This window comes from Pantoea sp. C8B4 (genome assembly GCF_051336905.1).
GTDB classification, from domain to species: domain Bacteria; phylum Pseudomonadota; class Gammaproteobacteria; order Enterobacterales; family Enterobacteriaceae; genus Pantoea; species Pantoea rwandensis_B.
In genome coordinates this window covers 115,343-173,013 of record NZ_JBGMNK010000006.1, presented here as the reverse complement: position 1 = coordinate 173,013, position 57,671 = coordinate 115,343, and the positions used below count along the sequence as shown (strand labels likewise).

At 56.1% G+C, this 57,671-nt stretch carries 51 protein-coding genes, 1 tRNA gene, 1 pseudogene and 1 riboswitch (2 of these 54 running past the window's edge); of the genes and pseudogenes, 20 read left to right on the top strand and 33 right to left on the bottom strand.

Translation table 11 applies throughout. The features are described 5' to 3' along the window. Window positions 1-272, top strand: the final stretch of a protein-coding gene (locus ACCW76_RS10080; protein WP_436338456.1) for a hypothetical protein. It extends 898 nt beyond the left edge of the window; 272 of the gene's 1,170 nt are visible here — the last part of the coding sequence; the start codon falls outside the window, past its left edge; its stop codon occupies window positions 270-272. A gap of 13 nt (window positions 273-285) precedes the next feature. Here ACCW76_RS10080 and ACCW76_RS10075 read toward each other — a convergent pair. Further along, window positions 286-1,461, bottom strand: a pseudogene (locus ACCW76_RS10075) (tyrosine-type recombinase/integrase). A gap of 160 nt (window positions 1,462-1,621) precedes the next feature. Beyond that, a tRNA-Sec gene (locus ACCW76_RS10070) sits at window positions 1,622-1,716 on the bottom strand. 167 nt (window positions 1,717-1,883) lie between these two features. On the opposite strand from ACCW76_RS10070, the gene xylB reads away from it, so the two are divergent. Then, a complete protein-coding gene (gene xylB / locus ACCW76_RS10065) occupies window positions 1,884-3,326 on the top strand; it encodes a xylulokinase (protein WP_436338455.1) in 1,443 nt (480 codons plus the stop codon). Between the two features lie 231 nt (window positions 3,327-3,557). Further along, on the top strand, window positions 3,558-4,490 hold the full coding sequence (locus ACCW76_RS10060; RefSeq protein ID WP_436338454.1) for a GlxA family transcriptional regulator: 933 nt from the start codon (window positions 3,558-3,560) through the stop codon (window positions 4,488-4,490). Here the strand turns inward: ACCW76_RS10060 and ACCW76_RS10055 are convergent. The 10 genes from ACCW76_RS10055 to ACCW76_RS10010 all read right to left on the bottom strand — a co-directional run bounded on the left by ACCW76_RS10055 (window position 4,475) and on the right by ACCW76_RS10010 (window position 14,949). Next, on the bottom strand, window positions 4,475-5,470 hold the full coding sequence (locus ACCW76_RS10055; RefSeq protein WP_436338453.1) for an acyltransferase: 996 nt from the start codon (window positions 5,468-5,470) through the stop codon (window positions 4,475-4,477). The genes ACCW76_RS10060 and ACCW76_RS10055 overlap by 16 nt on opposite strands. Before the next feature lie 275 nt (window positions 5,471-5,745). After that, window positions 5,746-6,861 carry a mandelate racemase/muconate lactonizing enzyme family protein gene (locus ACCW76_RS10050; RefSeq protein ID WP_436338452.1) on the bottom strand — a complete coding sequence of 372 codons (1,116 nt, stop codon included), beginning with the start codon at window positions 6,859-6,861 and terminating at the stop codon, window positions 5,746-5,748. 36 nt (window positions 6,862-6,897) lie between these two features. Further along, window positions 6,898-7,659, bottom strand: coding sequence for a GntR family transcriptional regulator (locus ACCW76_RS10045; RefSeq protein WP_045815052.1), 762 nt, complete (start codon window positions 7,657-7,659; stop codon window positions 6,898-6,900). A gap of 14 nt (window positions 7,660-7,673) precedes the next feature. Continuing rightward, on the bottom strand, window positions 7,674-9,050 hold the full coding sequence (locus ACCW76_RS10040; protein ID WP_436338451.1) for a dihydroorotase: 1,377 nt from the start codon (window positions 9,048-9,050) through the stop codon (window positions 7,674-7,676). After that, window positions 9,050-9,973, bottom strand: a complete 924-nt coding sequence (locus ACCW76_RS10035) for an ABC transporter substrate-binding protein (protein WP_436338450.1) — start codon at window positions 9,971-9,973, stop codon at window positions 9,050-9,052. Before ACCW76_RS10035 ends, ACCW76_RS10040 begins: the two co-directional genes overlap by 1 nt. Next, window positions 9,973-11,013 carry an alpha-hydroxy acid oxidase gene (locus tag ACCW76_RS10030; protein WP_436338449.1) on the bottom strand — a complete coding sequence of 347 codons (1,041 nt, stop codon included), beginning with the start codon at window positions 11,011-11,013 and terminating at the stop codon, window positions 9,973-9,975. The genes ACCW76_RS10035 and ACCW76_RS10030 overlap by 1 nt, the downstream gene beginning before the upstream one ends. After that, window positions 11,000-12,526 (bottom strand): amino acid ABC transporter permease/ATP-binding protein, encoded by a 1,527-nt coding sequence (locus ACCW76_RS10025; RefSeq protein ID WP_436338448.1) that lies wholly within the window; start codon window positions 12,524-12,526, stop codon window positions 11,000-11,002. The genes ACCW76_RS10030 and ACCW76_RS10025 overlap by 14 nt, the downstream gene beginning before the upstream one ends. 76 nt (window positions 12,527-12,602) lie before the next feature. After that, entirely contained in the window at window positions 12,603-13,499 is an 897-nt protein-coding gene (locus ACCW76_RS10020) for a transporter substrate-binding domain-containing protein (RefSeq protein WP_038643898.1), read from the bottom strand. Between the two features lie 86 nt (window positions 13,500-13,585). Next, the gene (locus ACCW76_RS10015) at window positions 13,586-14,557 is read right to left on the bottom strand and encodes a D-2-hydroxyacid dehydrogenase (RefSeq protein ID WP_436338447.1); all 972 of its coding nucleotides are present in this window, start codon (window positions 14,555-14,557) and stop codon (window positions 13,586-13,588) included. Then, window positions 14,557-14,949, bottom strand: coding sequence for a RidA family protein (locus ACCW76_RS10010; protein ID WP_038643895.1), 393 nt, complete (start codon window positions 14,947-14,949; stop codon window positions 14,557-14,559). The genes ACCW76_RS10015 and ACCW76_RS10010 overlap by 1 nt, the downstream gene beginning before the upstream one ends. A 342-nt stretch (window positions 14,950-15,291) precedes the next feature. Between ACCW76_RS10010 and glyQ the strand changes: the two genes are divergently transcribed. Together glyQ and glyS are read left to right on the top strand one after the other, a co-directional pair. Next, window positions 15,292-16,203: a glycine--tRNA ligase subunit alpha gene (gene glyQ / locus ACCW76_RS10005; protein ID WP_034827699.1), complete on the top strand. Its 912-nt coding sequence runs from the start codon at window positions 15,292-15,294 to the stop codon at window positions 16,201-16,203. Window positions 16,204-16,212: 9 nt separating this feature from the next. After that, window positions 16,213-18,282, top strand: a complete 2,070-nt coding sequence (gene glyS, locus ACCW76_RS10000; RefSeq protein WP_436338446.1) for a glycine--tRNA ligase subunit beta — start codon at window positions 16,213-16,215, stop codon at window positions 18,280-18,282. A 50-nt stretch (window positions 18,283-18,332) separates the two neighbouring features. Here glyS and ACCW76_RS09995 read toward each other — a convergent pair whose 3' ends face one another. From ACCW76_RS09995 to fdnG, 9 genes are all read right to left on the bottom strand, one after another. Beyond that, complete coding sequence (locus ACCW76_RS09995; protein WP_038643892.1) at window positions 18,333-18,623, bottom strand: type II toxin-antitoxin system RelE/ParE family toxin; 291 nt, start codon at window positions 18,621-18,623, stop codon at window positions 18,333-18,335. Further along, complete coding sequence (locus tag ACCW76_RS09990) at window positions 18,589-18,873, bottom strand: type II toxin-antitoxin system ParD family antitoxin (protein ID WP_436338497.1); 285 nt, start codon at window positions 18,871-18,873, stop codon at window positions 18,589-18,591. The genes ACCW76_RS09995 and ACCW76_RS09990 overlap by 35 nt, the downstream gene beginning before the upstream one ends. Before the next feature lie 109 nt (window positions 18,874-18,982). After that, entirely contained in the window at window positions 18,983-20,833 is a 1,851-nt protein-coding gene (gene selB, locus ACCW76_RS09985; RefSeq protein WP_436338445.1) for a selenocysteine-specific translation elongation factor, read from the bottom strand. Next, entirely contained in the window at window positions 20,830-22,209 is a 1,380-nt protein-coding gene (gene selA / locus ACCW76_RS09980; RefSeq protein ID WP_436338444.1) for an L-seryl-tRNA(Sec) selenium transferase, read from the bottom strand. The genes selB and selA overlap by 4 nt, the downstream gene beginning before the upstream one ends. Window positions 22,210-22,222: 13 nt before the next feature. Beyond that, window positions 22,223-22,834, bottom strand: a complete 612-nt coding sequence (locus ACCW76_RS09975; protein ID WP_034827706.1) for a glutathione S-transferase — start codon at window positions 22,832-22,834, stop codon at window positions 22,223-22,225. 129 nt (window positions 22,835-22,963) lie between these two features. Further along, a complete protein-coding gene (gene fdhE / locus ACCW76_RS09970; RefSeq protein WP_436338443.1) occupies window positions 22,964-23,890 on the bottom strand; it encodes a formate dehydrogenase accessory protein FdhE in 927 nt (308 codons plus the stop codon). Beyond that, on the bottom strand, window positions 23,890-24,531 hold the full coding sequence (gene fdoI, locus ACCW76_RS09965; RefSeq protein ID WP_045815103.1) for a formate dehydrogenase cytochrome b556 subunit: 642 nt from the start codon (window positions 24,529-24,531) through the stop codon (window positions 23,890-23,892). The genes fdhE and fdoI overlap by 1 nt, the downstream gene beginning before the upstream one ends. Beyond that, window positions 24,531-25,430 (bottom strand): formate dehydrogenase subunit beta, encoded by a 900-nt coding sequence (fdxH, locus tag ACCW76_RS09960; RefSeq protein WP_045815041.1) that lies wholly within the window; start codon window positions 25,428-25,430, stop codon window positions 24,531-24,533. The genes fdoI and fdxH overlap by 1 nt, the downstream gene beginning before the upstream one ends. A 10-nt stretch (window positions 25,431-25,440) precedes the next feature. Next, a complete protein-coding gene (gene fdnG, locus ACCW76_RS09955) occupies window positions 25,441-28,488 on the bottom strand; it encodes a formate dehydrogenase-N subunit alpha (RefSeq protein ID WP_436338442.1) in 3,048 nt (1,015 codons plus the stop codon). A gap of 296 nt (window positions 28,489-28,784) precedes the next feature. Here fdnG and fdhD point away from each other — a divergent pair, with 296 nt between their 5' ends. Beyond that, complete coding sequence (gene fdhD / locus ACCW76_RS09950) at window positions 28,785-29,576, top strand: formate dehydrogenase accessory sulfurtransferase FdhD (protein ID WP_038649754.1); 792 nt, start codon at window positions 28,785-28,787, stop codon at window positions 29,574-29,576. Here fdhD and ACCW76_RS09945 read toward each other — a convergent pair. Further along, on the bottom strand, window positions 29,573-30,349 hold the full coding sequence (locus ACCW76_RS09945; RefSeq protein WP_436338441.1) for a DeoR/GlpR family DNA-binding transcription regulator: 777 nt from the start codon (window positions 30,347-30,349) through the stop codon (window positions 29,573-29,575). The two genes, fdhD and ACCW76_RS09945, sit on opposite strands and share 4 nt — an antisense overlap. Window positions 30,350-30,521: 172 nt before the next feature. Between ACCW76_RS09945 and ACCW76_RS09940 the strand changes: the two genes are divergently transcribed. Beyond that, window positions 30,522-31,862, top strand: coding sequence for an aspartate aminotransferase family protein (locus ACCW76_RS09940; protein ID WP_045815038.1), 1,341 nt, complete (start codon window positions 30,522-30,524; stop codon window positions 31,860-31,862). 109 nt (window positions 31,863-31,971) lie between these two features. Here the strand turns inward: ACCW76_RS09940 and alsE are convergent, their stop codons facing one another. The 4 genes from alsE to ACCW76_RS09920 are packed head-to-tail and all read right to left on the bottom strand — an operon-like array spanning window position 31,972 to window position 34,721. Beyond that, window positions 31,972-32,652 (bottom strand): D-allulose 6-phosphate 3-epimerase, encoded by a 681-nt coding sequence (gene alsE, locus ACCW76_RS09935; protein ID WP_045815037.1) that lies wholly within the window; start codon window positions 32,650-32,652, stop codon window positions 31,972-31,974. A 51-nt stretch (window positions 32,653-32,703) separates the two neighbouring features. After that, entirely contained in the window at window positions 32,704-33,966 is a 1,263-nt protein-coding gene (locus ACCW76_RS09930) for a PTS ascorbate transporter subunit IIC (RefSeq protein ID WP_034827723.1), read from the bottom strand. Between the two features lie 29 nt (window positions 33,967-33,995). Then, window positions 33,996-34,262, bottom strand: a complete 267-nt coding sequence (locus ACCW76_RS09925) for a PTS sugar transporter subunit IIB (RefSeq protein ID WP_034827725.1) — start codon at window positions 34,260-34,262, stop codon at window positions 33,996-33,998. Between the two features lie 18 nt (window positions 34,263-34,280). Continuing rightward, window positions 34,281-34,721: a PTS sugar transporter subunit IIA gene (locus tag ACCW76_RS09920; protein WP_436338440.1), complete on the bottom strand. Its 441-nt coding sequence runs from the start codon at window positions 34,719-34,721 to the stop codon at window positions 34,281-34,283. A gap of 294 nt (window positions 34,722-35,015) precedes the next feature. Between ACCW76_RS09920 and ACCW76_RS09915 the strand changes: the two genes are divergently transcribed. From ACCW76_RS09915 to ACCW76_RS09905, 3 genes are all read left to right on the top strand, one after another. Beyond that, window positions 35,016-36,041 carry a LacI family DNA-binding transcriptional regulator gene (locus ACCW76_RS09915; protein WP_045833978.1) on the top strand — a complete coding sequence of 342 codons (1,026 nt, stop codon included), beginning with the start codon at window positions 35,016-35,018 and terminating at the stop codon, window positions 36,039-36,041. 187 nt (window positions 36,042-36,228) lie between these two features. Beyond that, window positions 36,229-36,846, top strand: coding sequence for a superoxide dismutase [Mn] (sodA, locus tag ACCW76_RS09910; RefSeq protein ID WP_034827730.1), 618 nt, complete (start codon window positions 36,229-36,231; stop codon window positions 36,844-36,846). Window positions 36,847-37,037: 191 nt separating this feature from the next. Then, window positions 37,038-38,042: a VirK/YbjX family protein gene (locus ACCW76_RS09905; RefSeq protein WP_045815035.1), complete on the top strand. Its 1,005-nt coding sequence runs from the start codon at window positions 37,038-37,040 to the stop codon at window positions 38,040-38,042. Between the two features lie 7 nt (window positions 38,043-38,049). Here the strand turns inward: ACCW76_RS09905 and ACCW76_RS09900 are convergent, their stop codons facing one another. The 6 genes from ACCW76_RS09900 to ACCW76_RS09875 form a co-directional block, all read right to left on the bottom strand. Further along, window positions 38,050-38,412, bottom strand: a complete 363-nt coding sequence (locus ACCW76_RS09900) for a YibL family ribosome-associated protein (protein ID WP_038643877.1) — start codon at window positions 38,410-38,412, stop codon at window positions 38,050-38,052. A gap of 88 nt (window positions 38,413-38,500) precedes the next feature. Further along, window positions 38,501-39,046 carry a mannitol operon repressor MtlR gene (gene mtlR, locus ACCW76_RS09895; RefSeq protein ID WP_197079585.1) on the bottom strand — a complete coding sequence of 182 codons (546 nt, stop codon included), beginning with the start codon at window positions 39,044-39,046 and terminating at the stop codon, window positions 38,501-38,503. 64 nt (window positions 39,047-39,110) lie between these two features. Beyond that, window positions 39,111-40,259: a mannitol-1-phosphate 5-dehydrogenase gene (mtlD, locus tag ACCW76_RS09890; RefSeq protein ID WP_034827736.1), complete on the bottom strand. Its 1,149-nt coding sequence runs from the start codon at window positions 40,257-40,259 to the stop codon at window positions 39,111-39,113. A 94-nt stretch (window positions 40,260-40,353) separates the two neighbouring features. Next, a complete protein-coding gene (locus ACCW76_RS09885; protein ID WP_034827738.1) occupies window positions 40,354-42,288 on the bottom strand; it encodes a PTS mannitol transporter subunit IICBA in 1,935 nt (644 codons plus the stop codon). A gap of 479 nt (window positions 42,289-42,767) precedes the next feature. Then, window positions 42,768-43,481: a DUF3053 domain-containing protein gene (locus ACCW76_RS09880; RefSeq protein WP_038643872.1), complete on the bottom strand. Its 714-nt coding sequence runs from the start codon at window positions 43,479-43,481 to the stop codon at window positions 42,768-42,770. Window positions 43,482-43,755: 274 nt separating this feature from the next. Then, window positions 43,756-45,354, bottom strand: coding sequence for a gamma-glutamyltransferase family protein (locus tag ACCW76_RS09875; protein ID WP_436338439.1), 1,599 nt, complete (start codon window positions 45,352-45,354; stop codon window positions 43,756-43,758). A 187-nt stretch (window positions 45,355-45,541) separates the two neighbouring features. Further along, a riboswitch (guanidine-I (ykkC/yxkD leader) is annotated at window positions 45,542-45,636 on the top strand. A 63-nt stretch (window positions 45,637-45,699) separates the two neighbouring features. Here ACCW76_RS09875 and ACCW76_RS09870 point away from each other — a divergent pair. From ACCW76_RS09870 to ACCW76_RS09840, 7 genes are all read left to right on the top strand, one after another. Then, entirely contained in the window at window positions 45,700-46,758 is a 1,059-nt protein-coding gene (locus tag ACCW76_RS09870) for a putative urea ABC transporter substrate-binding protein (RefSeq protein WP_436338438.1), read from the top strand. A 14-nt stretch (window positions 46,759-46,772) separates the two neighbouring features. After that, window positions 46,773-47,585 (top strand): ABC transporter permease, encoded by an 813-nt coding sequence (locus tag ACCW76_RS09865; RefSeq protein WP_034827756.1) that lies wholly within the window; start codon window positions 46,773-46,775, stop codon window positions 47,583-47,585. A 14-nt stretch (window positions 47,586-47,599) separates the two neighbouring features. Then, window positions 47,600-48,361 (top strand): ABC transporter ATP-binding protein, encoded by a 762-nt coding sequence (locus ACCW76_RS09860; protein WP_045815026.1) that lies wholly within the window; start codon window positions 47,600-47,602, stop codon window positions 48,359-48,361. Between the two features lie 11 nt (window positions 48,362-48,372). Further along, window positions 48,373-49,080: an urea amidolyase associated protein UAAP1 gene (locus ACCW76_RS09855; RefSeq protein ID WP_436338437.1), complete on the top strand. Its 708-nt coding sequence runs from the start codon at window positions 48,373-48,375 to the stop codon at window positions 49,078-49,080. After that, window positions 49,080-49,715 carry an urea amidolyase associated protein UAAP2 gene (locus tag ACCW76_RS09850; protein WP_038643857.1) on the top strand — a complete coding sequence of 212 codons (636 nt, stop codon included), beginning with the start codon at window positions 49,080-49,082 and terminating at the stop codon, window positions 49,713-49,715. The genes ACCW76_RS09855 and ACCW76_RS09850 overlap by 1 nt, the downstream gene beginning before the upstream one ends. An 81-nt stretch (window positions 49,716-49,796) precedes the next feature. Further along, window positions 49,797-53,396, top strand: coding sequence for an urea carboxylase (gene uca, locus ACCW76_RS09845; protein ID WP_436338436.1), 3,600 nt, complete (start codon window positions 49,797-49,799; stop codon window positions 53,394-53,396). A 370-nt stretch (window positions 53,397-53,766) separates the two neighbouring features. Then, a complete protein-coding gene (locus ACCW76_RS09840) occupies window positions 53,767-54,063 on the top strand; it encodes an HTH-type transcriptional regulator (RefSeq protein ID WP_034827767.1) in 297 nt (98 codons plus the stop codon). Window positions 54,064-54,106: 43 nt separating this feature from the next. Here ACCW76_RS09840 and ACCW76_RS09835 read toward each other — a convergent pair whose 3' ends face one another. After that, a complete protein-coding gene (locus ACCW76_RS09835) occupies window positions 54,107-54,700 on the bottom strand; it encodes an HD domain-containing protein (protein WP_436338435.1) in 594 nt (197 codons plus the stop codon). A 61-nt stretch (window positions 54,701-54,761) separates the two neighbouring features. Between ACCW76_RS09835 and ACCW76_RS09830 the strand changes: the two genes are divergently transcribed. The 3 genes from ACCW76_RS09830 to eptB all read left to right on the top strand — a co-directional run. Next, window positions 54,762-55,226 (top strand): MarR family winged helix-turn-helix transcriptional regulator, encoded by a 465-nt coding sequence (locus ACCW76_RS09830; protein ID WP_436338434.1) that lies wholly within the window; start codon window positions 54,762-54,764, stop codon window positions 55,224-55,226. Between the two features lie 99 nt (window positions 55,227-55,325). Beyond that, entirely contained in the window at window positions 55,326-55,754 is a 429-nt protein-coding gene (locus ACCW76_RS09825; RefSeq protein ID WP_038643852.1) for an organic hydroperoxide resistance protein, read from the top strand. A 259-nt stretch (window positions 55,755-56,013) separates the two neighbouring features. Continuing rightward, on the top strand, window positions 56,014-57,671 hold the 5' portion of the coding sequence (gene eptB, locus ACCW76_RS09820; RefSeq protein WP_436338433.1) for a kdo(2)-lipid A phosphoethanolamine 7''-transferase. It continues 34 nt past the right edge of the window; the window shows 1,658 of its 1,692 coding nt (coding positions 1-1,658); it begins with the start codon at window positions 56,014-56,016; the stop codon falls past the right edge of the window.

Below are 57,671 nucleotides of genomic sequence, written 5' to 3'. Positions count from 1 at the left end.
GAGAATTTTTGCTAAGTTGGCGAGCCTTGGAGATAAAGATTAAAGATCTTGCTATTAGAGCTGGAGTGCCAAAAGAAAGAAATTATTTGAGCATCATTTCACTTTCTCGAGATCTTAGAGAGCGTCAGCTTATTGGAGAAGCTATATATGAATCCATTGTTAATTTATCTAACGTTAAAAATGCAGTAGTACACTCTCAAGGGTTTGAATTGAATGAGTACGATTTGGAATATTACATTCAGAGCCTTAAGAGCGTAACAAATAATATATAGTCTTGAATGGTGGTCATTGACCACCATTCAAGAGAATGTCGCTATACCACTGCATCATTTTTTTTCGATCCTCGTAATAGTGAGCATGATTATATATTCCACGGATTTTATTTTTATCAACGTGAGCTAATTGCATTTCAATCCATACACTTTCGAATCCCTGCTCGTGCAGAATTTTTGACATTGTGTGTCTAAAACCGTGTCCGGTAGGTCGCCCTTTGTAACCAAGTAACTCAATAATTTGAGAGACACTTTCTTTGGATATCGGCTTGGTACGATTATTTCTACCAATAAAAATATAAGGATAATGGCCGGTAATAGGCTGAAGCTGTTTAAAAAGATCAATTACCTGGTTTGATAGAGGAACAATATGCGGCCTGAGCATTTTCATTCGTTCTGCTGGAATTTCTCATATACCTTTTTCAAGGTCAACTTCTTCCCAAGTCGCAAAGCGCATCTCCTGAGTTCTCACGCCCGTTAACATGACAATCTTTGTCGCATTCTTAGTAATGATGCTGCCGGTATACGCTTCAAGATTGCGGACAAAATGATGTAACTCTTCCGCTGATAAATACGGATGATTCTTTTGCTTAGGAACGGCCAGCGCAACAGCTAAATCAGGTGCAGGATTGTATTCAGCTTTACCCGTAATGATCGCATAACGAAACACTTCACCGCAGCGTTGACGCACTTTTCGCGTTTTTTCTAATGCCCCTCGCTTTTCTATACGGCGAAGTAATTCAAGCAGTTCAAGCGGCTTAATTTCCGAGATAGGGCGATTACCTATGAAGGGGAATACATCTTGCTTGAACGTCTTGATTATCTCCTCACGGTAAGCCACCGTCCAACGATCAGCTTTATTCGTATGCCATTCACGGCTTATGGCTTCGAACGAGTTCTCAGCGGAAATTTTAAGCGCCAACTTTTTAGCCTTGCGCTCCTCTACTGGCTCAATTCCATTAGCTACCTGCTTGCACGCAACATCGCGTTTCTCTCGCGCCTCAGCTAGTGAAAAGAGGTTGTATGAGCCAAACGACATCAGGTTAGCTTTGTTGTTGAAGCGATAACGAAAGCGCCAGCCTTTGCTGCCATCAGGATTGATAATTAAAGCCAGCCCGAGGCTGTCGCTAAGGGTGCTGGGCTTTTCTTGGGATTTTGCGCGTCGGATTTGTATGTCTGTGAGTGCCATGTATATAAGTCTAAGTATGTATAAAAACTCTATACGCATCACAATACGTATTTGCCGTGGATTCTGGCAGATGTGATAGGACTTATACGGATGGGTTTTAGTTGAATGCTTTGTTTTTAAAGCGAATTAAGACAAGCCTTGTAAGGCTACGAAAGTTTATTGGCGGAAGATCACAGGAGTCGAACCTGCCCGGGGCCGCTGGCGGCCCCAACCGGATTTGAAATCCGGCCGCCTCACCGGAGACGACGATCTTCCTTTGAAGATGCCGCGCAATTATAGCCACAACCCATCGCAAAATCTTGATCTTACTCGTGCGCTACAGCACGTTCTCACGCTCTGGTATGACGCGTCGCCGTGCGGAGGTGATGTAATCCTTCACCTCAGGCTACAGTTATGATTTCTCACTGCATCAGGAGATGAACATGGTTATCGGGATCGATTTAGGCACCTCTGGCGTCAAAGTAGTGTTGCTGGATGCGCAAGGTCAGGTCATCGCGGTGGAGACGTCGCCGTTGCAGGTGTCGCGCCCGCAGCCGTTGTGGAGTGAGCAGGATCCCGAGAGCTGGTGGAAGGCTACGGATAGGGCGATGCAGGCACTGGCACAGCAGCACGATCTCAGCCAGGTGAACGCGATTGGCCTGAGCGGCCAGATGCACGGCGCCACCTTGCTGGATGCCGAAAATCAGCTGTTGCGTCCCGCCATCTTGTGGAACGACGGGCGCAGCAGCGAGCAGTGTCATGAGCTGGAACGGCGCGTACCGGACTCACGTCAAATCACCGGCAACCTGATGATGCCGGGCTTTACCGCACCCAAGCTGCTATGGGTGCAGCAACACGAACCGGAGGTGTTTAGGAAGGTGGCGAAAGTCCTGCTGCCCAAGGATTACCTGCGCTGGTGTATGAGCGGCGACTTCGCCAGCGACATGTCCGATGCGGCGGGCACGATGTGGCTCGACGTGGCAAAGCGCGACTGGAGCGATGTCATGCTCAGCGCCTGCGATCTCAACCGCAGCCAGATGCCTGCGCTTTACGAAGGCAACCAGATCACCGGAACCTTATCGCCTGACGTTGCCGCACGCTGGAAGATGAACGCGGTGCCGATCGTGGCGGGCGGCGGGGATAACGCCGCGGGAGCAGTGGGTGTCGGTATGGTGGCGCCGGGCCAGGGCATGCTGTCGCTCGGTACTTCTGGCGTCTATTTCCTGGTCAGCGACGGTTACCTCAGCAACCCGCAGCGTGCGGTACACAGTTTTTGCCATGCGCTACCCAACCGCTGGCATTTGATGTCGGTGATGCTGAGTGCTGCATCCTGCCTTGACTGGGCAGCCGCGCTCACCGGCTGTAAAGACGTGCCTGAACTGCTGGCGGAAGCGGAAAAAGCCAGCCGCGAAGCCGCACCGATCTGGTTCCTGCCTTATCTCTCCGGTGAACGCACTCCGCATAACAATCCGCAGGCGCAGGGCGCCTTCTTTGGTTTAACTCATCAGCATGGACGTCCTGAGCTGGCACGCGCGGTGCTGGCCGGAGTAGGCTTTGCGCTGGCTGAAGGCATGGAAGCGGTGCACGAGTGCGGGGTGCAACCCCAAACGGTGATGCTGATTGGCGGCGGCGCGCGCAGTGCTTACTGGCGGCAAATGCTGGCGGATATCAGCGGATTAACCCTGGATTATTGCCACGGCGGCGAAGTGGGCCCGGCGCTGGGTGCGGCACGTTTGGCGCAGTTGGCCATCGATCCACAGAGCGAGTGGCCCGCGCCAGAGTTGGTGCAGCGGCATCAACCCGATGCGGCTCGTTATCAGGCTTATCAGCCGCAGCGCGAGATGTTTGCGCAGCTGTATCAGCAGCTCCAACCGCTGATGTCCTGATTCGGTTGGGTGATGGCCGGATTCGGTCGTGTATTTGAATTTTATTCGGCTATGATGAGCCATTCAGGCTATGTTGTATGGCCTGAATTGTCCCTGGCACTCGCCCGTGATCAGCAGGAGAGGATAGCCAAAAAGGCTGAGACAGCAGCAATGTGACCTCAGCCCGCGAACGGTTCTCCTCTGCCATGCCGAGGTGGAGAGCTAAACACATCACCAAACCTGGAGCCTTTGATGCCGCAGCCCGTCTATTTTCTGGTTCTTCCTGGCGTGATGGCGCTCGATCTCACTGGCCCGGCGGAAACCCTGCAACTGGCGGATGGCTTTTTTGCCTTGCACTACATCGGCCCGCAAGCCAGCGTGCGCTGCTCCACCGGCATGACGATCGCGGATATCGCGCCGTTGCCCGATAGCCTGCCCGATAACAGCCTGCTGGTGGTACCCGGCGTGAATGACTCCAAAGTCTGGTTCGATACGGCACCTGCTGCTGCCGCGCGCGACTGGCTACGCTCACAACAGTCCGCCATCCAGTCTAAACGCATCACATTAGTCTGCATCTGTTCCGGTGCACTGCTCTCGGCGCAGGCTGGATTGTTGAATGGGGTCCAGTGCACCACTCACCACGATGTGTTACCGCGCCTGAAAGCCGCCGCACCGGCTGCTTTAGTGAAAGATAACCGCGTGTTCGTGGAAGATCATGGCATCTGGACCAGCGCGGGCATCACGGCGGGCATCGATCTGGCATTGCATCTGATCAATCGACTGTGCGGTGCACCGCAGGCGCTGAAAGTGGCGCGGGAAATGGTGGTATGGTTCCGGCGTTCCGGTGACGATCCACAACTGTCGCCGTGGCTGCGCTATCGCAATCACCTGCATCCGGCGATTCACCGCGCGCAGGACGTGATGATCGCCCATCCCGAACACGACTGGTCGCTCACCATGCTGGCCGAGCGTGCACACGTCAGTGAACGTCACTTAACGCGCCTGTTCCGCCAGCATCTCGGCATCAGCGTGCGGGAATACCATGAGCAGCTGCGTTTGGTGATTGCGCGCCAGCGGCAGCAACAAGGCGAAGCGGCGGAGAAAGCTGCGCTGTCGGCCGGATTCTCCTCGGCACGTCAGCTGCGTCGCGCGCATCAGCGCTGGGACGATCAGCTCACCAGATGATATTTGTCCACGCGTTTTAGCAGCACGGCCAGCAGCAAGCTGCCGATCAGCGTGATGCCAAATACCCACGGCAGATCCAGCCACGGACGTGACATATCGTCGTAATGGTTGGTGCGCAAATAGTGGATAAACAGCGCGTGAAAACCGTAAATCGGCAGTGAGTAGCGCGAAATCGTTGCCAGCATCGGCAGCGTGCGGCTGTTCAGCACATTCTTGAACAGCACCAGCAAGCTGATGGCGGCGATAAACACCAGCGGACCGCAGTAGAGATACCAGGTGTCGTTGAACGCGCCGTTGATTTTCAGCATCTGCTTCGTGCCGAGCGTAATGCCAATCCAGCAGGCGATAAAGCCCAATCCCGCCAGCCAGCTGATGCCGCGCTTATCGGTTTCCATGCAGCCAATCGCCCGTCCCAGTAGCGCATACAGCAGGTAATAGATGCTGTCACCACTGACGTAGAGATTGACCGGCAGCCAGTGGAAAGGGCCCAGCGATTGACTCACGGTGTTGGGATTCGCCAGCACCGCCAACACGATCACCAAAAGCACCACGTAGCGCGGTTGCACGTTTTTCACCTGAATCAGCGGTGATAACAGATAGATGCCGATGATGGCGAAGAAAAACCACAGGTGATAGAACACCGGTTTTTGCAGCAGCTTCAGCAGCGAGCGGCCTTCGCTGATAGGCGTTAGCCAGGTGATATAGGCCAGTGCCACTGCGCTATAGAACAGCAAACACAGCACGATGCGCAGCAGATGTCGCCCTTGTGCGCTGCGTTCACCGAAGAACAGGTAGCCGGAAATCATAAAGAACAGCGGCACGCAGACGCGCGACGCGGAGTTGAGCAGGTTCGCCACATCCCAGCTGAACCCCGTGACGGCCACTGGCCCGGTGATGTACCAGGTGGTGGTGTGAATGACGATCACCATCAGGCAGGCAACCGCACGTAAATTGTCGATCCAGTGTATTTTTTGCGACATGGCTTCCTCGTCGGCAATACGTCCGTGCGAAGAAGGGTAGTCACAGCGCGGTGCGTCAACAACCTTTGGGACTGAAATTCGGATCACTCTGTTACGGGTGACGCTGTCTGGTCGCGGCGTGAAGACAGCCCGGCAATAGCCGCGGTGCTCAGGCCTGCACGCCGGCATGCTCACTCAAATGAAAAAAGCGGCCACGTTTAACGGTGGCCGCTTTTGCGAATAAAAACTGACGAGCGATAAATCGCGCCGCTACCCGGTGTGTGCCTTGCGGTGACTCAATCGCGTACCAAAAACTTCTCGATCACCGCTTCGTTCGGCTCAACACCTAAACCTGGCTCGCTCGGCAACCAGGCGTAACCATCGGCGATGCGCACTGGATTTTTCGCCAGCGAACGGCTGATTTCACCTGGTTCAACGCAATACTCCATCACCAGCGCATTCTTAATCGCGCACAGGAAATGCAGCGAGGCGGCGGTGTTGATGTCGGTGGTGAAGTTGTGGTTACACACTTTACGACCACGGCTGTGCGCGTAACTGGCGATCTCCATCGCCTGGGTAAAGCCGGTACGCGTCAGGTCGATCTGCACGATGTCGATGCCGCCTTCATCAATCAGGCGCTGGAACCCGACCACCGAACACTCTTGCTCACCGGCGGCGATGTGCTGCTGACAGGCAGCAGAGACCTGACCGTAACCGGCATAGTTATCCGGGTGCAGCGGCTCTTCTATCCAGAACAGATTGAGATGTTCATAACGCTGACTGCGGCGCACGGTGGTTTTCGCATCCCAGACGTGACCCACATCCAGCATCAGATCCACCTTGTCACCCATCGCGGTACGCAGCGCTTCCAGATAGCGCAGATCCAGCGCTTCATCGGTGCCAAACGGCTCCCAGCCAAACTTCACGCCAGTGTGGCCGGTATCGATGGCGTGCTGCGCGCGCGCCACCGTTTCTTCTACGCTGTACTGGAACATGTTGGAGGAGTAAACGCGCATCTTATCGCGCATCGCGCCGCCCAGCAGCTCAACAATCGGTTTGCCCAGTGCTTTGCCTTTGATGTCCCACAGGGCGATATCAATCCCTGCCATCGCCTGCAGCACTGCACCGCTGCGCCCGTAGTAAATGGTGGCTTTGTGCATCTTCTTCCACAGGCGGCCGGTCTCCAGCGGATTCTCGCCGATCAGCAGCGATTTCAGCCCGGTGACCATGGTGTGCGAATAGGGCGCTTCGATAATGGCTTTGGTGACATACGGGCTGCCATCCACTTCACCCCAACCGGTGATGCCCGCATCGGTGGTGATTTTGATAAGCAGTGCATCCTGCGAGCTATCGGTGCGCTGCTCAATAACCGGCAGACGCAGATAAAACGCTTCAACGTTGGTGATCTTCATCGTGGTTTTCCTGGTGTAAAGGCAATCAATAAAGCATCAGCCCACAGCGGAACGCTGCTGTCGGCGCTGCGTAATCAAGGTCTCGTAGTCCACATCCAGTGCCTGAATGCGGATGTGGTTTTCAATCTCATCGGTCATCTGCGCGATATCGCCCTCGGCGAACACGTTGATCAGCCGCTGGTGCTCTTCAATGATGTCGCTCATCGATTTACCCATGGTGGAGAGGCCGAAAATCACCGTCAGCTGGCGTGCGATCGACTCCCACAAATTGCTCAATACCGGGTTGTGGGCGAAGCTGCACAGCGTGCGGTGGAAATCGGTGTCCGCCGAGGCAAAGCCATACACATCGTCGTTTTGCATCATGGTTTGCATCTGTGCCACGCCCTGATACAGCAGAGTGAGTTGCTCAGCGCCGTTGCGTCCGGCTTCAATCGCACGGCGACAGGCCAGCGTCTCCAGCGGGATGCGCACATCAATAATTTGCTCCAGCCGCTGATGGGAGATCTCCATCAAACGGATGCCTTTATACGGTTCGCTGGTGACGATGCCCTGGCTTTCGAGGATGCGCAGCGCTTCACGAATCGGCACGCGACTCATGCCGAGTTTTGCGACCAGATCCGGTTCAGCGATGCGGTCACCGGGTAAAATCAGCCCGCGTGAGGCGGCGCTGAGAATGGCGTCTACCGCATGATCGACCAGCGTGCGCGGACGCGCGGCTTGCCAGTTGCCGTCTGTGGCGGCTTCCTGCGCCAGCGGTGCGCTGCTTTTACGGCTTGGGGTGGATGATTTTCCTGCCATGGTGATTGTCCTGTTTATACCTGCCGGGTCACGAACTGACCAAAGCCGGGTTCAACCTGCATCTGGTCATCCTGGAATACCGTGACACCACGAATAAGTGTGCGCACCACTTTACCCTGACAGCGCATGCCTTCAAATGCGCTCCACTTGCCGAGTCCCTGGAATTTTTCCCCCTCCACGGTCCAGCTTTGCTGCGCATCGATGAACACCAAATCGGCATCGAAGCCGGGTGTAATCGCGCCTTTTTTGCCCCACAGCTGGAAGGCTTTGGCGGGGCCGCTGGCGGTCATGCGGGCAAATTCCGTAAGGGCCAGGCCACGATCAATATGCGCTGCGCTGAAGAACATTGGACTTAATGTTTCCACACCGGTTAACCCCATTCCGGCCTCCCAGATACTGGTTTCACCGGCTTGCTTCTGTGCCGGGGTGTAGGGGCAGTGGTCAGAGGCGATCATGTCGACATCGCCACGCAGCAGCACCTGCCACAGCGCATCGACCACTGGACGCGGGCGAATCGGCGGACCGCAGCGCGCGTTAGGGCCAATGCGCACCAAATCATCTTCGTCCAGAATGAGATAGTGCGGACAGGTTTCGAAACTGGCGCGCACCTTGCCTTTAGCAGCAACGATGGTTTCGGCGGCGCGCGCAGAGCTGACATGAACAATGTGGCAGCGTGCGCCGGTCTCTTGCGCCACCGCCAAGACACGCCCCACGGCTTCGATTTCGGCGATTTCTGGCCCGGCCAGCGCATGCGCACGGGTATCTTTGCGTCCGGCGCGGCGCAGTTCGCTGCCGGCGCCGATCAGGATGTCGTGGTTCTCGGCGTGAACGCCAATCAAGCCATCAAAGGTGGCCAGCTCTCGCATTGCACGCAGCAGGCCATCGTCGTCGAGGCGCGGTAAGCCTTTCTCATCAGTGGCTTCGCCGTTGGGTGCACCGCTGCACAGGAACGCTTTGAACGCCAGGGCACCGGCCTGATCCAGCGCCGCCAGTTCGTGCACGTTGCGGCCATCCAGTCCGGCCCACATGGCGTAATCCACCGAGCAGTTGTCCGCCAGCCAGCGCTGCTTAGCGGTGAAGTTGGCGAGGCTGGTGGCAGGCGGCAGCGAGTGCGGCATTTCAACGATGGTAGTGACACCGTGTGCGGCCGCACCGCGCGTGCCTTCAAGTAATTCCTGCTCCGGAAAATCATGCGAACCGGTGAAATGGGTGTGCACATCAATCGCGCCAGGCACGATGATTAAACCTTGCGCATCAATGATTTCATCGACGCCGTCAGCGAGGGCACCCGGCATCAGCAGACCGCTGATTTTGCCATTTTCAATCAGCACATCGGCGGGTGCAGCGCGGGTTTCTGTCACCACCAGGCCGTTGATAATTAATTGTTTCATCACTCTGCTCCTGCTTGCGTCACCAGCTCGCGATAGGGAACGGGCTGAGAGGGATCCAGCCAGCCGATAGCGCTCAGCAACTGGCTGAAGTGGTCAAATTCATCTGCTGGAATCAGGCCGTTGGGCGCGAAAACGTGGGCTTGCTGATAAGCGGCTAAACCGGTGACCAGCGCATCAAGCGGATAATCGCGATAACAGTGCTGCACCTGCGCGGCCAGTGCTTCGGCATCATGCGTGGCGATCCACGCCAGTGCCTGTTCGATGGCGCGTGAGAAGGCAGCAAACGCAGCGGCTTTCTCAGTGAGGACATCGGCCCGCGCAATGTAGGCGCTCCACGGCACCTTGCCGCACAGTAAAGCGAGGCTACTGATGCTGCTCAGCTGTCCGGCGGCAATCGCCGGTGCCAGCATATGCATGGCGTGCAGCGCATAGTCCGCTTCACCCCTTGCGACGGCCGCGAAGTCCCGTGCCTGATCGCCACTACCGGCAATCAACTCCACCTGATCCAGCAAACCGTGCTTTGTCAGCAGCCAGCGGAAGGTCAGCGTGGCGGTGCCGACGTTACCGACATCCAGCACGCGTTTACCGCGCAAATCGCTCAGCTGAAAATCGGGTTGAGCCTGCGCTGCCGCCAGAAACCACGGGTTGGCGGCGACCGAGGCGCAAAAGCACTGCAACTCAGCGCCGTGCTGTTGGTAATGCTTCATCACGACCATTGGACCGCCCAGCGTAAGGTCCGCTTCGCGGCTCAACACCGCCGGCACTTGCCCGCCTTGCACGGTATGGCCGCCCGATGCGCTGGTGGTGAAGCTCACCTGCAACTGCTCAGCGGCAAACAAGCCGAGGCTGTCGGCCAGGTAGTGGGCGCAGTAATAGATGCGTGATTCGCTGGCATCGCCCTGATTGAAGATTAACGAGTGCATCAGCTGCGTACCTCCGTGACAAAACTGCCATTGAGCGCAGCCATGTCGCTGACACCGCACCAGTGGCTGATAGCCGTGATCTCATTGATCCAGCCGGAGAGCAGATCGAACACTGCGCTTTCGCCGCCGGCCACCAGGGCACTGATGATCGGGCGCACGCTGAGAGACAGTGAGGCCCCCAGGCAGCGCGCCACTACCGCATCGCTACCACAGCGCACGCCGCCATCCAGCAGCAGCGGCAGACGAGTGACCGCCTGTAAATCGGCGAGCTGATCGACCGGAGTGGCCCAGCGCGCGCTTTGGCGCAGGCCAATATTCGAGGCGATGATGCCGCTCACACCGTGCTGTGCCGCCGGTGCCGCATCGTCATGATGCAAAATGCCTTTTAGCCACAGCGGCAGTTGACGCGCAGCGCAGTGTGCGGCCACCTCGTCAATTTCCTGCCAGCGCCACACCGGAAAGGCCGGCAAGGGTTCAACGCCCGGTTGCGTGCCGCCGACGGTGTGCCAGCCGCGCTGTTTGAGCGCTTCACCAATTGAGAAGCCGCCTGGCTGTAATCCCGGCACCGGATGCACCGGTGCCAGCACGGTGAGAACGATATTTTTGAATCCGGCTTGTGCGGCCTGATCGATCAAATCTTTGATACGCCCAACATCACCCGCCGCACGTAGCTGAAGCCAGCAGCGGTCGTACTCCGCACCAATCTGCTCCAGCGGCGTGACCGTCTCTTCGGAGATCACCAGCGGCAGTTGCAGACGTTTGCAGGCGCGGGCAATCGGCAGCAATCCCTCTTCATGGAAGATGCGATCCCCCGCAAAGGCACCGACGCCGAGCGGAGCAAACCAGTTTTGGTTGAGGATGGTGGTCTGGGTGCTGATCGCCTCATTGCCCTGCAGTACACGCGGCAGCAAGCGAAAACGGCGCAGCGCTTGCTGGTTAGCATCCGGTTCGTCAGAGAGCGCGTCGGCTGGCTGCCCCTGCATATAGCGGAACAGCGCATCGCCCAGACGTTCTCGAGCGGCAAGATCATGCATTGGCATGCTGAGCCTCCGCGGCATTTTCATGTTCAAGGAAGGTGGCAAAAGCCGGCGTTTTTGGATTCTGCAAAATGGCCGGTGGCCCTTCTTCGATCAGCGCCCCGTTCTGCAGGAACACCACGCGATCGGCCACGCCCGCCGCGAAGGCAATGTCATGGGTGCTGATAATCATGGTGATGCCGGTTTGCGCCAGGCTGCGCATAGTCTGGTTCACTTCACGCACCAGCTCAGGATCGAGCGCCGAGGTCGGCTCATCGAACAGTAAAATTTGCGGTTCTGCCGCTAAGGCTCGTGCAATGCCGACACGCTGTTTCTGACCGCCGGACAACTCGTGCGGCAGCGAGGCGGCGAAATCCTGCAATCCGACCATCTTCAGGGCACGCATTGCTTTAGCGCGGGCGATTTCGGGTTGGGCACCCTGCACACGCAGCAGAATACTCATCACGTTTTCCAGCGCGGTGAGATGATCGAACAGCGCGAAGTGCTGGAACACGATACCGATGCCGGATTTGGCGCGGTTAGCGGGCAGATGACGGGCAGCCAGAGGGCGGCCGTTTTCATCGCTGCCCATAAAGTGGCCTTCGGTCTGGATGGTGCCGCTACTGCGTGGCGTCAGCGCCAGAATCGATTTCAGCAGGGTACTTTTACCGGAGCCGGAACGACCGAGCAGCACCACGACTTCGCCACGACGCACGGTCAGCGACAGGGATTTCAGCACCGCTTTACCGGCGTATTCGACGCACAGGTTGTCCACTTCCAGTACCGGCGCGGCGGTTTGCGTATCCCAGCGACGTTTCGGCAACTGCATCGACATCACGTCCGCTTCTGGCGGCAGTTTTGCCAGGCGCGCACGGGCACGGCGGGCACGTTCGTCGAGGTTATAAAACTTCTCCAGCCACCACTGACCGCCCGCCAGCAGCGTAGAGAGAATCAGGTAAATACCGCCCGAGGCCACCAGTACCGGAATGAACAGGAAGTTCTGCGACACGATGGCCTGGCCGCGCATCGTCAGCTCATTCACGCCCACTACCGATGCCAGCGAGGTCGATTTCAGCAGGCCGACGGTTTCATTGCCCATGGTCGGCAGGATGGCGCGCAGCGCTTGCGGAATCACCACATGGATCATCTCTTTGGTGCGCGAATAGCCAAAGGCCTGCGCTGCCATGCTCTGATCGCGATCGGTGGCCATAATGCCGCCGCGAATAATCTCGGCGCAGAAGGCAGTTTCATTAATCATCAACGCCAGCAGGGCACTGGTGAACGGGCTGAAACGCAGGCCGAACTCTGGCAGTACGTTGTAGAGCAGAATCAGTTGCAGCAGCACCGGCGTGCCGCGCAGCAGATAGATGTACGTTTTCACCGGCACGCGGATGAACCAGTGCTTTGAGGTGCTGGCCAACGCCAGGAAAAAGCCGATCAGGATACCGCCCGCTAATGCGCCAACCAGCAACTGAACAGCGATGACGGCCCCTTCCCACAGGTAAGGGAAGGTCAGGTACTTAAGAAAATCATCCAAGGCGTTATCTCCCTCAATGCGATCGCTTGGGTTGCCCGTGGTGCAGCAACCCAATTGATCCGACTGAGTTTATGCATTAACCACGTGCAACAACCGGGCGTTCAGCAGCGCTGCCCTGACCCCAGTAATCCAGCAATTTCTTCTGCGCACCGCTCTCCTGAATCACCTTCATCGCATCCATTACTGCACTGCGCAGCGTGGTGTTGTCTTTGGCGATAGGGAAGCCAACCATGATCGGCAGGTCAACGGTAAAGCCGCTTTCCAGCGTTTTGTCGGCTTTGGCGATGGCGATGGCGGAACCGGCTTCAGTCAGATAGATGTCGGCGCGACCGCTTTTCACCGCCTGAATGCTGTTGTCAGTGTTCTGCACCATCAGCATGCTGACTTCTGGCTTACCGGCGGCGGTGCATTTGGCGCTCTGCTCGGGCACCAGCTTGTTGGCTTCGTAAGAACCGGCAGCGGCGGCCACGGTTTTGCCGCATAGGTCATCCACAGTGATAATTTTTTTCGGGTTGCCCTTCGCCAGAATCGAACCATCCTGCACCTGCATGGAGGCGACGAAAGCGATCTGCTTCAGACGTTCATCGGTGACATACAGCATCGGACCGATATCGGCACGACCGCTGGAGATGGAGGTCAGCAGCACGTTGAACGAACCGGTCTGATAACTGTGTTTTGCCCCAAGGCAGCTGCTGATACGTTCGAACAGCGAAGGATCGAGACCTTCAATAATGCTTGGGTCTTTTTCGGAAGGGGCTTCGAAGCCTTTGGTGTAGCCACCCAGGCCTACCACCAGATCTTTGCCTTTGAGTGACGGGTATTTGGTCTGCAGCGCCTTGCACTGCGCCATCGCAGCGAAATCGCTGGCGGTTGGCGTAATCGGGTCGGTGCTGGCGGCATGGGCGCTGGAGAGGCCCGCTAACAGCGTGCCGGTGATGCCAGAGATCAGTAATGCGATGCGTGCAAATTTCATAATAAGGTTCCCCTGGTGCTGGTGAATGTGTAAGCGATGACCTTGTGTTTTATGAACGTCTTACGGCTTTTATAGGTACTGCGACTTCAATAACCTCTTGCAACATCAACCTGGTTGCGCAGCGGATGGCCACTGCGAAAACGCACCAGGTTATCGATAAACACCTCAAGGCAGCCCTCAAGGTAGGCACTGTGATCGTCCAGGCTGCAATGCGGTGTCATCACCACGCCGGGTGTGCTCCACAGCGCATCGTCCACTGGCAGCGGCTCTTGCGGATAAACATCCAGAACCGCACCGGCCAGTTCACCGGCGCACAGTTTTTCGCGCATCGCGGTGTAGTCGAACACGGCGGCACGACCGACAATCACGATGCCGGCGCGGGCAGGCAGCAGATCGAGACGGCGGCGGTCAAACAACCTGTCTGTCTGGGGCGTGAGCGGCAGCGTTGAGACCAGGACATCCACCTGCGGCAGGACATCGTCCATCGCATCAATGCGAATACAACGCGCTACGTCGGCATCGCACTGGCCGCTGCGCGTCACGCCAATCACGCGGTAGCCCTGCGCGGTCAGCAGTTTCGCTGCCGCTGTACCGATACCGCCGACGCCGAGCAGCAAGACCGTTTTGCCACGCGCGCAGCCACCGAAGGTGGGACGCCACAGGCGTTGGGCCTGATCCTGCAGAAAACCGGGAATGCCAAAGTTGAACATCAGCGCGGCCATCAGAATGAACTCGGCACCTTTATCGCCGTGCACGCCGGACGCATTGGTCAGCGTCACGCCCTGCGGCAGATGTGTCAGCCACTGCTCGACGCCGGCGGACATCACCTGCACCCAGCCGAGGCGCGGTGTGCTGAAGGTATCGAGCGCCAGCTTGCGTCCGCTCCACAGAATGTCGCTGGTGGCGAGGAAATCTGCGGTATGCGCCGCATGGCTGTTTTCGCTCAGGGTAAAGTGACCGCGCAGTTGCGGATGGGCATCCAATTGCTGTTGCAGATGTAGCATGCTCAGATGCAAGGCCTGCGGTGCGCTGGCGTCGTTTTCGATATGAATATGCATTAGCGCATCGCCGTGACTTCCATCTCGACCAGCAGGTCAGGATGGTTAAGTTGAATGCCGACGGTGGCGCGTGCCGGGAACGGGAACTGGAAGAACTCGCTGTAAGCCGCGTTCATCTCACTGAAGGTGCTGAGGTCGGTGAGATAAATTGTCACGCGCACCACGTTATCGAAGGTCATTTGTGCTTCGCTCAGCAGGTCGCCGACGTTTTTCAATACCTGACGCGTCTGGCTGGCGATGTCATTGCCCTTGATCTCACCGCTGTAAGGGTCAATCGCCACCTGGCCGGAGATAAACAGCATCGGTTCGTGCAGTACGGCGGCGGAAAGCGGAGCCGGGCCCATTGGGCGGTCACTGGCGTTCATTCCTGGATAAGCAATCGCGGTCTTCATGGTGAAATTCCAAGCAAAACTGTTTCACCGCAATTTCGTATACGATTATACAAGTGTCAATGTGCGATTTTTGACCATTGGGTCGAAAAGGTGATGCGTGTCACGTAATAGGATTTGATTATAGTGTGGTTATTTTTATGAAATTTAAGGATTAAATTAAGCGATGACGCGTTCGTGGAGGTGTTGGATTGAATCGTATACGATTTTCTTATCTCAAAGTTTTAGCCGGTTAAACCGTGGCAAAACCACTCCCCGGCACGCCAGGATTTCCGGCTGCACAATCCGCGGTCAAAGGGTATACTGTCGCACTCTTTTTTAATCGACCCTTATCGCGTACTCAACATGCAAAAGTTTGATACCAAGACCTTTCAGGGCCTGATCCTGACCTTGCAGGATTACTGGGCGCGTCAGGGCTGCACCATCGTCCAGCCGCTGGACATGGAAGTGGGCGCTGGCACTTCACACCCAATGACCTGCCTGCGTGCCATTGGCCCAGAGCCGATGGCTACCGCCTATGTGCAGCCTTCACGCCGTCCTACCGATGGTCGCTACGGTGAAAACCCGAACCGTTTACAGCACTACTATCAGTTCCAGGTGATGATCAAACCTAACCCGGACAATCTGCAGGAGCTGTATCTGGGTTCACTGCAAGAGCTGGGCCTGGATCCGACCGTGCACGATATTCGCTTCGTGGAAGATAACTGGGAAAACCCTACGCTGGGTGCCTGGGGACTGGGTTGGGAAGTGTGGCTCAACGGTATGGAAGTGACGCAGTTCACTTACTTCCAGCAGGTGGGCGGCATGGAGTGCAAGCCGGTTACCGGTGAGATCACTTACGGTCTGGAGCGTCTGGCGATGTACATCCAGGGCGTCGACAGCGTTTACGATCTGGTGTGGAGCGACGGTCCATTTGGCCAAACCACCTACGGTGAAGTGTTCCATCAGAACGAAGTGGAACAGTCGACCTACAACTTTGAATACGCGGATGTGGACTTCCTGTTCTCCTGCTTCGAGCAGTACGAGAAAGAAGCCCAGCAGCTGCTGGCGCTGGAAAAACCGCTGCCACTGCCGGCCTATGAGCGCATCCTGAAGGCGGCACACAGCTTTAACCTGCTGGATGCACGCAAGGCGATTTCTGTAACCGAGCGCCAGCGCTATATCCTGCGTATCCGCACCCTGACGAAAGCCGTGGCGGAAGCCTATTACGCGTCTCGTGAGGCGCTCGGTTTCCCAATGTGCAATAAAAACAAGTAAGAGGCAGCCATGACCGATAAAACTTTCCTGGTGGAAATTGGCACCGAAGAGTTGCCTCCGAAAGCCCTGCGTAGCCTGGCAGAAGCCTTTGCTGCGCACTTTACCGCAGAATTGGACAGCGCCGGTTTAGCACATGGCGAGGTGAGCTGGTTTGCCTCTCCACGCCGTCTGGCGCTGAAAGTGGCCCAATTGGCCACAGCGCAGGCCGATCGTGAAGTGGAAAAACGTGGCCCAGCGATTGCTGCCGCGTTTGATGCCGATGGCAATGCCACCAAAGCCGCCGAAGGTTGGGCGCGCGGTAACGGCATCACCGTGGATCAGGCTGAGCGTCTGAGCACCGATAAAGGCGAATGGCTGGTGCATCGTGCTTCGGTGAAAGGCGAAAGTGCTCAGGCACTGCTGCCCGCGATGGTGGCAACCGCGCTGAGCAAGCTGCCGATTCCAAAACTGATGCGTTGGGGCGCCAGTGACGTGCAGTTCGTGCGTCCGGTGCATACCGTAACGCTGCTGTTGGGCGATGAGCTGATCCCGGCGACGATTCTCGGTATTCAGTCCGATCGCGTGATTCGCGGCCACCGCTTTATGGGCGAGTCAGAGTTCACCCTCGACAACGCCGATCAGTATCCGCAATTGCTGCTGGAGCGCGGCAAAGTGGTGGCTGATTTTGCGACCCGTAAAGCCAAAATCAAAGCGGATGCGGAAGCGGCGGCGCAGCAGTTGGGCGGTATCGCCGATCTGAGCGACAGCCTGCTGGAAGAAGTGGCCTCGCTGGTGGAATGGCCAGTGGTGCTGACGGCTAAATTCGAAGAGAAGTTCCTCGCGGTGCCTTCTGAAGCGCTGGTTTACACCATGAAGGGCGACCAGAAGTACTTCCCGGTGTACTCCGCTGACGGCAAACTGCTGCCAAACTTTATCTTCGTCACCAACATCGAATCCAAAGATCCCCAGCAAATCATCTCCGGTAACGAGAAGGTGGTGCGCCCGCGTCTGGCCGATGCCGAGTTCTTCTTCAACACTGACCGTAAAAAGCGTCTTGAAGATAACCTGCCGCGTCTGGAGACCGTACTGTTCCAGAAAGAGCTGGGTACGCTGCGGGATAAAACGGACCGCATTCAGGCGCTGGCGGGCTGGATTGCCGCTCAGATTGGTGCCGATGTGAACCACGCCACCCGCGCGGGCCTGCTGTCGAAGTGTGATCTGATGACCAACATGGTATTCGAGTTCACCGATACGCAGGGCGTAATGGGCATGCACTATGCACGTCATGATGGCGAAGCCGAAGATGTGGCCGTGGCGCTGAACGAGCAGTATCAGCCGCGCTTTGCCGGTGATGCGCTGCCATCGAACCTCGTGGCTTGTGCTGTCGCGATTGCCGACAAGATGGATACCCTTGCGGGCATCTTCGGTATTGGTCAGCATCCGAAAGGCGATAAAGACCCGTTCGCACTGCGCCGTGCTGCGCTGGGCGTGCTGCGTATTATCGTTGAGAAGAACCTGCCCCTCGATCTGCAAACCCTGACCGAGGAAGCGGTGCGTCTCTACGGCAGCAAGCTGAGCAACGGCAAAGTGGTGGATGAAGTGATCGACTTCATGCTGGGTCGTTTCCGTACCTGGTATCAGGAAGAAGGCCACAGCGTTGACACCATCCAGGCCGTGTTGGCGCGTCGTCCAACGCGCCCGGCGGACTTCGATGCGCGCATGAAAGCGGTTTCCCACTTCCGTACTCTGGAAGCGGCATCGTCGCTGGCTGCGGCTAACAAGCGTGTATCTAACATCCTGGCAAAAGCGACCGAAACCCTGAACGACAGCGTGCAGGCATCGTTGCTGAAAGAGAACGCCGAGATCCAGCTGGCGACCTTCGTGACGGCGCTGGGTGACAAACTGCAGCCGTACTTCGCGGAAGGCCGTTATCAGGATGCGCTGGTGGAACTGGCGCAGCTGCGCGAAGCGGTCGATAACTTCTTCGACAACGTGATGGTAAACGCCGATGAAGCGGAAGTGCGTATTAACCGCCTGACGCTGCTGGCGCAACTGCGCGCACTGTTCCTGCAGGTAGCCGATATTTCACTGCTGCAGTAAGTGATGTACTGAAGTGAACCGAAGGGACGAGAAATCGTCCCTTTTTGTTTTTAAAATTCGGCACTGACTTCCTGGGAGTGGTGCAAGATTCGACCTATAAAGATCTCATCAATTTCAGCACGGTAAATCACGATATGCTGGCCAAAGGGAAGTGAGTAGATTTGATAGCCTAAATCCGGTCGTTTTCGCCCAAGGTCGAACAGGGCAATTTTATCGAAGAGCTGAGACAATTTAAGGTTATAATCGTCTGCGAGCTGTTCTCCAAAATTCCAATATCCGTATATCCAGATTTTCATCAAATCATCATCAGCTTCCGGTTTTATCGTGATCTTCCTTTTCATACATGCCCACCCTGGCTTTTGCTCGTCTCAGAAAATCTTCATGGTCCCACTCTTTACCAGGACCGCTCTCGAATCCTTGCCTTACCAATTCTTTCAGCGCCTCCAGCTTCGACGCCGCCTGCTTCTCCCGCAGTAAACGCAGCGAGTCGCGCACCACTTCGCTTTGGGTTCGGTAGTCACCGGACGCCACCAGAGATTCAACAAACTCGCGCAGTTCATCACCTAAATCGATTGTCATGGTACGTGCCATCATCGTGTCCCAATGTAAGAAATATTCTTACATCCTGGCACATTTTTGAGCAATGCGGAATCGGCGTTGCAGCGCAGTCACAGTGAGAACTGCGAAGCAACGCGAAGGATTAAGTGCGGGTGTCGAACAGGCGGGCGTCGCGCAACAGGTGATCGTTGCCCCGGCGGCGGGTGAAGCCGCTGCGGTCGAAGAATTCCAGAATCTGTACCGCGATTTTTCGTCCGGTGCCGAGTTGGTTGCGGAAATCGGCGGCGCTGGTGCTGCCACCGTTGGCGTCACGCTGGCGAATCAGATCGGCGAAGATCTGGATCTGGTCGCTGCGGTAGTAGCGATCGCGGACGATCGCCGTGATATGACCGAGGCGCGCGGCGGTGAGCAGCAGGCTGCGAATGGTTTCTTCATCTTGCTGGGTCGCCAGTGCAATGTCGCGTACCCATAGCGGCTGGTCGCTGAACAGTGGGCCGACCTGTTGCCACAGCGTTTCTTCCTGGGGATTGAAGCGCGGTTCGAAGTCAGGCAAATGCAGCCAGCCTTGCCGGTGCTGCAACTGGCCTTGTGAAAGCAGCCGATCGATCAGTGCGATAACCTGTTCCGGCGGCTGGTGGGGGAGAGCCACGCGACGCAAGCGATCGCGACCAATGCCCGGCACTTCAGGGTGCTGCTGATGAAACGCGGTGAGCGCTGCCAGCAGTCGCTGCTGCCAGTCATTGGCCTGTTCTGCGGCCATGATGGCGCTGCCGAGCCGGACGGGCGCCACCTTGTCCAGCAGATTGGTGAGTGCATCGTCACTCAGCTGGCGTGCCCAACTCAGCTCGGCCATGTCGACGGGTTGCTGTGCCAGGTGCGCCTGCAAACTCTCTTCATCGGCTTCCGCTGCCACCAGCTGTTGCAGCCAGCCAAGATAATCAGGATGGCGCTTGCCGCGTTTCTTGCTGTTCAGCAGCAGCACCCGTCCGCCACCGAGCGTGAGCTGTGCATTGCTGTCGCGGATAATCAGCCGATCGTTTTCCGCCACCCACAGCGGCTCGTTGAGTACCAGTTCCGCCAGTTCGCCTGCAATCAGGTTCAGTCGGCCAGTCACATGGCTGGCGGCATGGTGAATATGGACTGGCTGCGAGGGATTTCTTAACGGCTGTAGCAAACGCAGCGCCACGATCAGTCGCAGGGTGCCCGAGGGTTGTGGTTGTGCCAGCAGCCAGTCACCGCGCGCAATCTGATCTTTCTCCACATCGCCAACGATATTCAATGCGATGCGTTCTCCGGCCTGCGCACGTGTGACTGACTGATTCTGCGCATGCAGAGAACGCACGCGTACGGGTCGATTGAGGCTGCTGAGCCACAAGGTATCGCCCACGCTGACTTCACCCGAAAGGGCGGTGCCGGTGACCACTAATCCGCTGCCTTTGAGGGTAAATGCACGATCAATGGCGAGGCGAAAGCGGCGGTGTGTGTCGATAGCCGGTGCGCATAGTTGACCCAAATGCTGGCGCAGCGCGTCGATGCCTTGCTGGGTGGTGCTACTGGTGACAAACTGCGGTACCGCCAGCCAGCCCAGTTGCTGCGTTAACTCCGCCACCTGATGCTGCACTTCGGCGATGCGTACGGCGTCCACGCGATCTGCTTTGGTCAAGGCAACGCTGAGTGGAGGTTGCCCGGCCAGACTCAGTAGTTGCAAATGCTCACGTGTTTGCGGCATCACACCGTCATCGCACGCCACCACCAATAAGGCATGATGAATACCGCCGATGCCCGCCAGCATATTGGCGAGGAATTTCTCGTGTCCGGGCACATCGATAAAGCCCACAACGCGGCCATCCGGTTGCGGCCAGTAGGCGTAGCCGAGATCAATAGTCATGCCGCGCCGTTTCTCTTCAGGCAGGCGATCGGCATCGACACCGGTGAGCGCCTGTAGCAACGCAGTTTTACCGTGATCGACGTGTCCAGCGGTGGCGATAATCATGTGGTTAAGGTCCGTATCAGCGCCGCTTCATCTTCAAGGCAGCGCAAATCCAGCCACAGTTTTCCTTCCTGAATGCGGCCAATCACCGGTTGTGATAATGCACGCCAGCGTTGCGCCAGTGCATCCAGCGAGCTGCCGTGAGATTCACGTGGGCTAAACGTGATGGCAAAACTCGGTAAGCGCTCAACGGGTAATGAACCGCTGCCGATTTGCGACGAACAGGCGGCGATATTAAGGGAAAATTCAGCGCCATAGGCATGTTCCAGCGCAGGCATCAGTCGTTCGGCCTGCTGCAAAATCTCATGTGACGATCGCGTCAACAAACGCAGCGTGGGCAGCGCTTCGCGCAAAGTTTCCGGTTGGCGGTAAAGCTGCAAGGTGGCTTCCAGCGCGGCCAGCGTCATCTTATCTACGCGTAAAGCACGCTTAAGCGGATGCTGTTGCAGCCGATCGATAAGCGCCTGTTTGCCGACGATAATCCCTGCTTGCGGACCGCCCAGCAGTTTATCGCCGGAAAAACTCACCAGATCCACACCGGCGGCAATCAGCTGTTGCGGCATCGGCTCGGCGGGCAAATGAAAAGCGGTCATGTCGATGAGTGAACCGCTGCCTAAATCCGTGATCACCGGCAGCTGATGTTGCGCCGCCAACGCCACCAGCTCGGCTTCCGCAACCGCATGGGTGAAGCCCTGAATCTGGTAGTTGCTGGTATGCACCTTCATCAACAAACCGGTGTTGTCGCTGATGCCAGCACGATAATCTTTCAGATGGGTGCGATTAGTGGTGCCGACTTCAACCAGCTGGCAGCCCGCCTGGCGCATCACATCAGGGATGCGGAACGCACCGCCGATTTCGACCAGCTCACCGCGTGAGACAATCACTTCGCGACCTGGCGCCAGTGCTGCCAGCATCAGCAACACGGCGGCGGCATTGTTATTCACGATACAGGCCGCTTCAGCCCCCGTCAGTTCACTCAGCAGCGCACTCACCGCACGATCGCGATGGCCACGTGACGCATCATCCAGCGCATATTCCAGCGTGACCGGCTGGCGCAAGCAGGCAGTGACTGCCTCAATCGCGCGCGCGCTTAACTGCGCACGGCCCAGGTTGGTGTGCAGCACTGTGCCAGTGAGATTGAACACCGGACGCAGCGCGCTTTGTTGCTGCTGTTGCGCGCGGCGCTGCGCTTCCTCTGGCCAGTTAAGATGCCAGCCGGGTAAAGTTTGATGCTGTTGAATATGCGTGCGTGCTTCTTGCTGCATGGCGCGCAGCTGACGGGTGGTAAACGCGGTGCCCGATTGCAGCAGCAGCGGCTGCATCGCGGGATCGCGCAGCAGGCTGTCGATAGCAGGCAGTTGTGAATACAGTGTTTTCATCGGGTGGCTTAGCTTAGCTGGAAGGCGGAACGGTGCGGGCAAAACTCTCCCGCGCAAACAACGTATCGGCCAGCTTGATCAAGGCCGGGCGGTTCACGCACCAGTTAGGCAGCACCCGACGGAAGTTGAGATAACCAATCATGCAGCCAGTGGCGATGTCGGCCAGATTGAGCGTACCGCTGTTCAGCAGTTCACCCTGAGCCGCTGCCGTTTCCAGCGCGTCCAACCCACGCAAAATTTTCTCGCGATTACGCATTAGCACTTCTTCGGATTGCTGATCGCCGGGGCGCATTTGTTCGCGCACAATCATCACGGCGGCATCGTTGATGCCATCGGCGAGCTTTTCCAGCTGACGTACCTGCAGAGCGAGCAGGGCGTCATCCGGCAACAGAGCAGGGGCGTCACCGCGTAGCTCAATAACCTGGGCGATAATCGAAGAATCAAACCAGGTGAGATGGTTATCGTCGACCAGTGCAGGTACTTTGCCCAGCGGGTTGTAGTGCGGCACGTGGCTATCTTCCACCCAAGGCGACTGGTTAACAAATTCGAACACCAGGCCTTTTTCCAACAGGATCACCGAAATTTTGCGGACAAAAGGGCTGGTGTAGCTGCCAATCAGTTTCATCAGGCGTTTCCTTTGCGACAGTGATAGGTACACAAATTGTAGCGGCGCGATTTATCGCACGTTGTTGTATGGCGCAAAAACAGCGCGATAAATCGTGCCGCGACAGTTCGTAGGACAGCGGCAATTTGCTCAATCCCCAGGAAACATAAACGGATTCAGGCTGCTGCGCGCAAAGCCTTCCTGCTCCATACGCGCATCCAGCACCAGCGAGGCCAAATCATCGGCCACCGGTTCCACCGCCGGATCCTTCTCCTGATACAACATCTTCAGATAGGTGCCACAGTCACCACAGCTTTCGGCTTTCACCGCGGCTTTTTCGCTGTCGAGTGACCAGTAGTGCAGGTCGCGCGTTTGCTCGCAGTTGGAGCACTTGCTGCGCACCACATACCATTCACTTTCACACAGATTACAGTGTAGATAACGCAGCCCCTGCTGGCCCACATCCATATGCACCACGCTGGTCACCGGTACACTGGCGCACACCGGGCAGAATTGACGATGCTCGCCGTATTCTGCGCGGGCTTTGCCAGGGATCAGCGCTGCCATCTGCGCCCAATAGATCGAAAGCGCTGCCCAAATAAACGGGGCTTTATCGCTGCTGACCTGCGCAAAATCACCCTCCAGTAGCGCGCTGGCCAGGCCTTCCAGCTCGGAAGAGGAGGCTTTTTCCAGGTTCTCCAGCACCGCTAATGCCTGGCCGCTCATCTCGGGCTTCAGCTCGGCAATCAGCGAATGCAGCAGACGCTGCCAGTGGGCATCGCGGGGATAGGTGTGAATATCGAGCGGAGGTTTGCCCTGTTCGGCGCTTTCGGCCAAACGCTGGCGCAAATCGAGTTGCAGCGGATGATCGTACAGCACGATGTCTTGCGCCTGCGCGATCACTGCAGCAAAGCGCAGATAATCGCCCAGCGGATTCTTCGCTGCCAGCTCACGTAAACGCGCTGCACGGCGGCTGTACAGATTTTTCAGCCGAGGGAAAAGTAACGGCGGAACCTGTTCCGCCGTGTTTTTTTCGCCATTCTCCAGCTGGTCCTGCGGGATAATGCGAATACTCATCAGGGACGTTTTTCCTGTTGTGTTTGGCGTTGGCGCTGCTCACGATACCAGCGTGGATGATGTTTCTTTGCCCACGCGGCCGGCACCCAGCCCTCAACCATGGCAGTAATGGTGCCTTTGACCCACAGGGCCGCATAAATGTGCACCATAATCACCACGATCAATGCCACAGCTGAGACCGAATGCACCACCAAAGCGGCGCGAATCAGCGGAATCGCAAAGGCCCCGGCGAAGTAAGGGCGCCAGATAACAATTCCGCTCGCCAGCAGCAAGACTAAGCTGATGATAGCAGCCCAGAACACACACTTCTGCCCGAAGTTGTATTTGCCGGTATCACCCACCTCTTCATTGCGCACGATCTTATTGATGTTTTTCGCCCAGATCAGGTCTTCGCGATTGATCAGATTCTGTTTCCAGTAGCGCAAAAACATGATCAGAAAAGCGGCGAACATCACTACACCGACAAACGGATGCAGGATGCGCGCCAGTTGTGGCGTACCCAGCACGTGCATCAGCCAGTTAAAGGATGGGAAGAAGAAACCCAGCCCGCTCAGGGCTGCCAGAACAAAACAGAACGCCACAATCCAGTGATTGATGCGTTCCGGTGCGCTGTAGCGCACCAGACGATCGCGCTTTTTCATCATTCGCGCTCCTCTTTTTCGTGCAGGTTCTCGTCCTCATCCTCTTCCACCCGGTTCGGCCCGACGCCGACATAGTGGAATACCGAGGCAGCGAAGGTGGCGGCGAAACCGATCGCCGCCAGCGGTTTCCAGATGCCTTTCCAGAAAGTGACCGCCGGACTGATACTCGGGTTTTCCGGCAAACCGTGATACAGCTGCGGTTTATTGGCATGGTGCAGCACATACATGACATGCGTGCCGCCGACGCCTTCCGGATCATACAAGCCCGCATTGTCATAGCCGCGCGTATTAAGCTCCGCCACGCGTTCTGCCGCCAGCGCCTGCATATCGGTTTTGCTACCGAAATGGATGGCGCCGGTCGGGCAGGTTTTCACACACGCCGGTTCCTGACCCACATTGACACGATCGACGCACAGCGTGCATTTATACACGCGGTTGTCGTCTTTATTCAGGCGCGGCACGTCGAACGGACAGCCGGCAATGCAGTAGCCGCAGCCAATGCACTGCTCGGACTGAAAATCGACGATGCCGTTGGCGTACTGAATAATCGCGCCTTCGGACGGACAGGCTTTCAGGCAGCCGGGATCGGCGCAGTGCATGCAGCCATCCTTGCGGATAAGCCACTCTAACTTGCCGTTCTCCTCCACTTCTGAGAAGCGCATCACCGTCCAGGATTTGGCGGTCAGATCCGCTGGGTTGTCATACACCCCAACGTTATGCCCAACCTCATCGCGGATGTCGTTCCACTCTGAACACGCGACCTGGCAGGCTTTGCAACCGATGCAGGTGGTTACGTCGATCAGCTTCGCCACCTCCTGCTGATGATTACGCGCCTGCGGGGCAGGCGTGAAACCATTGGTGGCGGAGCGGCGGATAATGTCTTGTGATTGATAAGCCATCTACGTTCTCCTACACCTTCTCAACGTTAACCAGGAACGCCTTGAACTCTGGCGTTTGCGTGTTGGCATCACCGACAAACGGCGTCAGGGTATTGGCGATAAAGCCTTTCTTCGCAATGCCCTGATAGCCCCAGTGAATCGGAATGCCGACGGTATCGACGGTTTTGCCATCCACATCAAGTGGGCGCAGGCGTTTGGTGACCACCGCTTTGGCTTTGATATAACCGCGATTGGAGCTCACTTTCACCGTATCGCCCTGAACGATGCCCAGCTTGTTGGCCAGCTTCTCCCCAATCTCCACAAACTGCTCCGGCTGCGCGATGGCATTGAGCAACGCGTGTTTGGTCCAGTAGTGGAAATGCTCGGTGAGACGATACGTGGTGCCGACATACGGGAACTGCTCGGCTGTACCCATCGCCGCCAGATCGTCTTTGAACACGCGTGCTGCCGGGTTCGAAATGACGTTCGGATGCAGTGGATTCGTGCCGAGTGGCGTTTCAAACGGCTCGTAATGTTCCGGGAACGGACCTTCGGCCATTTTATCGAGTGCGAACAGGCGGCCCATGCCTTCTGGCTGCATGATAAACGGCCCGACGTTGCTGCCCGGTGCGGCGGTGCTGTAGTCCGGAATATCCATGCCGCCCCATTTGCTGCCATCCCATTTGAGGATTTGCCGTTTCGGATCCCACGGGTTGCCCTGTGGATCGGCCGATGCACGGTTGTAGAGGATGCGGCGATTGAGCGGCCATGCCCAACTCCAGTTCAGCGTATTGCCCAATCCACTCGGATCGGTGTTATCACGCCGCGCCATCTGGTTGCCATCTGGCGTCCAGCTGCCTGCAAATATCCAGCAGCCGCTGCTGGTGCTGCCGTCATCTTTCAACTGCGCAAAGCTGCTGAGCTGCTGGCCTTTTTTCACCAGCAACGTGCCTTTGTCATCGAATACATCCGCCAGCGCTTTGCCGTTGCTCTCCATCGCCACTTCTTCCGAAGCCGGGTTATCAGGCGTCTGGTAGTTCCATGTCATGTTCAGCACCTGCTCCGGCAAGGCACCGCCTTCGCTGGCGTACATTTTGCGCAGACGGCTGTAGATACCGGAGAGGATTTCACCGTCATTCAGCGCTTCGCCCGGCGCATCCTGACCTTTAAAGTGCCACTGCAGCCAGCGTCCGGAGTTGACGATGGAGCCATTCTCTTCGGCAAAGCAGGTGGAGGGCAGGCGGAACACTTCGGTCTGAATCTTCGCCGGATCAACATCGTTGAACTCGCCGTGGTTTTGCCAGAAGGTCGAGGTTTCGGTGTTGAGCGGGTCGATGGTCACCAGGAATTTCAGTTTCGACAGCGAATCGATCACTTTGCGTTTGTTCGGGAACGACGCGACCGGGTTAAAGCCCTGGCATAAATAGCCGTTCACTTTCCCCTGCGACATCATCTCGAAGTACTGCAAAACGTCGTAGCCCTTGTCCCACTTCGGCAGCCAGTCGAAGCCCCAGCTATTCTCGGCCTGCGCTTTGTCGCCATAGAAGGCTTTCATCATGCTGACAAAGAATTTCGGGTAGTTACCCCAGTAGTTCACCTGGCCGGGTAGCGTCGGTTTCGGCGTATTGGCGGTGAGATAGGTTTGCAGATCGGTCTGTTTCTCCGACGGCAACGTCATATAACCTGGCAAACTTTGCGACAGCAGGCCGAGATCGGTGAGCCCCTGAATATTGGAGTGTCCGCGCAGGGCGTTGACGCCGCCGCCCGCCATGCCCATGTTGCCGAGCAACAGCTGGATCATCGCCATGGTGCGGATGTTTTGCGCACCGACCGAGTGTTGCGTCCAGCCCAGTGCATACAGGAATGAGGTGGTGCGATCGCGCGCGCTGGTTTCACCGATCAGCTCGCAGACATGCAGGAAGTCGTCTTTTGGTGTGCCACAAATACGTGACACCATTTCTGGCGTGTAACGGCTAACGTGCTGTTTCAGCAGATTCCACACGCAGCGCGGGTGTTGCAGGCTGTCATCGCGTTTGGCAAAGCCGTCATCACCCAGCCCGTAGTTCCAGCTGGTTTTGTCATATTTGCGATTGGCTTCGTCGTAGCCGCTGAACAGGCCGTCATCAAAATGATAGTCCTCGCGCACAATCAGGCTGGCGTTGGTGTAAGCCTGCACATATTCTTGCTGGATTTTGTCATTTTGCATCAGCCACAGCAGCACGCCCGACAGGAAAGCAATGTCGGTGCCGGAACGAATCGGCGTGTAAAAGTCTGCCACCGATGCCGTACGCGTGAAGCGCGGATCGATAACAATCAATTTGGCTTTGTTGTGAATCTTGGCTTCCATCGCCCAGCGGAATCCCACAGGATGCGCTTCAGCGGCGTTACCGCCCATCACAACGATCAGATTGGCATTACGGATGTCGACCCAGTGGTTGGTCATCGCACCGCGACCAAATGTTGGAGCAAGACTTGCTACCGTTGGTCCGTGTCAAACGCGTGCCTGGTTGTCGACCGCTAACATGCCGAGCGATCGGGTAAATTTCTGGGTTAAATAGCCGGTTTCATTGCTGGACGCGGAGGCGCACAGCATGCCTGATGAGAGCCAGCGGTTCACGGTAACGCCTGCGGCGTTTTGCGCGATAAAGTTGGCGTCGCGATCCGCTTTCAGCAGTTTAGCGATACGATCAAAGGCGTCATCCCAACTGATACGCTGCCATTTATCCGAACCTGGCGCGCGGTATTCGGGGTAGTGCAGACGGCTTTCACTGTGGACAAAATCCAGCAGGCCAGCGCCTTTCGGGCACAATGCACCGCGGCTCACCGGATGGTCTGGATCGCCTTCAATGTGGAAAATGGTCTCTTTGGCGTTTTTCGCGCCGTCACCGAGGCTGTACATTAATAAGCCACAGCCCACTGAGCAGTAAGTGCAGGTGTTGCGGGTTTCGCGGGCACGCAGCAGCTTGTACTGTCGCGTTTCCGCCAGCGCCACCTCTGGCGTAAAGCCGAGGAGTGCTGCCGATGTCCCTGCCATACCGCCAGCACAGATTTTGAAGAATTTTCTTCGGCTGACGTTCATGAATAATCCTTGAGTCGACATTGCTACAATTTGCCTGCGTCATTCAAATGGTCGCTGCATGACCTTCACCCATTCGTTTCTGTCGCTTACGGGTGTAAGCTCCCGACTTGAAAGGGCTTGCTGCCTTGTCATCATCCGAATGACGGGCAAAAATTTTTTTGTGATGCGTTGGGCCGAGGTTCACAATGACCCAACTAACAGTGTGAGAATAGCAGCAGAATAATACCACTGCTTTAATATGGTTGTTGTCCGAGGCGAGCAAAGTGAAAGTCAGAGCACAGGAAAGTCATCAGAGTGTGATTGAGATCTCAGGCGCAGTGCAGGCGCAGGTGCGTCAGCGGCGTGATATCAGCACGTCTGAAACCGACTGGCTGGCACAAGAGGTGCCGATCGCGCTGGTGTATAACGGCATTTCCCATGTGGTGATGATGGCCACGCCCAACGATCTCGAGGCGTTTGCGCTCGGTTTCTCACTCTCAGAAGGCATTATTGAGAAGCCTGATGAGATCTTCGGCATGGATGTGGTGCCCGGCTGCAACGGTATCGAAGTGCAGATCGAACTCTCCAGCCGCCGTTTTATGGCACTGAAAGAGCAGCGTCGTGCCATGGCGGGGCGCACCGGCTGCGGCGTGTGCGGCGTGGAACAACTCGACCAGATTGGAAAACCGCTGCAACCGCTGCCGTTTACCCAAACCTTCGATCTGGCGAACCTCGATAGCGGGCTGGCGCAACTGCGCAATTACCAACCCATCGGTAATCTCACCGGATGCACGCACGCGGCGGCATGGATGTCGCCGCAGGGAGAATTGCTCGGTGGCTGCGAAGACGTGGGCCGCCATGTGGCGCTGGATAAACTGCTGGGGCATCGCAGTCAGCAGCCGTGGCAACAAGGTGCTGTGTTAGTCTCCAGCCGCGCCAGTTATGAGATGGTGCAGAAATCAGCGATGTGCGGCGTAGAGATATTATTTGCGGTATCTGCTGCGACCCAACTTGCCGTTGAGGTCGCCGAGCGTTGTCACTTAACGCTGATAGGGTTTAGTAAACCGGGACGCGCTACGGTGTATAGCCATCCACAGCGCCTGATTTAAACCACCTGTACCTGTGGCAGCGCCTGTTGGAGCGCAGCTAATGCGCCGGGTTTGGCGGGGCCGCTGTCGCAAATCAGCAAATCCACGTCTCCAATCGGCGCATATACCGTGCGACTGATCACCCCCAGCTTGCTGTGATCCGCCAGTAAAAAGGTGCGCGAAGCCTGCTGCACCATGGCGCGGGCGATCGCCGCTTCGTGTGGATGGAAACTGCTGGCACCATTTTTGGCATCAATGCCAACCGGTGACAGCAGGGCAACGTCGGCGCGATAGCGGTAAATCTCGCTGACCGTGATTTCACCGCGCGTCTGCTGTGCACCTGCCATCATCATTCCGCCCAGCAAAATCACCTGATTATTCAGCGTTTCATGTTCTTCGGCGGCGCTCAGCGCCAGCGCAGCCTGCAAACTGTTAGTGATAATGGTTAAGCCGGCCATGCTGCGCAGCTGCTCCGCCAGCATGGTGGTGGTGGTGCCGGCATCGAGAAACAGCGTTTGGCCCGGCTGCAAATGCTGCGCAGCCGCTATGGCAATCGAACGCTTCTCTTTTGCCTGAGCACTGCGGCGCACTTGCAGCGGTGCTTCCGGCTGGCTATCTACCGCCACTAAACCGCCATGCACCCGTCGGGCTAAACCCTGCGCTTCCAGCTCAATAATGTCTCGCCGTGCCGTTTCCCGCGAAATACCCAGCTCATTGATAATGCGCTCGGTGCTGACCTGATGCTGCGTGGTCAGCAGGGCTCGAATGCGGTGTAAGCGGGTTTCCTGCAGCATGACTTTTCCCTGTAGCGTAATAATCTGGGCCTAAGCTTACCTGAGTGTCATTACGGCGTCATGTGTATTTAGTTGTATTTGTGTATTTGGTTGCATTTCTCGTTAAAGCAGGCATGATGGTGACAACGGTCACACATCATGCACCCCTTTCACCTTCGCAACGGGAGTTACCATGGCTACACGTTCCACCATCATGGACACCAACAGTTTTCGTGCTGAGCACGCCGACGGTCTGGATGCAGCAACCCGCCAGCTGACGGACAAGCGCAGCAAAGTGTTGGGCGAGTCGTATCGCCTGTTTTATCGTAAGCCGGTGCATCTGGTGCGCGGTGAAGGGCAGTATCTGTGGGATGCCGCAGGTAATAAATATCTCGATGTGTACAACAACGTGGCCAGCATTGGCCACTGCCATCCGGCGGTGATCGAAGCGGTAAATCAGCAGATGAAGATGCTGAATACCCACACCCGCTATCTGCACGAGCGCATTCTCGATTACACCGAAGAGCTGCTGGCAACCACGCCAGACGCTATCGACCGTGCCATGTATATGTGCACCGGATCAGAAGCTAACGATTTGGCCATTCGCGTGGCGCGTGCTTTCAGCGGCGGTACGGGCATCATCGTGTCGCAGGAAGCCTATCACGGCACCAGCGATCTCACCTCTGGCGTCTCTCCGGCACTGGGCAGCGGGCAGCCACTGGCGGCCACGACACGCCTGGTTTCGCCGCCGGATGCTTATCGTGTCAACACACCGGATCTCGGTGAATGGTTTGCCAACGAAATCCAGAAACAGATTGATGACATGAAGGCGCACGGCATTAAGTTTGCTGGCTTCCTCGCCGATTCAATCTTCTCTTCCGATGGTGTTTTGCCGAACCCTCGCGGTTTCCTGCAGAAAGCGGTGGATGTGGTGCACGCTAACGGCGGTATTTTCATTGCCGATGAAGTGCAGCCAGGCTTTGGTCGTACCGGTGATGCATTCTGGGGCTTTGCCCGTCACGGCGTGGTGCCGGATGTGGTCACCACCGGTAAACCGATGGGTAACGGTATTCCGGTTTCCGGCCTGCTGGCGAAGAGTCATGTGCTGGCGGCGTTTAGTGACGATATCCCTTACTTCAATACCTTTGGCGGCAACCCGGTTGCCATGGCTGCGGCGCAGGCGGTCCTGACGGTGATTAAAGAAGAAGGCTTGCAAGAGCACAGCCGCGTGGTCGGAGCTAAACTGCTCGCCGAGTTGCAGAAGCTGATGGATCGCCATGAAAGCATTGGCGATGTGCGCGGAGCAGGGCTGTTTATCGGCTTTGAACTGGTGCAGGATCGGGAGAGCAAAACGCCGGATAAAGCGCTGGCGCTGGACCTTACCGAGAAGCTACGCGATCACCATGTGTTGACGTCGGTGGCCGGGCCGTACGGCAACGTACTGAAGCTGCGTCCACCATTGGCGTTCCAGGAATCGGATATTGATTGGCTGGTGGGTGCGCTGGATAAGTCACTGACTGAGCTGGGTCGGTAAACCAGGACGGTTGGCTTAACGCGGTTTCAGGATGATGAACCGGGTCGCCATTCATGGCGACCCGGCTGAGAATCAGCCCAATTTACTCCGGGTGCGGACCTGCAAAGAGTCAGGCGGCTGCAGTCTCGGTCGCAAAAATGCTTTCCATCTTCTGCCACGCCTGCGCGACATCGTCATCCAGATTGAACAAACCTGATGTGCCAACGATAAACACATCCACCCCTGACGCAGCAATCTGCTTAAAGGTGCGCGCATTGCAGGAGCCATCAATCTCGGTCAGATAGTGATAACCGTGCTCTTCGCGCAGGGCAATCAGCTGGCGAATCTTGTTCAGTGTTTCCGGGATAAATTTCTGTCCCGCAAAGCCGGGGTCCACCGACATCACCGTAACCTTATCCAGCAGATGTGCATACTCACGAATGCTCTCGGCAGGTGTCGCCGGATTTAATACCACGCCGCAGCGACGGCCCGCTTCTTTGATCTGATTCAGCAGACGGAATATTTTGTTATTCGCTGTTTCTGGATGGAAGCTAATAATATCCGCACCCGCTTCGATACACATCGGAATAATATCTTCCGGGTGGTTCACCATTAAATGCACATCAATCGGCACATCGGTGATCTTACGCAGATTCTCGATAAAGAACGGCGATAGCGTAATGTTTTTAACGTAGCTGCCATCCATAATATCGACATGATAAAAAGCCGCTGTGCTATTCATCGCTTCGATCTGTTCACGAAAGCGGGTGAGATCCATGCACATTAATGACGGTGAAAATTGAGCGTTCATTGTTTATTTCCTCATTACATAATCCAGCGCCCGCAGGCGCTGTTTATGACATCAATGGAAGAATGAAATAATGTGGCCGAGTACGATGCCGACAATACCGAAGTCCGCGTCGCCAAAGGTGGTGGAAGCAAAGCCCAGGTCGCCCATCAGCGGCAGCAGAATCGCAGGCAGGAAGGAGATCAGCAGCCCTTGTACAAAGGAGCCGACCACCGCGCCGCGACGTCCACCCGTAATGTTGCCGTAGACACCCGCGGTGGCACCGCAGAAGAAGTGGGGCACCAGACCAGGAACAATCACGCTCAGACCAAACAGTGGGCACAGGAACATGCTGATCAGACCGGCGGAGAAACTGCACAGGAAGCCGATGATCACTGCATTCGGCGCGAACGGGAACACCGTTGGGCAGTCCAGCGCCGGTTTGGCGTTAGGCACTAACTTATCCGCGATGCCTTTGAAGGCGGGCACGATCTCGGCAATCACCATACGCACACCGGCGAGAATGATATAAACGCCCGCTGCAAAGGTGATGGACTGAATAATCGCGAACACGATGAAGTTCTGACCGCCGCTCACCTGACTTTCGGTGAACTCTTTGCCCGCTACCAACACCAGCGCGATAAACAGAATCATCATGGTCAGCGAAATCGCGACCGAGGAATCACGCAGGAAGTTGAGGGTTTTCGGCACCTTCAACTCTTCGGTGGATGGACTGCCTTTGCCCACCGCTTTACCGACCAGCGCAGACAGCAGGTAACCGGTCGAGCCGAAGTGGCCGAGCGCCAGATCGTCCGAATTGGTGATTTTACGTGTGAACGGCTGCAGAATGGCCGGGCACACCACCATCATGGTGCCGAGAATCAGTGAACCGATGAGCACCAGCCAGAAGCCATGTACGCCGCCGACGGAAAGAATCACCGCCAGCATCGCCGACATATAGAGCGTGTGATGACCGGTCAGGAAGATGTACTTCAGCGGGGTGATACGCGCCAGCAGGATGTTCACCAGCATACCGAACACCATGATCATCGCGGTTTCAGTGCCGTAACTCTTCTGCGCCAGCGCGGCCATCGCATCAGTATTCGGCACGACACCCTGAATATTGAACGAGTGTTCAAACAGCTGACTGAAAATGGTCAGTGTTGCCGCAATCAGGTTGGCCCCGGCGATAAGAATCACAAAGCCCATGATGGTTTTCAGCGTGCCGGAAATCACATCCGACACCGGTTTCTTTTGCAGTAATAAACCAATCAGGGAAAAAAGGCCGACAAGTATTGCGGGTGTTCCGAGAACATCCTTGATGATAAATTGCAGCATAATTACTCCATGTGAGTAAAATCGGGCTATTACAGATTTTCCGCCAGAATTTCTTTAATTTTGGCGTTATCTAATAAATTCGTCAGACCAAATACCTGCGCGCTGTGCCCGGATAACTGATCGGCAATATCTTTGGCGCTGATGATTAAATCAGCCTGCTCAGATTTCGCCGTGGTTAAATCGGTATGGCCCACTTCAGCCTCTTTACCTAATTCCGCCACAATTTTCTTCACGTTCATTTCCACAATAAAGCTGCTGCCTAAACCATTACCGCACACAATCAGGACTTTTTTCATAATAGGATTCTCTGGTGGTTAATTTGTAATAACAGCTTCAATCGCTGGTAGGGTTGCCGCCGTCAGCAATTGCTGCAGGCGAGATTCGTCACTGAATACTTCGGCCAATGCTGTGATCATCTGGATATGATCGTCGCCGGAAACGGCGCACAGCATAATCACCACATACACCGGATCGTTTTCATCCGCTTCAAAACTCACACCGTTCTTCACATGCAGCAACGACAAGCCATTCTTACGCGCGCCCTGTTCTGGACGGGCATGCGGCATCGCCAGGCCGGGTGCCAGTACGTAGTAAGGCCCCAGTTCGGCATGCGAAGTGAAAATGGCATCGAGGTAAGCCGGGGTGATCGCCCCTTCGGCCAGCAGCGGCTCAGCGGATAAACGTACCGCGTCCTGCCAGTCGCTGACCTGTTCTACGATGCGAATATGTTGCGGTGTCAGCCATTGAGTGAGCATCAGTAATTCCTGGTTATTCGTCGATGGAGTGCACTTTAGGTGATTTTCTCACCGCTTTTCTGTGATGATTGTCGCAAAAGTTAGCGCTAACACCGGTGTTGTTAAAAAATGTGTTATCGCTAACATTTTTGTGCTGCCCATTTGTCATCGTTGCAAGCACCTGACATGCTCGGAGATTCTGAAAATACTCAGCAGGTGAGGCGTGCCCGAATCTGTGGTGATTAACGTGGCACGTTGGCGCATTTGGTTTTAAGCTGCGTGCGAGTAATGGTGGTAAGTCAGCTAGGAGAAGGCATGGCAGAGAAAAAACGGCGCGGTACCGGCAAAAGCACACTGGCCGATGTTGCCCGTTTGGTCGGCGTGAGCACCATGACGGCATCACGTGCGTTACGCATGCCGGAAAAAGTTTCGCCTGAAATCCGCGCCAAAATTGATGCGGCCGTTGCCGAACTGGCCTATGTGCCAAATATTCAGGCGCGTAATCTGGCGTCGGCATCGTCTAAGCTCATCACCATGGTGGTGCCTTCGTTCGCCACGCCGGGCAGTGCAATTGTGTCGGAAGCGCTGCAAGAGATTCTGCGTCCGCAGGGTTACAACATGATGCTGGCGGAAGCCAACCACTCGGCAGCGGAAGAGAGCGAGTTGATCGAGATGCTGCTCTCGTATAATCCGGCGGCGATGGTGCATTTCAACTTCGACAATGCCGCCGAAGCCCATCGTTTGTTGAGTAATTCCGGTCTGCCGGTGATGGATATCGGCGGTGTGCATCAGGAATCTGCGGGAATTAGTATCGGCGTGGATTTTGCCAAAGCGATTCGCCAGCTGGTGCAAAGTTTGGTCGAGCGCGGCTATCGTCATCTCGGCTTGTTGTGCACGCAAACCAATACCACGATTTTCCGCCAGCTGCTGAATGGCTGGCACAGTGGCATGCTGGCAGCGAATCAGGCGCCGCACCGCGTGGTGACCTCGCCGAAAATGCCTACCTTTGCCGCCGGGCATAGCCTGCTGGCTGAAATCCGGCTCACCTGGCCTGAGCTGGATGTGCTGATTTGCACCAGTGACGAAGTGGCGTGTGGCGCCATCATGGCTTGCCACGCCGCAGGCATCTCAATTCCTAGCCAGCTGGCGATCGCCAGCATCGGTGGCGGCCCACTGGCGGCGGTTTGCTCGCCGCCGCTGACCAGCGTTGTACTGCCCTATGAAGAGATGGGGCGCATGGCAGGCAAGCGCTTACTCGCCGCATTGAAGGGAGATGAGCCACCCGCCCTCAACGAACTGCCGGTGCAGCTGAAGTTGCGTGCCAGTACGCACAAGATTTAACCCTGCGGCCCAGCTAACAGACGATGTCACGCTATGTGCGGTGCTTTTCCCAGATTGATCAAATCCTTATCATTACTAAGGCATTGATAACCCTTTTACCGATCATGATTTTAACTATAATGATCCGACTGCTTACGCGGCACCCTGTTGAGGTGATGCTGCAAAACACTAAATGGAGAGGAAGAACATGAGTTATTCACTGCCATCCCTGCCTTACGCGTACGACGCACTGGAACCACACTTCGACAAGCAGACGATGGAAATCCATCACTCTAAACACCACCAGGCTTACGTCAACAACGCGAATGCAGCGCTGGAAGGTACCGAATTCGCTAACCTGCCGGTTGAAGAACTGATCGCTAAACTGGATCAACTGCCAGCAGACAAAAAAGGCCCACTGCGTAACAACGCAGGCGGTCACGCTAACCACAGCTTCTTCTGGAAAGGCCTGAAACTGGGCACCAGCCTGCAGGGCGAACTGAAAGCAGCTATCGAAAAAGATTTCGGCAGCGTTGAAGCTTTCCAGGCTGAGTTTGAGAAAGCCGCTACCACTCGTTTCGGCTCAGGCTGGGCGTGGCTGGTGAAAAAGGGCGACAAGCTGGCTGTGGTTTCAACCGCTAACCAGGATAGCCCGCTGATGGGTGAAGCTATTTCTGGCGCATCCGGTGAGCCAATCATCGGTCTGGATGTGTGGGAACACGCTTACTACCTGAAGTATCAGAACAAACGTCCTGATTACATCAAAGCATTCTGGAACGTGGTGAACTGGGACGAAGCGGCTGCGCGTTTCGCTGCTGCTAAGTAAGTTCAGGCGATAGCCAACGCACAAAACCGGTGAAGCTGCTTCACCGGTTTTTTTCTTTACGAAAACTAAACACTTCTTAAACCACTTCAAGATTATCTCTTCTGACAATACCGTTACGGTCGTTATTAACCTGCCGTTGATAATTTGGGGCATACAGTAGCCGCAGTTGATCACACGAAAGTAAAATAATTATGTCTACTATCACTACCCCTGTGGCGAATAAAGATTCGTCGGCATCTCTGTTTTTGCCGTTAATTAGCGGAAAAGTCAGACCTGATAAGTTATGGAATAGCAGTATGTTCCGCTTTAAATTTGCTTTAAGGTCTTTAATCTTTCCTGTTACAACATTTAATTACCTTAACGCATTAGCGAAACTGCCGTTTCTACCGCAACTGCTGAAAATGCAGGGTTTGCTGCCAGCTAAACCCCATCGCCCTTACCTGCGCGCAGGCTTTAGCGTGGCACAACGTGCGCAGGCACTGCTTGACCATTACACGCTGATGGATCAACTGGATAATGCCAAACTGCGCCAGTTACTGCTGAGTCCGGTGTTAAATGTGATTGCCACCTTTAACGGAAAAAATGATGAGGTGTTTGCTATTAATTGCTGCCCAGGACATTTTGACCGCGAAGGTGAAATAACCCTGACACTGCATTATCAAACTCTGAATATTGCCTCGCTCTCATTTTCCATTATTCAGGAAAAGGGCAAGCGCACATTATTGATTGGTGGATTGCAGGGGCCGCGCAAACACATCTCAAATGATGTGATCCGCGATGCAACTAAAGCCGCACATGGCGTATTCCCGAAACGTCTGTTAATGGAAGCGGTATTTATTCTGGCGCAACAATGTGGCGTGCAAGCGATTTGCGCGGTAGGAGATACCACCCATGTGTTCCGCAGCATGCGTTATCGCCACAGTAAAGGTGATAAGTTCTTTGCCAGCTACAGCGAGTTCTGGCTGTCACTGGGCGGTGAAGCCCGTGCCGACGACCTGTTTACGTTGCCGCTGCAGATGGAAAGGAAAGCTCTGGAAGAGATCGCCAGTAAGAAACGCGCGGAGTATCGCCGTCGCTATGCACTGTTGGATGCGTTGAACACTCAGGTATTGCTGGCAGCAGGGGTTGAACCCGTGGCAGGGGCTGAACCAGTGCAGGAAGAGAGCGTAGAACGCGACGTATCACACGCCGCGTAATCGGGTATCAGAACGGCTGCTTAGCGTAGCCGGTCATCACCTTCAGCCCCATCTCACGTCCCAGCGCGGTCATTGGATGCACCACCACCAGGCCGCGCACGCTCTTCTTAAATGCGCCCATGTTGGCTTGTTCTTTCTTGGTGATCTCACGGCTGAAACCCAGCTTCTGCAGCTGTTGCGCTTCTTTGCTCAGCTTCTCGTCGCGAACACTGCGCAGACGTTCAATTTCCTGCACCAGCTTCTCTTTTTCACGCAGCAACTCGCCGAGTTTTTCGGCATCGCCAGATTCCAGCAGCTGGGGTTCTTTGCGATTCAATGCATCCAGTTGATCACTGAGCAGTTTGATCTCGGCTTTTTCTTGTTCTTTCATCAGGGGAAACTCGTTAAGGAAAACAGGCAAAGGATACATCAAAACGGGGCGTTTTTGCAGCGGGGCGGATTCGACCGCGACTGGGCCCCTAAACGGCCGGCTTCTTGAAAGCTTGCTTGTGGGAGATGCGTGATATCAGCTCGGTGAGCGACAGCACCATGGTCGAGCGCACCATCTGCAGATAGCGCTGTTGCTGCATACTGCGTAATGCCTCGTCGTCTCGGGTGAAGTCAGGTTGTGGCGGCCATGCTACGACGCAGTGCAGTTCACCAAACGGCCCCAAAATCTCATCGTCAGTAAAGCGGTAGTCGCTGGTGTCGTGATCGAGTTCTTCACGCAGCGCCAGCAGCAGCTCACAATCTTCATATTCATGGCGATTAATCACGCCCAAGCCGTAAATCAGTTTCAAACGCACCGACAGCTCGCCCAGCGGACCGTCGCCGAGCAGCAGCGGTTCAACCGCGTATTTCACGGCATAATCGTCTTTGCGGAAAACCTGCAACACCAGCAGGTTGACCGCTTCAGCCAATAGCTCAACGGCGGCGATCAGGAAGCTTCTCACCGATCGACCGGCGTTCAGGCGCTCAAGCACCCGGTTTTCAAAAGCTTGCTTCTCTTCCATTATTGCCTGCATCGTTCCGCTACCGCCGACGGGCACGGTTGGCACCGCGCCCGAGTGAGCTATTAAAAGGCGCGCATTATGCCATAGCGTTGTAAGCACTCACCACTGAGGTGACCACTTCGCTATTGGCTTCCAGTCCAGAGATCTCGGCCAGTGTTGCCTGTGGGCCTTTCTCAGCCAACAGGGCAGCCAGTTCCTGTGCCTGTGGATCGGCTTCGCTGCGGTAGTGCATCGCGGCAGCGATACCCTGCACCAGGTTGGCGTGTGGCAGGTGGTATTCAAGGGTGCCGAGCGTGGGTTTGATCAGACGATCGCCCGCGCTGAGTTTACGCAGCGGCTGGCGGCCAACACGTTCAACATCATCTTTCAGGTATGGATTTTCAAAACGAGTGAGGATTTTCTGGATGTAAGCGGCGTGCTTGTCGGCATCAAAGCCATAGCGCTTGATCAGCACCTCGCCGCTCTCCTGCATCGCACCCTGCACCACGGCACGCACTTTCTCATCCAGAATCGCATCACGGATGGTGGCGTGGCCGGCTAACTGGCCAAGATACGCGGTGATGGCATGGCCGGTATTCAGCGTGAAGAGTTTGCGCTCGACAAATGCCATCAGATTGTCGGTCAGCTCCATGCCAGGAATGTTTGGCAATTCACCTTTGAACTGAGTTTTATCCACAATCCATTCGCTGAAGGTTTCGACTGTCACTTCCAGCGGATCGTTGCTGCCGGCCTCAGAAGGCGGCACGATGCGGTCAACGGCGGAGTCGACGAAGCCAACGTGCTCTTCAACCCACGCGTGATACTGCTCTGGCAGCGCTTTCAATACGTGCTGTTTCAACTGACTGGTGCCGCGCACCATGTTTTCACAGGCGATGATATTCAGCGGACGGACATTACCGTTGTCGCTGCGTTTGGCCAGACCTTTCGCCACACCGCCTGCGATGCGCTCCAGAATTTGCGGACCAACCGCCGTGGTAACGATATCAACCTCAGCAATCAGCGTGACGATGTCGTCGCTGGTGCTGTTCACTGCGCTAACGCCGGTAACGATTTCGACCTTTGCCTGCTCGCCAACTACATGAACCGGATACTCATGACGGGCGTTAAGGGCATCCAGAACCACCTGATTCACATCCGCGAAAACCAGTTCGATACCGGCATCAGCCAGCAACTTACCGATAAAACCGCGACCGATGTTACCTGCTCCAAAATGTAACGCTTTCATAAATTTGACCCATATCAAATGACGAAAGGGCGGGCAAATCCGCCCCGGAAATGTGGGACGGGCTTGCCCGCCCCAGGGAAGTTAAAACGTGGTATTACGCTTTCGCGGTGTTACCTGACAACAGATCCAGCACATCCTGAACGCTGGTGGTGTTCGCCAGCTTCTCAATCACACTGTCATCATCCAGCGCGTTGGTCAGGCTGGTAATCACCTGAATGTGTTCGTTATTGCGAGCGGCAATACCAATCACCAGGCGCGCTACGTCATCGGCTTCTTCACCAAACAGCACACCTGCTGGGTACTGGCAGAACACCACGCCAGTTTTCAGCACGCGATCTTTGGCTTCCACGGTGCCGTGCGGCACAGCGATAGACTCACCGAGATAGGTCGGGGTTAGCTTTTCACGTTCCAGCATTGCTTCAACGTACTCTGGCTGGACGTAACCGCCTTTCACCAGCTGCTCACCAGCAAAACGAATCGCCTGCTCTTTGTTGCTGGCGCTCAAGCCGAGGAACACGTTGTCCGCGCCCAGTTTGAACAAGTTAGCGCTGCCATCGTCATAGCTGTCTGCCAGCGTGGTCTGCACGGTTTCACGATGTGCTTCACTGCGGTTAGCGGCGATCAGACGTTCAGTCAGATTGCTGTACAGCGCGCTATCGAGGAAGTTATTCAGTGAAATATGCTGCGCCTGCGGTGCCTGACGCATCGCACGTTCTGTCAGATCGCGGTGGGTAATCACCAGATCCACATCGCCCGGCAGTGAGTTAATCGCACTGTTGGTTACCGAGATATTGCTCAGGCCGGCATCCTGCACTTTCTTACGCAGCACACCTGCACCCATGGCGCTGGAACCCATACCGGCATCACAGGCCACGATGATTTTACGCACGTGGCTCACATCAACACTGTTGGCATCGGCGATAACCGGAGAACCCGCAACGGCCTGACCTTTAGACTGCGCTTTCATATCACGCATACGCTGAGTCGCAGCTTCGATATCGTCATCTTCTTTCACTTTGCTGGTTTTCAGCAGGATAGAAGAGACCACGAAGGAGACCGCAAACGCCGCGATGATGGCCGCGATGTTAGCGAAGTATGCGCCTTTAGGCGTCATCGCCAGTACTGCGAGGATAGAACCCGGAGACGCTGGAGACACCAGACCACCGTTCAGTACGGTCAGGGTGAACACACCTGTCATACCACCGAGGATCACCGCCAGCAGCAGACGTGGCGCCATCAGCACGTACGGGAAGTAAATTTCGTGGATACCACCAAGGAAGTGGATGATGGCCGCACCGCCTGCAGACTGCTTGGCGCTACCGCGACCAAAAATCATGTAGGCAACCAGCACACCCATACCTGGGCCTGGGTTAGCTTCAATCAGGAAGAAGATAGATTTACCGGCTTCGCTGGCCTGCTGGATACCCAGTGGCGAGAAGATACCGTGGTTGATGGCGTTATTGAGGAACAGGATTTTCGCCGGTTCAACAAAGATAGAGGTCAGTGGCAGCAGGTTGTTCTGCACCATCAGATTTACGCCCGCCGCAAGGATGTGTGACAGACCTTCAACCAATGGACCGATGCCGATGAACGCCAGCAGCGCCAACAGCATACCGATGATACCGGCTGAGAAGTTGTTAACCAGCATCTCAAAGCCGCTTTTGATTTTACCATCAACCATACGGTCGAAGGTTTTGATCGCCCAGCCGCCCAGTGGACCGGCAATCATCGCGCCGAGGAACATCGGCATATCTGCACCGACAATCACACCCATGGTGGTAATGGCACCGACCACGCCGCCGCGATCGCCGCCCACCAGACGTCCACCGGTGAAACCGATCAACAATGGCAGCAGGTAAGTGATCATTGGGCCGACGAGTTTCGCCAGCGTTGCGTTTGGAATCCATCCGGTTGGGATGAACAGTGCTGTGATGATACCCCAGGCGATAAACGCACCGATGTTTGGCATCACCATGTTACTCAGAAAGCGACCAAAGCTCTGGACCTTGACCTTCGCTGATGAGGACATAAACCCACCCCTTATTGAGACGCGCTGCAATAAGAGCGCGGTTGTTTTTGTTAAGACTTTTATTGAGCCGTTCCGGCGCGGGCCGTGGCATCACTGTATGCACGCGGACTCTAGCACTAGTTTATTACGCTGCGTAGCATCCGGGATAAGTGTGATGCAGATCACGCAAAATTGGGGTGGTCAGGGTGCTATAAGGTGATGTAGATCACATAAATAGAGTGTAAGAAAAGTACGAAGGCGAAATTTTAAGCAAAACAACGGGATAAATGTGACTTAAGTCACCTTTGAAGCGCTGTGGTTTGTTTCATAAGTGTGATTAAGATCACAAACTATTTTTGGTCGAAAATGCGCCAGATCACACAATAGCGATGCAGATAAGAGAGGTGTAAGGAAGTGACGAAAAATCTGAAAGGTGCAATAAAGAGCATGTAAGGAAAAGGGCGGCCTGTTAGTCGCCCCTGAACGCATTAAAAACGAGGTTACAAACCACCCTGCACAGCATTCTGTGCCTGAGTCAGGGCTTGAGCATTGCTGGAAAGGTTGCTCATCAGGGTGTTGTACTGCGTGGCCTGATCCTGCGTTGGGAACTGAACGCCACCGTCATTGAAGGTCACACGTGTGCCCTGCGACTGCAGATAATCACCGGTTTGCACCGCCGCCTGGCTCAACGCCTGCAGCTGAGGCAGCAATGGAATCAGTGTACCTGCCGGCTGCGTGACCACTTTGGCGTAGACGCTGTCATACACTTTCTTCAGATCGTCTGGCTGCTTCAACGTGGCTTTGCTGCTGTCGGCCTGCATTTTGGCGCTCTGAATCTGCTGTGACAGCACACTGAGGTTGCCGCTCGCCTGACGCAGACTGTCGCGACGGGTCAGATAATCTTGTGGCACACGAATCGCGGCCAGTTCATCAACCACAGGGCGCATGCCTTGCTCAACCGCCTGATTGGCCTGCTGTGAGAAGCCATACAGAATGGCGTAGTCGCCCGCGTAGTTACCGAAGGTCTGCTTCTGGTTTTCGCTCAGGCTAGGCAGATGCTCGCCGCTACGCATCGCGGTATTCTGCAGGAAATCGGTGAAAGCTTTGCGCTGATCGCCTTCTTTATCGCCACAGGCGGTAAGTTGCAGCACAACCAGTGCGCTGACCATAAGCATGCCGGTACGCATCCAGATGCGGGATAATCCTGACGCCATGTTGAACTCCTGTTATGGCTAATTTCGATTCGGTGGGAATGGTCCTAAAGGATAGTGCAATGGCCTGGCGTGTACAACGGGTTGAGAGGCGGCAAACTGTGGCAAAGCGCGCACCCTGGTGCGCCGGATAAAGGTAATGAAAGAAATGTGGTGGTGGTCGACCCTGAAGGTTGTGCTCCACCGACACCAACGAACGCAGGCAACAAACTGAACCCAAAGGCCGAAATCACCTGGCGGCATCAGGCAGGCCGCACTGATGCCGCCAGGTTGTGATTTAAAACACCAGTGCCTGCCCATCCTTCCGGCTTTCAGTGGCGGCAATGTAGAAGCCTTGCGGGTCACGCACAATCGCCTGCGCACCGCCGAAATTGTAGCTCTGTAACGGATCTTCCACCGTAATCTGGTGACCCATTTCGCGCAATTTCGCCAGCACATTACGATCGATACCCGGTTCCACTACAACCGCGCGACCTTGCTCAACACGCCAGCGCGGTGCATCGATTGCCGCCTGCGGATTCTGCTTGTGCTGCATGATGCGGAGCGCCAGTTGCAGATGTCCCTGCGCCTGCATTGGGCCACCCATCACGCCAAACGACATCAATGGCTGTCCCGCCGCATCCAGCGCAAACGCCGGAATAATGGTGTGGAACGGGCGTTTGCTACCGGCCACCACATTCGGATGCTGCGGATCGAGTGAGAAGCCGCAGCCGCGGTTCTGCAAGCTGATGCCAGTGTCCGGCACCACCACGCCGGAACCGAAGCCCATATAGTTGGACTGAATAAAGGAGACCATCATGCCGCTGGCATCGGCGGTGGAGAGATACACGGTGCCGCTTTGCTGCGGGGAGCCGAAGGTAAAATCACCGGCCTGGTCAGGATTGATGAGTTGGGCGCGCTGTTTAAGATAGCTGTCGCTGAGCAGCAGCTCCGCCGGGAATTCCAGATGGTCGTAATCGGTGACGTAGCGATCCAGATCGACCAACGCCAGCTTCATCGCCTCGATGGATAGGTGCAGCCACGGCACGGAATCCGGTGAGTAGCTGCCGATGTCCCACTGCTCCAGAATACCGAGCGCAATTAAGGTGGCGATGCCCTGACCGTTGGGCGGTAGCTCCTGCACCGAACCGTTGGCAAACGGACGTGATAGCAGATCCACCCAATCGGCACGATGGTTGTTGAGATCGGCCATGCTGAGTGCTGCGCCGTGCTGCTCGGCAAATGCCACCATTTTCTCGGCCAGTTCGCCACGATAGAAGGCTGCACCTTTGGTTTCGGCGATTTTCTGCAGCGTCGCGGCCTGCGCCGGGTTACGGAACAGTTCACCGGCACGCGGCGGTCGGCCGTCTGGCGCAAAACACTCGATAAAGCCCGGCTGAGATTTCAGCTTGTTATAGCCGCGCTGCCACAGATGGGCGATCAGCGGCGAAACCGGGAAGCCGTCACGGGCGTATTCGATGGCCGGCTGTGCCAGCGTGGTCAGCGGCAGTGTGGCGAAGCGCTCGGCCAGCGTGACCCAGGCAGAAACGGCACCCGGCACGGTCACCGCTTCCCAACCGATTTCCGGCATGGTGCTCTGTCCGGCAAAGCGTTCTGCATTCCAGCTGGCGGGGGAACGGCCGGAGGCATTTAAGCCATGCAGCTCTTTCCCATCCCAGATAATGGCAAACGCATCGCTGCCAATGCCGTTGCCGGTGGGTTCCAGCACCGTCAGCGCCATCGCGCTGGCAATCGCTGCATCCACGGCATTGCCGCCCTGTTGCAACATGCGCATCCCCGCCTGTGCCGCCAGCGGCTGTGAGGTGGCGACCGCATTGCGGCCCATCATCGGGGCGCGGTGCGAGGCATAACTAACGTTGAAATCCAAATCGCTCATAATTTGACGTTCCTCTGCTTCATGCTGGTGCGCATCTGCCGCACTACTGTGCATCATCGGTAGGCAAAACATCGAGAATTTAATAATAAGTCAGATAATTCATGCTGATAGAAAATTGGCACTTTTTTTGAATGTGTAAAAGCAGATGCAGGAGCGATAGCGGGTAACCGACGTCGCCAGACAATTTGCAATGGGTCACTAGGGTTCCGGTCGAAAGATGCTGGTCCGAGAGTGACCGACCGTCCTCTGACGGTTACACGGCGGGACAAAAGCCCGGGAGGAAAGCGAGATCGTTGCTCGCCGCCTCCTGCTTTTTTTTCGCCCGTTAACGCCAGAGGAACCATCATGATCAAAGTCTGCCTTCGCTTGCTGTTGCTTTGCACCGTCGCACTGTTCAGCGTCAATACGCTGGCTGCCGACAAACCCTCCTTCAAGATCTGTTGGTCCATTTACGCGGGCTGGATGCCGTGGGATTACGCCCAGCAAAGCGGCATCGTGAAAAAATGGGCCGACAAATACGGCATCGACATTCAGTTGGTGCAGGTCAACGACTACATCGAATCGGTGAACCAATACACCGCCGGGGGGTTTGACGGCTGCACCATGACCAACATGGATGCCCTGACGATTCCTGCCACCGGCGGCGTGGACAGCACGGCGCTGATTGTTGGCGACTATTCCAACGGCAACGACGGTATTCTGCTGAAAGGTAAAGGCAATATTGCCTCGCTGAAAGGCAAACCGATCAATCTGGTCGAACTCTCTGTGTCTCACTATCTGCTGGCGCGTGCACTGGAGAAATCCGGCATGAGCGAGAAGGATGTCAAAGTGGTGAACACCGCGGATGCCGATCTGGTGGCGGCGTTTGGCACCTCGGACGTGCACTCCATCGTGACCTGGAACCCGCTGCTGGCCGAAGCTGAGAAGCAGCCGGATAGCCATTTAATTTTCTCTTCAGCACAAATCCCCGGTGAAATCCTCGATCTGCTGGTGGTGAATACCGCCACCTTGAAAAAGTATCCGCAGCTGGGCAAGGCGCTGACCGGTGCCTGGTATGAAACCCTGAAAACCATGTCCGGACCGAGTGACAGCGCCAAAGCTGCTCGCACGCAAATGGCTCAGGCTTCGGGCACCGATCTGGCAGGCTTCGATCAGCAGCTGGCCGCCACTCACTTGTTCAGCGATGCCAAAACCACCCTCGATTTTGTCGACAGCCCGCAGCTGAAAGCCACCATGCAGCTGGTCGCAGAGTTCTCCTTCAAGCACGGATTACTGGGAGAAGGCGCACCAAGTGCTGATGTGGTGGGCGTGGAAACGCCGGCAGGCAACTGGGGCGATACCAATAACCTGAAACTGCGCTTTACCGATGAGTTCACCAAACTGGCCGCTGCGGGTCAGCTATAAGCGAGACGATGCCGATGCGTAAATTGATCAACTACCAACCGCTGCCGCTTGGTCGCCTGCTGCTTGGCATCCTGCCGCTGCTGGCGCTGCTGCTGGTCTATCTGTTCGCGTCGGATGCGCGTCTCAGCCTGAACGCCGCAGACAAACTGTTGCCGGGTTTTAACGCGATGGGGGACGCCATCAGTCGCATGGCGTTTCAGCCCAGCCCGCGTACTGGGGAATACCTGCTGTGGACCGACACCGCCGCCAGCCTGATGCGTCTGCTGAGCGGCGTGGCGATCAGCGCACTGCTGGCGCTGGCGATTGGCCTGTTCACCGGCGCGCTGCCGGTGGTGCGGGCAGTGCTGGCGCCGCTGGTGACGGTCGTCGCGCTGGTGCCACCGCTGGCGATTCTGCCGATTCTGTTTATCTGCTTTGGCCTGGGAGAAGTGTCGAAAGTGGTGCTGATCGTGATCGGCATTACCCCGCTGATTGCACGCGATTTACAGCTGCAGGTGGAGAAAATCCCGCGCGAGCAGTTGGTGAAAGCGCAGACGCTCGGTGGGCACAGCGCGCAGATTTTGTGGCGCGTGATCCTGCCGCAGCTGATGCCGCGTCTGCTGGATGCGGTGCGTCTGTCGCTGGCGTCGGCGTGGCTGTTCCTGATTGCTGCCGAAGCGATTGCCGCCACTGAAGGGTTGGGTTACCGCATCTTCCTGATGCGCCGTTATCTGGCGATGGATGTGATTTTGCCGTACGTGGCGTGGATCGCGCTGCTGGCCTTTGTGCTCGACCTGCTGCTGCGGCTGATCAGCCGTCGCTGCTGGCCGTGGTATCACGCGAAATAACGGGAGATCGAGCGATGCCATTACTGCAACTGAAAAATCTGGAAAAACACTACGGCGAACAGGTGGTGCTGGAGCGCCTCAATATCGATGTGGAAGAGGGAGAATTTGTGGCGATTGTCGGGGCATCTGGCTGTGGCAAAACCACTTTTCTCAACATGCTGCTCGGCACCGAATCGCCCACCAAAGGGCAACTTCTGCTGGACGGCGAACCGATTCCCGACGAACCCGATGCCCATCGCGGCGTGGTGTTTCAGCGCTACTCGGTGTTTCCCCATCTGACGGTGCTCGGCAACGTGATGCTGGCGGAAGAGTTCAGCACCGCCCGTTGGCTGGGACGTGTGTGGGGTAAAAAGCGCCAGGTGATACGTCAGCGTGCGCAGGCAATGCTGGCGCAGGTTGGCCTGGAGCATGCGCAAAACAAATACCCGCACCAGCTCTCGGGCGGCATGCAGCAACGCCTGGCGCTGGCGCAGGCGCTGATGAAACAGCCGCGTATCCTGCTGCTCGACGAACCTTTTGGGGCGCTCGATCCCGGCATTCGCAGCGAGATGCACCAGTTGATTACCCGCCTGTGGCAGCAACATAACCTGACCATTTTTATGATCACGCATGATTTGAAAGAGGGCTTCAGCCTGGCTTCGCGCCTGCTGGTGTTCGACAAACTGCGTCATGACCCGCACGCGCCACAAGCCTGGGGCGCGACTATCACTTACGACCTGCCACTCGACCGCGACCAGCCCGCTGCTGGATTGCCGTCTGAGCCGCAGGTGGCTTAAAGGAGCACCACATGAATGCATATCAAACCCAGTTACCGGCGGGATCGCATTGGTCGCTGGTGATGCGCAGCGGCACCGCACTGACACTGACCGATATTGAAGGCGGCGCCAACGTCGGCATGCTGTTCTACAACCCGGAAAATCTGCTGGAGCGCTACAACGCGCCCGATACGTTGAAGTGCCAGCACACCTTCCGGCTGACAGCCGGGCACTGCCTTTATTCCGATATGGGGCGCATTTTCTGCGGCATCGAAGAAGACAGTTTCGGCTGGCATGAGAGCGTTTGCGGCACCTTAAATGCTGAGCAAACTGTCGCACGCTTCGGCGCCAGCGACTATCAGCAGGCGCGCAATCTGCGCCATCAAAACGGCTACGACAGTTTCCTCGTCGAGCTGGCGAAATACGGCCTCGGCCAGCGTGATATGGCCTCTTGCCTCAACCTGTTTGCCAGGGTGCGCGCCGATGACAACGGCACGCTGCAACTGGAGCAGCAGGGTGCACCTGGCGCACAGGTGCGGCTGCGCTTCACCATGGACACGTTAGTGATCCTGCACACCTGCCCGCATCCGCTGAATGCCAGCAGCGAATATCCGCGCCAGCCGGTGCAGATCGCACTGGGCGCCCAGCGCGCGCCGCTGCCGGAAATTTGCCTGGCGCGTGGTGAGAACCAGCGCGGTCTGCGCAACAACGCGCTCTATCAGCTGCAAGGAGAAATCTGATGATTACTGAAAGCTTACTCAATCCCGCCGAAGCGCCATTCCAGCAGCAGGTGAATGCCGGTGATTACTGGTTGCAGCGTATCGAAGCGGGCCAGACGTTGCGTATCACCGATCTGGAAGGTAATCAGGCTGCCGATACCCTGTTCTTCAATGCCGACGACACTGCCGAACGCTACAGCATGAGCGATACGCTGCGCGGGCAAAAAAATGTGTTTCTGAGTGCAGGCAGCGTGCTGCGTTCCAACTTAGATCGTCCGATGCTGACGATCACCGCCGATACCTGTGGCCGCCACGATACGCTGGGTGGCGCCTGTTCCTGTGAGAGCAACACCGTGCGCTACGACCTGGAGAAGCGTCATATGCACTCCTGCCGCGATAGCTGGATGCTGGCGGTGGCCGAAAAACCGGAATTCGGCCTGACGCGCCGTGATATCACCCACAACATTAACTTCTTTATGAACGTGCCGGTCACGCACGACGGCGGTTTGACCTTTGCCGATGGCATTTCTGCACCGGGCAAATACGTCGAGATGGTGGCGCAGATGAACATCCTGGTGCTGATCTCCAACTGCCCGCAGCTCAACAATCCCTGTAACGGTTACAACCCGACGCCGATCTTAGTCAGCGTGTGGTGAATCTTTGACGCAACGGGACGACCCGTTTTAAAGCCGTCATTGTCCCTGCAGGACGACCTGCCGTAATAAGAGATTTCACTCATGATTAATCGCGTATTGATTGCCAACCGTGGCGCGATTGCCGTGCGCATCATCCGTACCTTGCAAGCCATGAACATCCGCGCGATTGCGGTGTATGCCGAAGCCGATCGCCACGCGCGCCATGTGCGACTGGCCGATGAAGCCTGGTCGCTGGGCGAAGGGCAGGTGCGAGACACTTATCTCAATCAGCAAAAAATACTGGAAATTGCCGCACAAAGCGGGGCGCATGCGGTGCATCCCGGCTACGGTTTCCTCAGCGAAAATCCCGAGTTTGTGACGCGCTGTGAAGCGGCCGGCGTGCAGTTCCTCGGCCCAACGGCCGAGCAGATGGCGGCGTTCGGTTTGAAACATCGTGCGCGTGCGCTGGCACAGGAAAATCAGGTGCCGCTGTTGCCCGGCAGTGGTTTGCTGACTTCGCTGGACGAAGCACACATCATGGCGGAACAGATTGGCTATCCGGTGATGTTGAAAAGCACCGCCGGTGGCGGCGGAATTGGCATGCAGCGTTGTGATGATGCCGAACAGCTGAGTGCGGCATTTACGCGTGTTAAACGACTGGCGGGCAATAATTTCGCCGACGATGGCGTATTTTTAGAGAAGTTTATCGCTCGCGCGCGTCACATTGAGGTGCAGATTTTCGGTGATGGCACTGGCAACGTCATCGCCCTCGGCGAGCGTGATTGTTCCGCCCAGCGCCGCAACCAAAAAGTGCTGGAAGAAACACCCGCGCCGGGACTGAGTGCGGCCGTTCGCGCCGAACTGCAAGCCACGGCGGTGCGTCTGGCGTGCGCGGTCAATTACCGCAGCGCGGGTACCGTGGAGTATGTCTACGATGATGCCAGCCAGCAGTTCTGGTTCCTCGAAGTGAACACCCGTTTGCAGGTGGAGCACGGCGTCACTGAAATGGTGTATGGCGTGGATTTGGTACGCTGGATGGTGGAGCTGGCGCAACAAACGTTGCCGCCGCTGCACACCTTAACGACTGAGGCGCAGGGCCATGCGATTCAGGTGCGCCTGTATGCCGAAGATCCGGCCAAACAGTTCCAGCCCAGTGCCGGTTTGCTTAGCCACGTTAAGTTTCCGACGGAAAGTGAAGACGCCACGCTGCGCATCGACAGCAGCGTGGAAACCGGCATGGAGGTTTCGCCGTTCTACGATCCGATGCTGGCGAAAGTGATTGTGCATGCGGCCAACCGTGAAGTGGCATTGCGCAGCATGGCGCAGGCGCTGGACGCCACCGAGCTGTACGGCATCGAAACCAATCTGCTGTGGTTGCGCCATCTCTGTTCCCTGCCGGAAGTGCAGCAGGGCCGCATCATCACCGCCACGTTGGGCGGCGTGCAGTGGCAACCGCCTACGCTGGATATCCTCAGCGGCGGCACCTTAACGACGGTGCAGGATGCGCCTGGCCGCGTCGGCTATTGGCATGTCGGTGTGCCGCCGTCTGGCCCGTTTGACAGCCGCGCGTTCCAGTTAGGTAATCGCCTGCTGAATAACGACGCGCAGGCGGCGGGACTGGAGATCACCCTGCGTGGCCCTACGCTGCGTTTTAACCAGGCGTGCAGCTTTGTCATCACCGGGGCACCGATTGCCGCGCAGCTGGATCAGCAGACATTAACGATGCACCAGATTGTCACCGCACAGGCCGGGCAAACCCTGACGCTGGGCGATATCAGTGAGGGATGCCGCAGCTATCTGCTGCTGGCAGGCGGCTTGGATACCCCGCGCTATCTCGGTAGCCGCAGTACCTTTACGCTCGGCAAGTTTGGCGGTCACGCCGGGCGCGCTTTGCGTGCGGGCGATGTGTTGCATCTTGCCGATCCGCAGGTGCTGGCAACGGCAGACTTGCCTGGTGAGTTGGTGCCGGAACTCAACGGTGAATGGCAGCTGCGGGTGATTTACGGCCCGCACGGCGCACCGACCTTCTTTACCGATGATGACATCGCGGAGTTCTTTGCCGCCGAGTGGCAGGTGCACTACAACTCCAGCCGCACCGGCATCCGCCTGATCGGACCGAAACCGACCTGGGCACGCAGCGACGGCGGCGAAGCGGGTATGCATCCCTCCAATATCCATGACAACGCTTATGCCTTCGGCACGGTGGATTTTACCGGCGATATGCCGGTGATCCTCGGTCCGGATGGTCCCTCACTCGGTGGCTTTGTCTGTCCGGCCACGGTGATTGAAGCCGATCTGTGGAAGCTCGGACAGCTCAAAGCCGGGGATCGCGTGCGCTTCCTGCCGATCGATCTCAGCAGTGCGGATCAACTGGCGCAGGCAGAGCGTGAAGCGATCATCAAACTGCAATCCGTACCGCTTACAGTGAACGCTGCGCTGCCCCTTATTGATCCACTATTGCACCATCAGGCGGCAGAAAATGGCCGGCCATCGCTCAGTGTGCGTGCGGCAGGTGATCGTTTCCTGCTGGTAGAGTATGGCGATTTGATGCTGGATATCGCCCTGCGTTTCCGCGTGCACGCGCTGATGCAACAGCTGCAAGCCCATCCGCTGCCGGGTCAGCTGGAATTAACGCCGGGCATTCGTTCGCTGCAGGTGCACTACGATGCACAGCGCTGTGCAAGAAGTGAGCTGTTGGCGCAAATTTTGCACATTGATAGAGAGCTGGGCGATCTCAGCGAGGCCGCAGTGCCATCGCGTACCGTGTGGTTACCGCTCAGCTGGGATGATGCGGCATGCCGTGAGGCCATTACCCGCTACAGCCAGTCGGTGCGACCTGATGCACCCTGGTGCCCCAGCAATATTGAATTTATCCGCCGCATCAATGGCCTTACCAGCATTGATGAGGTGAAGGAGATCGTGTTCAGCGCCGCCTATCTGGTGATGGGGCTGGGCGATGTCTATCTCGGTGCACCCGTGGCGACGCCGCTCGATCCGCGTCATCGCCTGGTGACCACGAAGTACAATCCGGCACGCACCTGGACGGCGGAAAACTCGGTGGGGATTGGTGGCGCTTACATGTGCGTCTATGGCATGGAAGGGCCGGGCGGTTATCAGTTTGTCGGGCGCACCATGCAGATGTGGAATCGCGATCGACAAACCTCGGCCTTCACACAGCCGTGGCTGCTGCGCTTCTTTGATCAAATCCGTTTCTATCCGGTTAGCGCCGAGGAATTGCTCAGCATTCGCGAGCGTTTCCCGTGGGGTGACTATCCGCTGCGGAGCGAAGAGGGCGAGTTCCGCCTCGCAGATTATCAGGCGATGCTGGTGGAGCAGGCTGGTGAAATCGACGCCTTTCAGCAACAGCGTCAGCAGGCTTTTGACAGTGAGCTGGCACGCTGGCGTGCCGAAGGGCAATTTACCTTCGACAGCCAGTTACAGGAACAGCGTGCAGAAGAAATTACGGTGCCTGCAGGGTGTAGCCCGGTAGAGAGCCAGGTGGCGGGCAGCGTGTGGCAATGGTTGGTTGACGAAGGCAGTGAGATTGAAGCGGGTGCCACGGTAGGCATACTCGAATCCATGAAGATGGAGATCCCGATCGTGGCGCCAGTCAGTGGAAAAATCCATTGTTTTTATCGCCAGGCCGGGCAGCAAGTGCAGGCGGGTCAATTGCTTATGGTGATCGATCCTTCTGCGGCATAAGTAAGAATAAAAAATAATCAGTAATCAGGCAGCAAAGCCGGGGATCTGACCCATAATTAGTAACCCGGCTGATTGTTGCATTGCTATGACATCTTTTTGCAGTGTGCAACAGGCTGTGTCCCGTAACGGTTTACTAAAACAATCAATCTCCACAGTCATTTTGGGGGCAGAAAGGCAGCAAATGAGGCCATCCCGTGAGCTTGCTACAGTAAGTGTCTCGGGGGGACGAGAGCAGCCAACGCCTCAGTAAACAAAAGGACCAAGGGGAAGACCGTTGCGGGATACAGCCTGACTTGGCCGGGTTTCAGCGCCTGGTGGCGCTTACCTCTCTACTTTCACGTGCTTCATAGTGAGTTTTAAGGAGTTCTCTATGGAAATAAAAGATCCAATGGTCGAGTTATTGAGTAGCCTTGAGCAGATTGTTTTGACACGTGATGCACAGCCTTCCGTATCAGAAATTACACTCAACGCAGTATCCGTTCCCGAGCCACAGCGTTTACGCGAAATGACCGGCATGCAGGTGGATGAGTTCGCCCGCGTGATGGGGGTGAGCGTTTCATCTGTAAAAAGTTGGGAGGCGCAACGCACGCGCCCATCCGCTACGGCACGTAAACTGATGAAACTGCTGCAAGCAAATCCCTATCTGGGACGGCAGTTACTCGAGTAAGAAGACTATCGGTTCTCTGACCCGCCTGCACGGCGGGTTTTTTTTAGCTTAATCCGCCGTATTTTGCCGCCTGTTTCACAAACCAACTCTCTGGGACGCTGTGTGGTGGCTGCGCCAGCTGATCAATGCCGTGTTGTATAATCTGCTCAGCCTGTTGCCACAATTGCGGGTTTCCCTCATTCAACAGTTGGATCTGTACCTTTTTCTCAATCAGGTAGATACGCGCAAAGTCGGGATCGAAATGCACAATGGCGCGGGTGTTATCGATGATATCGGCAAGCTTGATAGTTTGTGCATCGGGGCAGGCTTCGGCGGTATGGCGGAAGTGCGCCAGTTTGCGCGCGGCGCGGTTTTTCGCCTTGGGCTGCGCGCAGTCAGTCAGCATATCGACGAGCTTTGCGACGCGCGGACCAAAGTGGCTTTCAATGTCCTGTAAGGTGCTCGGGGTATCTTCAACGGTGTCATGCAGCCACGCGGCGGCAATCATCTGTTCATCATCGGTGACGCTGCGCACCAGTTCGGCCACCGCAGCCGGGTGCACAATGTAAGGTTCATCGGTGTATTTGCGACGCTGGCCCGCAGCAGCATGTGCCTGCGTGGCATAACGGCGCGCTTGCTCTTCCAGTGAATCACGCATCTTTCACGCTCCGGAATAAAGTTGCTTGCAATTATCTAGCGCGCTATCTATATTGAATCGCATGAACAGTAATCAAGATGACAAAAAAGTGCAGCAGATGCCACTCCAGGTTGATCAACATCTCTGCTTCGCGCTCTATTCCGCGAACCTCGCGATGCACAAAGTCTATCGCCAGCTGCTGGCTGAGCTGGAAATTACCTATCCGCAATATCTGGTGATGCTGGTGTTGTGGAAGCATGATGATGTGACAGTATCGGAGATTGGCGAGCAGCTGTTTCTTGATTCGGCCACCCTGACGCCGCTGTTAAAGCGTCTGGAGGTCGCAGGTTTGTTGCGCCGCCAGCGTTCGCGTCGGGATGAGCGCCAGGTAGTGGTGACACTGACGGATGAAGGCCGTGCGCTGCGTGAACGGGCACAAAGCATTCCCGAAGCGGTGCGCTGCGCTACTGCCTGCGACGATGACACATTGATTGCATTAAAAAATCAGCTCGACGATTTGCGCGCCAATCTCAACCGCGCCAAATAAAGTATGCCGGATGTCGTCAAGGCGGCATTCTGACTATCAATGTCAAAAACTGCGTATAGATATATAGTGCGCGATTATATAGTGAATAGTGAGGTTATCATGTCTTTAGATAAAGTTGTTTATACCGCAAAAGCCAAAGCCACTGGCGGCCGTGATGGTCGCGCGACTTCTTCTGACAATGTGCTGGATGTGAAACTGGGCGTACCAAAAGAGATGGGCGGCGCAGGCGGTGAAGTCACTAACCCAGAGCAGCTGTTCGCTGCGGGTTACTCAGCGTGCTTCCTGGGTGCGATGAAGTTCGTAGCGGGTCGCGACAAAATCACCATGCCGAAAGATGCGTGGATTGAAGGGGAAGTGGGTATTGGCCCAATCCCAACCGGTTTTGGTATTGAGGCCAAACTGAATATCCATCTGCCAGAAATGGATGCAGCAGAAGCGCAGAAGCTGGTGGATGCGGCACACATTGTTTGCCCGTACTCTAACGCTACCCGTGGAAATATTGATGTGACCCTGAACATCATTCGCTAAGGTCGCGGCCAGTTGAAAAAAGAGGCTCCGTCAGGGGCCTTTTATCATTTTATGGGGTCAGATCAATTATTGTCTGGTCTTACCATTGGTTAAATGTTCTACTGCTGCGCTGCATGCGCCTTCATTGCCGTTCCGGTTCAGATTCGTCCCGTTCCTGCTCGCTGCTTGCGCTTTTCTCGCTCACGGACGAACTCTATTGACTTTAAATAGTCACATTTAAGGTTGGTTTATTGACACCGGGTCAGGAATGAATAAGTAAATGAATTATATCAAAACGTTAACGCAGCAAAAGCTGTCGCTGTTGCTTGCGCTCTATCTCGGCATCTTGTTGAATTTGCCCATTTTTTATCGCCGATTTGACGGCTTCTTAACGAAATCCACGCTCTCTAACTGGCTTTCTGCGGTAGCCGAAGTGACGGCTGCGGTGTTGCTGACGTTTTTCCTGATGCGTCTGCTATCGCTGGGTGGTAAGTGGGTTTATCGCATCCTTGCCACTTTAACCGTGGTGATTTCCGTGGCTGCCGCCTATTACATGGCTTTCTTTAATGTGGTGATCGGCTACGGCATCGTGGCCTCAGTGATGACCACTGATGTCGATCTCTCTAAAGAAGTGGTCGGCATGCGCTTTGTGATTTGGATGGTGCTGGTCAGCGCGCTGCCGCTGCTGATGATTTGGCGCAATAGCCTCAGCCTGACTTTGATTGAGCAATTGAAAACGCCGGGTCAGCGTTTGAAGCCTGCGGTGATTATGCTGCTGAGCGTAGCGCTGGTGTGGTTGCCGATTCGCTATTTCGACAAACTGCAAAAAGTGAATGAAGAGATCACCAATATCGATTTGCCAAGCTACGGCGGGGTGGTGGCGCACTCGTATCTGCCTTCTAACTGGATTGCGGCGCTAGGGCTGTTTGCCTGGACCAAAGTTGATGAAGAGGTGGATGGAGCGGAGCTGCTCGATCCAGCGAAGAAGTTTACTTACGTGGCACCGCCAGGCATTGATGATACCTATGTGGTGTTTGTGATTGGCGAGACCACGCGCTGGGACCACATGGGTTTGCTGGGCTATGACCGCGATACCACGCCGAAGCTTTCTAAAGAGAAAAACCTGGTGGCGTTCCGTGGTGAGTCTTGTGATACCGCCACCAAATTGTCGCTGCGCTGCATGTTTGTGCGTGAAGGCGGCACCATGGATAACCCTGGCCGCACGCTGAAAGAGCAGAACGTTTTTGCCGTGATGAAGGAGCTGGGCTTTACTTCTGAGCTGTTCGCCATGCAGAGTGAAGTGTGGTTTTACGATAACGCCGATGTGAATAATTTCTCGTTCCGTGAGCAGATTGGTTCTGAGAAGCGTAATCAGGGTAAAGCGGTGGATGACATGCTGCTGGTGCCAGAACTGCAGGCTTCGCTGCAACGTTTCCCGAAAGGTAAGCATCTGGTGGTGTTGCACACTAAAGGTTCGCATTATCTTTATTCTCAGCGTTATCCGCGCAGCTTCGCACGTTATCAGCCGGAATGTATGGGCGTGGATGAGACCTGTAGCAAAGCGCAGTTGATCAATGCTTATGACAACTCGATTCTGTACGTCGATACCATGCTGGATAGCGTGCTCGATCAGCTACGTGATAAGAAGGCAATTGTGTTTTATGCCGCTGATCATGGTGAGTCGATCAGCGATAATATGCACTTGCACGGCACGCCGCGTGAGATGGCGCCGCCGGAGCAGTTCCGCGTGCCGATGATGGTTTGGGCCTCTGATAAATATCTTGAAGATCCCACCAACCGCAGTAACTTCGAGCGTTTGCAGGCGCAGCAGCGCGTAGGGAAAACCCATCGTCATGTTGAGTTGTTCGATACCATTTTAGGCTGCCTGGGTTACAGTTCGCCGGATGGCGGGATTAAAGCGGCGAATAACTGGTGTCA

Excerpts from the sequence above, each read along its gene's own strand:
- ACCW76_RS10055 (WP_436338453.1), bottom strand. The coding sequence starts at position 5,470 with ATGTCGCAAAAAATACACTGGATCGACAATTTACGTGCGGTTGCCTGC.
- sodA (WP_034827730.1), top strand. The coding sequence starts at position 36,229 with ATGAGTTATTCACTGCCATCCCTGCCTTACGCGTACGACGCACTGGAA.
- ACCW76_RS09865 (WP_034827756.1), top strand. The coding sequence starts at position 46,773 with ATGCGTAAATTGATCAACTACCAACCGCTGCCGCTTGGTCGCCTGCTG.
- ACCW76_RS10035 (WP_436338450.1), bottom strand. The coding sequence starts at position 9,973 with ATGCACTCGTTAATCTTCAATCAGGGCGATGCCAGCGAATCACGCATC.
- ACCW76_RS09875 (WP_436338439.1), bottom strand. The coding sequence starts at position 45,354 with ATGAGCGATTTGGATTTCAACGTTAGTTATGCCTCGCACCGCGCCCCG.
- ACCW76_RS09920 (WP_436338440.1), bottom strand. The coding sequence starts at position 34,721 with ATGCTCACTCAATGGCTGACACCGCAACATATTCGCATCGTAGAACAG.
- ACCW76_RS10020 (WP_038643898.1), bottom strand. The coding sequence starts at position 13,499 with ATGAAATTTGCACGCATCGCATTACTGATCTCTGGCATCACCGGCACG.
- ACCW76_RS09835 (WP_436338435.1), bottom strand. The coding sequence starts at position 54,700 with ATGCGTGATTCACTGGAAGAGCAAGCGCGCCGTTATGCCACGCAGGCA.
- ACCW76_RS09925 (WP_034827725.1), bottom strand. The coding sequence starts at position 34,262 with ATGAAAAAAGTCCTGATTGTGTGCGGTAATGGTTTAGGCAGCAGCTTT.
- ACCW76_RS10040 (WP_436338451.1), bottom strand. The coding sequence starts at position 9,050 with ATGAAACAATTAATTATCAACGGCCTGGTGGTGACAGAAACCCGCGCT.
- fdxH (WP_045815041.1), bottom strand. The coding sequence starts at position 25,430 with ATGGCTTATCAATCACAAGACATTATCCGCCGCTCCGCCACCAATGGT.
- selA (WP_436338444.1), bottom strand. The coding sequence starts at position 22,209 with ATGAAAACACTGTATTCACAACTGCCTGCTATCGACAGCCTGCTGCGC.
- ACCW76_RS09900 (WP_038643877.1), bottom strand. The coding sequence starts at position 38,412 with ATGAAAGAACAAGAAAAAGCCGAGATCAAACTGCTCAGTGATCAACTG.
- alsE (WP_045815037.1), bottom strand. The coding sequence starts at position 32,652 with ATGAACGCTCAATTTTCACCGTCATTAATGTGCATGGATCTCACCCGC.
- ACCW76_RS09915 (WP_045833978.1), top strand. The coding sequence starts at position 35,016 with ATGGCAGAGAAAAAACGGCGCGGTACCGGCAAAAGCACACTGGCCGAT.
- ACCW76_RS09975 (WP_034827706.1), bottom strand. The coding sequence starts at position 22,834 with ATGAAACTGATTGGCAGCTACACCAGCCCTTTTGTCCGCAAAATTTCG.
- uca (WP_436338436.1), top strand. The coding sequence starts at position 49,797 with ATGATTAATCGCGTATTGATTGCCAACCGTGGCGCGATTGCCGTGCGC.
- ACCW76_RS09930 (WP_034827723.1), bottom strand. The coding sequence starts at position 33,966 with ATGCTGCAATTTATCATCAAGGATGTTCTCGGAACACCCGCAATACTT.
- ACCW76_RS09840 (WP_034827767.1), top strand. The coding sequence starts at position 53,767 with ATGGAAATAAAAGATCCAATGGTCGAGTTATTGAGTAGCCTTGAGCAG.
- ACCW76_RS10050 (WP_436338452.1), bottom strand. The coding sequence starts at position 6,861 with ATGAAGATCACCAACGTTGAAGCGTTTTATCTGCGTCTGCCGGTTATT.
- fdhE (WP_436338443.1), bottom strand. The coding sequence starts at position 23,890 with ATGAGTATTCGCATTATCCCGCAGGACCAGCTGGAGAATGGCGAAAAA.
- xylB (WP_436338455.1), top strand. The coding sequence starts at position 1,884 with ATGGTTATCGGGATCGATTTAGGCACCTCTGGCGTCAAAGTAGTGTTG.
- ACCW76_RS09880 (WP_038643872.1), bottom strand. The coding sequence starts at position 43,481 with ATGGCGTCAGGATTATCCCGCATCTGGATGCGTACCGGCATGCTTATG.
- ACCW76_RS10015 (WP_436338447.1), bottom strand. The coding sequence starts at position 14,557 with ATGCATATTCATATCGAAAACGACGCCAGCGCACCGCAGGCCTTGCAT.
- ACCW76_RS09850 (WP_038643857.1), top strand. The coding sequence starts at position 49,080 with ATGATTACTGAAAGCTTACTCAATCCCGCCGAAGCGCCATTCCAGCAG.
- selB (WP_436338445.1), bottom strand. The coding sequence starts at position 20,833 with ATGATTATCGCCACCGCTGGACACGTCGATCACGGTAAAACTGCGTTG.
- mtlR (WP_197079585.1), bottom strand. The coding sequence starts at position 39,046 with ATGCAGGCAATAATGGAAGAGAAGCAAGCTTTTGAAAACCGGGTGCTT.
- ACCW76_RS09905 (WP_045815035.1), top strand. The coding sequence starts at position 37,038 with ATGTCTACTATCACTACCCCTGTGGCGAATAAAGATTCGTCGGCATCT.
- ACCW76_RS09945 (WP_436338441.1), bottom strand. The coding sequence starts at position 30,349 with ATGCTGCAGGAAACCCGCTTACACCGCATTCGAGCCCTGCTGACCACG.
- mtlD (WP_034827736.1), bottom strand. The coding sequence starts at position 40,259 with ATGAAAGCGTTACATTTTGGAGCAGGTAACATCGGTCGCGGTTTTATC.
- ACCW76_RS09940 (WP_045815038.1), top strand. The coding sequence starts at position 30,522 with ATGGCTACACGTTCCACCATCATGGACACCAACAGTTTTCGTGCTGAG.
- ACCW76_RS10030 (WP_436338449.1), bottom strand. The coding sequence starts at position 11,013 with ATGCCAATGCATGATCTTGCCGCTCGAGAACGTCTGGGCGATGCGCTG.
- ACCW76_RS09855 (WP_436338437.1), top strand. The coding sequence starts at position 48,373 with ATGAATGCATATCAAACCCAGTTACCGGCGGGATCGCATTGGTCGCTG.
- ACCW76_RS09990 (WP_436338497.1), bottom strand. The coding sequence starts at position 18,873 with ATGGCACGTACCATGACAATCGATTTAGGTGATGAACTGCGCGAGTTT.
- ACCW76_RS09995 (WP_038643892.1), bottom strand. The coding sequence starts at position 18,623 with ATGAAAAGGAAGATCACGATAAAACCGGAAGCTGATGATGATTTGATG.
- ACCW76_RS09870 (WP_436338438.1), top strand. The coding sequence starts at position 45,700 with ATGATCAAAGTCTGCCTTCGCTTGCTGTTGCTTTGCACCGTCGCACTG.
- ACCW76_RS09830 (WP_436338434.1), top strand. The coding sequence starts at position 54,762 with ATGAACAGTAATCAAGATGACAAAAAAGTGCAGCAGATGCCACTCCAG.
- fdoI (WP_045815103.1), bottom strand. The coding sequence starts at position 24,531 with ATGAAAAAGCGCGATCGTCTGGTGCGCTACAGCGCACCGGAACGCATC.
- glyQ (WP_034827699.1), top strand. The coding sequence starts at position 15,292 with ATGCAAAAGTTTGATACCAAGACCTTTCAGGGCCTGATCCTGACCTTG.
- ACCW76_RS09860 (WP_045815026.1), top strand. The coding sequence starts at position 47,600 with ATGCCATTACTGCAACTGAAAAATCTGGAAAAACACTACGGCGAACAG.
- ACCW76_RS10010 (WP_038643895.1), bottom strand. The coding sequence starts at position 14,949 with ATGAAGACCGCGATTGCTTATCCAGGAATGAACGCCAGTGACCGCCCA.
- glyS (WP_436338446.1), top strand. The coding sequence starts at position 16,213 with ATGACCGATAAAACTTTCCTGGTGGAAATTGGCACCGAAGAGTTGCCT.
- ACCW76_RS09825 (WP_038643852.1), top strand. The coding sequence starts at position 55,326 with ATGTCTTTAGATAAAGTTGTTTATACCGCAAAAGCCAAAGCCACTGGC.
- ACCW76_RS10045 (WP_045815052.1), bottom strand. The coding sequence starts at position 7,659 with ATGGCAGGAAAATCATCCACCCCAAGCCGTAAAAGCAGCGCACCGCTG.
- ACCW76_RS10060 (WP_436338454.1), top strand. The coding sequence starts at position 3,558 with ATGCCGCAGCCCGTCTATTTTCTGGTTCTTCCTGGCGTGATGGCGCTC.
- ACCW76_RS09885 (WP_034827738.1), bottom strand. The coding sequence starts at position 42,288 with ATGTCCTCATCAGCGAAGGTCAAGGTCCAGAGCTTTGGTCGCTTTCTG.